This window comes from Microbacterium sp. 22195, assembly GCF_052056515.1.
Taxonomy (GTDB): domain Bacteria; phylum Actinomycetota; class Actinomycetes; order Actinomycetales; family Microbacteriaceae; genus Microbacterium.
In genome coordinates this window covers 54460-112130 of record NZ_JBQEPE010000007.1, presented here as the reverse complement: position 1 = coordinate 112130, position 57671 = coordinate 54460, and the positions used below count along the sequence as shown (strand labels likewise).

Here is a 57671-nt window from a genome sequence, read left to right as displayed (position 1 = left end):
CCGCGCGCGGAAGAGGCCTTCGACCACGTGGACGACACCGCCGTCGCCACCGCGAAGGGGGTCCTCAAGACGCCGTCCGGATCCTCCGCGATCGAGAAGGCGCAGGAGAACGACCGCAAGTTCGCGCAGGGCAACCCGAAGGCCGCCGAGCAGCTCGCCAAGACCGAGGCGAAGGCCATCAAGACCGGCAAGAGCCCCAAGAACCTGAAGAAGTCGAAGACCACCCAGCAGGCGAAGCTGCTGACGATCCTGGTCGAGTTCGACGGCAGCGAGGACTTCAGCGACCTGTACGTGCCGACCGAGTTCGGCGCGACCACCTGCAAGCCCGGCGCGTTGCAGGGCCCGACGCTGCACAACGGCATCCCGAACCCGGCGGACGCCGCGCACGAGGACAACAACACGATGTGGGTGCCCGACTTCTCGAGCGAGCACTTCAACAAGATGCTCTTCACCGAGGACGGCATCACCGAGCGCGTGCGCACGGATCTGACCGGACCCGACGGCAAGCCCGGCTTCGACATCTCCGGCTACACCATGAAGAACATGTACGAGGAGATGTCCCGCGGGGCGTACACCCTCACCGGCGAGGCGACCCCCTGGGTCAAGGTGCCGCACTCCGAGGGCTACTACGGCGCGACGGTCTGCCACAGGAACGAGGCCGGTGAGTGGGAGGCCGGGCCCATGCAGGACCAGCAGGGTCACCCGGACAACCCGCTCGGCCCCGGGCAGCTGCCCATCGACGCGGTGGCGGCGCTCGCGGCGCAGAACCCGGACTTCCCCTGGGCCGACTACGACATCGAGGACCAGGGCGACCGCGACGGCGACGGAAACGTCAACGAGCCCGACGGCGTGATCGACCACGTGGTGCTCGTGCACGCCGGCGAGGACAAGTCCGGCGGCGGCGGCGCCGAGGGCACGTACGCGATCTGGGCGCACTCCTCGGCGGTGGCCGGCGGCGCGACCATCCCCGGCACGAACCTCAAGCTGTCGAACTACATCGTGCAGCCGGAGAACTCCGGTGTCGGCGTGTTCGCGCACGAGTACGGCCACGACCTCGGCCTGCCCGACCTGTACGACACGTCCAACGCGGGCAACTCGGACATCGACTTCTGGGATCTGATGAGCTCCGGCTCGCACTCCGGCCCCATCTTCCAGTCCATGCCCACGCACATGGGCCTCTGGGACAAGTGGGTGCTGGGCTGGGCCGATCCCAAGGTCGTGAACCCCGGTGACGACACCACCACGATCAAGGTCGGCCAGACCTCCCGTCCCGCGAAGGGCACCGAGGACGGCATCAAGGTCAACCTGCCCGACAAGAAGATCGTGCTGGCGACCCCGCACAGCGGATCCGAGATGTGGTACTCCGGCGCCGACCAGGACTGGGCGGACGTCCGCCTGACCCGCTCGATCGAGAACGTGCCCGCGAACGCGCAGTTCTCGATGTGGAACAACTACATCATCGAGGAGGACTGGGACTACGGCTACGTCGAGGTCTCGACCGACGGCGGCTCCACCTGGACCGAGCAGAAGGTCTACGACGAGGCGGGCCAGCTGGTCTCCACCGACGACGGGTACTCCGACCCGAACGGCCGCATGAAGGACTTCGGCGGCAAGAAGTACGGCCTGACCGGCTCCAGCGACGGCTGGCGGCACGACCACGTCGACCTGTCGGCGTACGCGGGCCAGGACATCCAGCTGCGACTGCGTCAGGCGACGGATGCCGCGTTCGAGGAGCGCAACTGGTTCTCGGATGACTTCGCACTCACCAGCGACGGCAACGTCGTCTGGAGCGATGACGTCGAGAACGGCGACAACGGCTGGACTGCGACCGTCGCCTCCTTCGCCGACACCACCGGCGCGGGATGGCACCACGACAGCGGCACGCAGATCAAGGCGCAGTACTACCTGGTCGAGTGGCGCAACCTGGACGGCTTCGACGAGGGCCTGAAGTACGGCTACACCACGGTCTACAGCGACGAGGCCTGGAAGGTCGAGAAGGTCCCGTACAACGCACCGGGTGCGCTGATCTGGTACCGCGACGCCGTGTACGGCACCTCGAACCAGGTCACCTCGAACCTGACGAGCCTGCCGAGCTACGGCGCGAAGGGCGGCCTGCTGCTGGTGGACAGCCACTTCGATCCGCTGCGCCGCACGGGTGCGGAGGCCGCGCTGGACCCGTCGCTGCTGAAGAACATCTCCAGCCGCGCCCAGTCCTCGAACGCCGCGTTCGGTCTGCAGCCGACCTACGCGTTCAAGGACTGCCTGGTCGATGCGTCCTACAACGAGGCGTGCACCACGCTCGCCCCGCAGCCGGCGGTGAGCACGTTCACCGACGACAAGGGCTGGGTGCCGGGTCTCGAGCTGCGCGACGGTTCGCTGTACTACCGCCTGCGCGACGCCTCGGTGGTCGTCCCCTCGGTCGGCGGCGCGCCGTACACCACGCGCATCGTCAACCCCGACGGGACTCCGGCCACCGACCTGTTCGGCGTCAAGGTCGGCAGCACGGTGCTCGGCACCGGCAACCCGGCCGACTCGGGTGTGGGCTACGGCACCGTCATCACGGTGAAGAAGTCCATGCAGAACAACACCGCGGCGCTCATCACGGTGACGCCGCCGGCCGCGGGCTGATCCCGCGTCGGGGCTGAGCGATCAGCCCGAACCGGAAGCGCCGGTCCCTCACGGGGCCGGCGCTTTCGGTTGCGGCAACGGGGTCTCTCCGCTCCGATCTACTGCACGTCCACCAGCACGGCCACCGTGCGGGCGGGGATCGTGACCGTGCCGGTCGCGGCATCCCAGGTGGTGGTCTTCACGACGGCATCCGAGCCCTTCGCCTGCGCGGGCGTCAGGACGAGATCCCGGCCGGCCAGGCCCGCGACGGTCTGCGTGACCGGATTCGGCGAGGCGTTGAACACGACCAGCGCGCCATCGAGCGCCGGGTCGACGTCCTTCCCGACGAGATCGTCGATCTGCATCAGGATCACGCCCGGCGCGGCATCCGCCCCGCCGTTCGGGAAGCTGACCTTCTGCCGGATCAGATCCGCGGAGCCCAGCCGGAGCAGGCCGACCTCGCTGCGCACGCGCAGCAGATCGAGAGCGGATGCCTCGGCAGCGGCCATGTCGGATGCCTTCGGCTTGAGCGCCGGGTTCTGCAGCAGCGGGGCCATGATGCCCCACTTGCCCTGGTTGTCGGCCGCCATGGGCAGGCCCGAGCCGAACGTGGACTGCTGTCCGGTCCAGTCGATGCGGTTGAACCAGTCGCCGGAGTTGTAGCTGTTGCGGTCCAGCGACTTCGAGCGCAGCAGCTCGGTGCCGGCGTGCCAGAACGACGGCGACTGCGACAGGGTGACCGTGGCCAGCTCGACCGTGTTCATGCGCACGCGGTCGGCCATCGAGGTGCTGACCGGCAGCTTGAGCACCGACAGGTCGTACAGCGTCTCGTTGTCGTGCGCGTCGACGTAGTTGATCACCTCGTCGGGCTGGTCGGCGTAGCCGGCGCGCTGCCCGTTGTAGTCGATGTCCTTCCCAGCGGTCGTCCTGCCGTCGCTCGTCGTGAACGCGAAGTCGCGCAGGTTGCCGGCCAGGCCCAGCTTCACCAGGTCGGTGTCGTGGCCGAGGGCCGCGAGCTGCTGCGCCGCGCTGCCGTTGATGGGGTCGCCGTTCGGGTCGGTCGCCAGCCCGGTGCCGAAGCCCTGCATGAACGTGGAGCCGCCGTCGACCGGGCTGCCGCCGTGCACGGCGTCGCGCAGCCGGTCGTTGAAGGTGCCGATGCCGGTGCCGCCGAGCTGACCCTGCACGGCCTGCGGGAACAGGGCGTTGTTCGCGACCTCGCCGAAGTTCCAGCCCTCGCCGTACAGGTAGATGCGGTTGCCGTCGACGCCGTCGTCCTCGAGCGTGAGCGCGTCGAGGGCCTTGCGGGCGGCCGCCATGTTGGCGACCGAGTGGTGGCCCATGAGATCGAACCGGAAGCCGTCGACGCGGTAGCCGCGGGCCCAGATCACGAGCGAGTCGACCATGAGCTTCTGCGCCATGAGGTGCTCGGTCGCCACGTTCTGGCAGCAGGTCGAGGTCTCCACCGCGCCTGCCGCGTTGAGGCGGTGGTAGTAGCCGGGGACGACCCGGTCGAGCACGCTGCGCTCGGCCTGGCCGGATGCCGCGGTGTGGTTGAACACCTGATCGAGCACCACCTGCAGACCCATGCCGTGCAGGGCGCCCACCATGGAGCGGAACTCGGCGACGCGCGCACCGCCCTCCGGGTTCACGGCGTACGAGCCCTCGGGGGTGGAGTAGTGGTACGGGTCGTAGCCCCAGTTGAAGCCGTCCGTGTCGGCGACCGCCTCGACGCACGCCTGCTGGGCGGTGTCGGCCGGGCCGTACGAGGCCAGGTCGCAGTCCGGCACGGCCTGCGCCCCGCGGTCCTCCTGGATCGTCGCGATGTCGAAGGACGGCAGCAGGTGAACGGTGTTGATGCCGGCGTCCGCCAGCTGCCGCAGCTGCTTCGTGCCCGCGCTGTCACGGGTGAACGCGCGGTACGTGCCGCGCTCTGCCTCGGGAACCGTGTCGTCGCCGATCGAGAAGTCCCGGATGTGCAGCTCGTAGATCGCACGGTCGACGGGCTTGTCGATCACGGGGCTCTTCGTCGTCTTCCACGCCTTCGGCTGGAACGCCTTGTCGTCGAGGCTGACGGCGACCGAGCGCTCGGAGTTCAGCGTGAGCGCGACCGAGTAGGGGTCGGTGACCCGGTTCGTCTCGATCTTCCCGGTGGTGGGCGCGTAGACCGCGACCTCCCACAGGTACTCGACGCCCTTGAGCGCCTTCTTGCCCCTGACGGTCCAGACTCCGGATGCGGCGTCGTAGGTCGCCTTGTGGCGGGTGGGCTCGGCGTCGGATGCCGCACCATCGGCCCAGGTGAGCAGAGTGGCGCTCTGCGCGGTGGGCGCCCAGAGACGGAACGTCGGGTTGACGCCGCTGAAGACCACGCCGAGTTCGGCATCCGCCGCGTTCGCGGCGTACAGGTCGTCCAGCACTCCGGGAACCTGCACGCCCGTGAACGCGGTGAGCGCACCGGCTGTGTCGCTCTGCGCGACGGCCAGCTGCGTGCGCAGCAGCGCGGGCGCGTCGGCATCCGCTGGCACCTTCAGCGCCAGGTAGCCGGCGAGCGCGGGGAAGCGCTTCTTCTGGGCATCCGTCAGTCCGCCGTCGACGACGGTGAGGTCGACCGCGTCGCCGCCGGCGACCTGGCCGTCGGTCACGGTCAGGGAGGCGTCGGATGCCGAGTGCAGCCGGTACGCGGCCCTGTCCGTCTGGCCGAGCCGGGCCGGCCAGGCGATGGTGTCGTGGTCGATCCACTGGGCGCGCTGCTCCCCCGTGCCGGGCAGCGGGGCGTCGTCGCTCGCGACCTCGAGCACGTGCGTGGCGAGGGTGTAGCGGAACGAGGTGACCTTGCCCTCGGTGGCGCTGAACGAGATGTTCGCGCCGTCGCGCGCGCCGTCGGCGCCGTAGTTCTCGGCCCAGCTCAGGCCGTGCGCGACCTTGAGCTCGTACGCGCCGGTCGGCAGCTCCGAGGTGGCGAACTGGTAGACGCCGTCGCGGTCGCCGTCGGCCATCAGGGTGGCCAGGCAGTCCGGCATCCAGTCACCGGCGCAGCCGAGCTCGTCCTGCAGGGAGCCGGGGAGCGTCACGATCGGGCCCTCGGCCGAGGACTGCACGATGTTCGTGCGCGGATCGAAGTAGAACGAGATCGGTCCGCCCTTGTGGCTGATGGTGATGTTCGGTCCGTCGGCGACGCCGTTCGCGCCGTAGTTGACCGTCCAGCTCCCGTCGATCGCGGCCTTGTACTCGTAGTCACCGGCGGGCAGGTCGAAGGTGCCCGCCCACACGCCGTCACCGCGCAGCGTGAGCTTCGCGTTCTCGCAGGCCGGGTCCCAGTCGCCGGCGCAGCCCATCTCGGAGTTCAGGCTGCCGGGCACGGTGACCATCTCGATGGGCGACTCCGGCTGCTCCTCCCCCGCCCCCAGCGAGACGGCGTTGCCGACGGAGGCGTAGGTGGATGCGGCGGAGTGGTGGCCGGCGGCGTCCGTGGTCACCGCTCGGTACTCGAGCAGGGTGCCCTTCTTCAGCCCGCGGATGTCGTGGAAGACGCGCGGGTCGGTGTCCTCGGCGGTGCCGAGCGCGTGCCACTCGTCGGAGCCGACGACCCGCCAGGAGAGGCTGGTCTGCGCCCACTGGTCGGCGATGGCGGCCTGCACCGCGGACTGGCCGGAGACTCCGGCGCCCGCAGCCGGGACGGAGACGGTGACCGGTGCGGCCTCGGCGGGAGCGGAGACCGGGGCATCCGCCTTCCACACGACGGCCGACAGCGCCGGCACGGTGACCGATGTCCTGGCACCGGCATCCGTGGTGATCGCCTGCCCGTCGCCGTACTGCACGGCGTAGGACGCGTCGGAGGTGAGGGTGGTGAGGTCGACGGTCTGCGCACTGGTGGCGTTGTTTACCGCGACCAGGTACTCCACCTTGTCGGCGGCGTCGACACGGGAGAAGGCGTAGACGCCGGCGCCGGATGCCGCGTATCTCTCGATCTGGGCGCCGTCGCGCAGCGCCGGGATGCCGGCGCGCAGCTTCGACAGCGCCGCGATCTGCCGATACAGCGGGGCGTCGGTGCTGTAGCGGTCGACGGAGCCCGCCTGCTCCCCCGTGATGAGCTGCTGGTTCGCGTACTCGTCCACCTGCGTGGCGAACAGCGTCTGGCGTGCGTCCTTGTCGCCGCCGGGACCCGCGAAGCCCTGCTCGTCGCCGTAGTAGACGACCGGCTGCCCGCGGGTCAGGAACATCAGCTCGTTGGCCAGCTCGGTGCGCTGCAGCGGGGCATCCGTCCGCTGGAGGAACGATCCGACCCGGCCCATGTCGTGGTTGCCGAGGAACGTCGGCAGCGCAGTGGCGCTGGAGTCGGACGTCGTGTACCGGTCATCGCCGGCGAACAGGCTCTGCAGTCCCTTGGCGGAGTTGCCGGATGCATAGCTGACGGCCGAGGACTGGAAGGTGAAGTCCAGCACCGAGTTCATGTCGGTGTCGCGGACGTAGGGGGCGAGCTTGACCGGGTCGGCGTCGTACACCTCGCCGAACATGAAGAAGTCCTTCTTGCCCGCCGCGTGGGCGTGGTCGAGCACCCGGGTCGACCAGGTCTTCCAGAACTCGAAGTTCACGTGCTTGACGGTGTCGATGCGGAAGCCGTCGATGCCGAGGTCGACCCAGTCCTGGTACACCTTCACGAACCCGTCCACGACCCGCGGGTTCTCGGTCATCAGGTCGTCGAGACCGTCGAAGTCGCCGTAGGTGACCGACTCGCCCGACCAGGTCGAGTTGCCCCGGTTGTGGTACAGCGTGGGGTCGTTCAGCCATGCGGGCGTCTTGGCGTCCTTGTCGGCGTCGGCGATGACCGGGGTGTACGGGAAGCTGGTGGACGCGTCGAGCGTGGGGAAGCCGTCGGTGCCGGCATAGTCCGCGGGATCGAACGCCTTGCCGTCGGCGTCCTTGTACGGGCTGGTCGCCTGGTCGATGTAGGAGTACTGCTTCTGTGCGTAGTCGACGACGTCGGCGGTGTGGTTGGTGATGATGTCGAAGTACACCTTGATGCCGCGGGCGTGCGCGTCGGCGATCAGCGACTCGAGCTCGGCGTTGGTGCCCAGGTGCGGGTCGATGCGGGTGAAGTCGGTGACCCAGTAGCCGTGGTAACCGGCGCTGGCGTTGTCACCGGTGCCCTGCACGGGCTTGTTGGCGAAGCTGGGGGTCAGCCAGATGGCGGTCGTTCCCAGGCCCTCGATGTAGTCGAGCCGGTCGCGCAGGCCCTTCAGATCTCCGCCCTGGTAGAAGCCCTTGTCGGTGGGGTCGAAGCCCGTGCTCAGGCGGTCGCCGGTGAGTCCGCCGGTGTCGTTGGCGGTGTCGCCGTTCGCGAACCGGTCGGTCATCACGAAGTAGAACTGCTCCTCGGAGCCGGGCTGGCGCACCGGCTTCAGGATCAGGGCGTCGTCGTCCGCCGTGTACCCCTGGCGGAGGCCGGTCGCCTGCACGCCGATGCGCTTGAGGTTGTCGTCGAACGTGAAGCGCAGGGTGGCGGGGCCGGCGACCGTGAGCGGGATGTTGTCGCCGCCGCCGTCGAGACCGTACGCCTCGTCCCACGTGTCGTTCAGCGCGACCTTGTACTCAAAGCTGCCGGCCGGAACCGTGAACTCGGCGGAGTAGATCCCGGCGGCGCCGGTGGGCGCGAGCTCGGTCTGGGTGCAGTCCGGTGCCCAGTCGGCGGCGCAGCCGAGCTCGGACTGCAGGTCGCCGACGAGGGCGGCGGTGCGGTCGGCTGCGACCGCCGGAGTGGCGACCGCGCCGAGCGCGGAGAGGCCGGATGCCACGACTGCGGCGATCGCGAGGACGGCGACGCGGCGAGTGGCGCGGTGTGCGATGCGGGGCTTCGATACAGCGGTCTTCTTCGACACGGATGCTCCAGGAGGGGTGGCGGGCGCGACGACGCGTCCGGGGCTGTGTCTGTGAAAGTAGCAGGATGCCGCGATCAACTGCAAGCGCTTCCAGTTGTGAACACTCAACCTGAGCGCGCGCCTGACGAAGAAATCGTAAGCGCTTCCATAGTCTGAAATGCACTGCGCCGGACAATTCCGGCCCCGTTCACCTGCCGGACACATCGGCCGCGTACAACTGTCTCTGCGCGGCCGAACGGCTTGACCGGATCAGGGTGCCGACCACTGCCGCGCCGCGGTGAGCATCGCTCCCGCCGCGGTCTCGGACCGCGAGACCCCCGCCGAATCGGGTCGGCGGGGGTCTCTCCCTGCAGGGGCGCAGCGGCGTCAGCCGTGGATGTCGACCACCACGATCGTGTGATTGTCCGGCTCGCCGGCATCCGCCACCGCACGCTCGACGGCGGCGACCGCCGCGTCGGGGTCCTCCGCGTCGAGCAGTGCGGCGAAGTCGGATGCCGAGAACAGCGCATGCACGCCGTCGGTGGTCAGCACCAGGCGATCGCCGCGCTGCACCGTGACGCCCACGACATCGGGCGCGGAGGGCAGCCCAGCCGCCAGCGCCCGGTTGAGCACGGCGCGACGCGGATGCAGCCGCGCCTCCTCCTCGGAGAGCCGGCCGTCTTCGACGAGCACCGAGACCTCGCTGTGGTCGGTGGTCAGCTGGCGCAGCACGCCGTCACGCCGCAGCCAGGCACGCGAGTCGCCGAGGTGCGCGATGGTCGCGACATTGCCCTTGATCGAGATGGCGGTGAGGGTGCTGCCGCGTTCCTCGTCGCCGATGCCGTCGGCGCACTCGGCGGCGAGCTCGTCCCAGCGCTCGGCGCTGACGGGTTGGGGCTCGGCCGCCAGCAGCCGGACGAGGTCCTCCGCCACCGAGGGCGCGCCGCCGAAGCCGTCGGCGACCGCCCACAGTGCGCCGCCGATGTGCACGGCATCCAGCTGGGCGTCGCGGGTACCCTGCCGGGTGGCGTGCGCCGTGCGGGTCCGGGGTGTTCGTGTCGTCGTCATGATGCTCTCCTTCGTTCGAAGGTCTGCGACGAGAGCGGACACCTGGACCCGGCGCGAGCGCACATCGGCCTCGGTCTGCCGCCAGAACGAGGTGAGCTCGGCCGCGACGGCGACCGGCGGCAGCTCGAGCGCGGTCCGGATGCGCTCCAGCGGCATGCCCACGCGACGAAGCGCCGCGATCAGACGTGCCGGTTCGAGCTGCTCCGGTGCGTAGTACCGGTATCCGGTGCGCTCATCCACCTCGGCCGGGCGCAGCAGGTCCAGGTCGTCGTAGATGCGCAGCGCCTTGGGGCTGAGCCCGGCGGCACGGGCGAAGTCGCCGATCGACATGAGCTGCATGCGGTCCATCATCCCTCTCATCGCATCGGCGACTCTCGCCGACCGGCTCAGGTTCCGCTCTGCCCCCGGGGGAAGGTCAAACCTGCTTCGGGGCCGGACTCACGGGCCTCCAGCGCGCGAGGAAGGTCGCGACGGCATCGCGGGCGATGGCTGCCAGCTGCTCCTCCGAGAATCGGGACGCACCGGCGGTCAGCGTGATCCGGTCCAGCGGCGCTCCCAGCACGAGCCAGGTGAACTGCTGCGCCGCCGTTCCGGCATCGCCGGCGGCGAGGAGCCCTCGACGAGCGAGGTCCGCGAAGACGTCCGCGAGGAGCGCCTCGTTGCGCTCCCAGCTGCGCTGCACGTACTCCGCGGCGATCTCCGGGAACCGTTCGGCTTCCGCGATGACGAGACTGCGCATCTGCACGACCGGCGGGCTCAGGACCGCGGCGTGCAGGACGCCGGCGAGGTCGATCAGCGCCTGCTCCAGGTCTTCGGTCCTCCGCAGCCGGTCGAGGTGCGGGCGCATCGAGTTCCGTCCGCGGTCGACCCAGTCCCTGACCACCGCAGCGAAGAGCTCCTGCTTCGAGGCATGACTGCGATACAGCGTCTGCTTGGAGATCCGGGCGGCGGAGGCGATCGCATCCATCGTGGCCGCGGCGTAGCCTTCGCGCAGCAGGATGTCGCGCGCGACGGACAGGAGGTCCGCGCCTTCGAGGCCGCCGGGGCGCCCCCGGCGACGCGGTCGGGTTCTCTCGGATGCCGTGGTCATACTCGAATAGTACTAGACAGTACGCAATTCACGCGATAGCGTACCCATCAGTACTTAAAAGGAGGCATGATGATCTGGATCGGAATCGCCGTCGCCACCGTGGCGGCCTTCATCCTCAGCTCCGTCTACTACGCGGTCGGCACTCCGCTCGAACGGCGTGCGGCCGGGGACCGGGCGGTCGAACGCGGACGGCCGGGGCCGTCGAAGGTGGCCGCCGAGCTCGTGCGCACCCTCGTCCTCGCATCCGGCTTCGCCTGGATCGCCGGTGCGGCATCCCTGCTCGCCCTCCCCGGCACCCTGCTGCTCGCGCTCGTGCTGTGGGTGGCGTTCCCCGTCGTGCTGCTCACCGGCTCCGTCGGCTGGGATCGCGCACCGATCCCGACGGCCGTGCTGCACGCCGGCGACTGGCTGCTGAAGCTGCTGCTGATCGCCGTCGTCATCGGGCTGCTCCACTGACCCTGCGAAAGGAATGTCGATCATGGACGGGAAGACTCCGGGACCGCTGGACGTGACGTTCACCGCTCCCCTCGTGACCAGCGATGCACCCGGCGGCTGGACCTACGTGCAGCTGGACGGCTCGGCCGACTTCTTCGGCACCCGCGGGCTCGTCCGGGTCACCGGAACCGTGGACGGCGAGCCGTTCCAGGGATCCTTCATGGCGCTGGGCGACGGCACCCACAAGCTGCCGATCACCGCCGCGATCCGCAAGAGGATCGGGAAGGGGACCGGCGACCTCGTGACCGTGCACCTGACGGAACGACGCGGCTGACCGGTGGACGCGGCTGACGGCCCGCGCCGAGGGCCGGGGTCAGAGGCGCTCCAGGATGAGGGCGTTCGCCATGCCGCCGCCCTCGCACATCGTCTGCAGGCCGAGGCGCCCGCCCGTGGCCTCGAGGTGGTCGAGCAGGGTGCCGAGCAGGCGCGTGCCGGAGGAGCCGAGCGCGTGGCCGAGGGCGATCGCACCGCCGCGCGGGTTGAGCTTCGCCGGGTCGGCACCCAGCTCGGCCGCCCAGGCCAGCGGCACGGAGGCGAACGCCTCATTGACCTCGTAGGCGTCGAGGTCGTCGATCGACAGGCCCGCACGCTCGAGCACGCGCCGCGTGGCGGGGATGGGCCCGGTGAGCATGAACAGCGGGTCATCGCCGATCACGTCGAACGCGCGGAACCGGGCGCGCGGCGTGAGACCGAGCTGCTCGGCGCGGTCGGCGCTCATCATCAGCGCGGCGGAGGCCCCGTCGGTGAGCGGAGAGGAGTTGCCCGGCGTGATGCTCCACTCGACGTCGGGAAAGCGCTCGGCATAGGCATCCGTGCGGAAGGATGCCGGGAGCCCGGCGAGCTTCTCGACCGTCGTCCCCTCGCGGACGGTCTCGTCCGTGATGGCCTCGGGCGCCTCGGGCACGCCCACGACCGTGCGGTCGAAGAAGCCGTCGCGCCAGGCCTGCGCGGCGCGGGCGTGCGACTCCGCGGCGAAGGCGTCGAGCGCGGCGCGGTCGAAGCCCCACCGCTGCGCGATCAGCTCGGCGCTCACGCCCTGGTTGACCAGCCCCTGCGGGTAGCGGGCGCTGAGCCGCGGAGACATCGGCAAACCGCCGGATGCCGAGGAGCCGAGCGGCACCCGGCTCATGGACTCCACTCCCCCGACGATCACGATGTCGTTCTCCCCGGCGGCGATGCCCGCGGCGGCGAAGTGCACGGCCTGCTGACTTGAGCCGCACTGCCGGTCGATCGTCGTGCCGGGGATGTGCTCGTCGAAGCCCGCGGCCAGCACGGCCTGCCGGGCGATGTTCATGGCCTGGTCGCCGACCTGGCTCACGCAGCCCAGCATCACGTCATCGATCTGCCCGGACTCCAGGCCGTTGCGCTCCAGGATGCTCTGCAGCATCCCCGCGGCGAGATCCACCGGATGCACGCCGGACAGCGACCCTCCCGGCTTGCCGCGCCCCACCGGGGTGCGGATGACATCGACGACGACGGCTTCGCTGCTCATACGTCCATCATGACGCCTCACGAATGCGGAGGCGCGATCCCGATCAGCGCATCGCATACCCTTCGGTTATGACAAGCCGCAGTGGCCGCGTCCCCACGATCTACGACGTCGCACGTGAAGCAGGCGTGTCCCACCAGACCGTCAGCCGCTACCTCCGCGGCTACGAGGGGATCCGTCCTGCGACGAGGGAGCGTGTGCAGGAGGCGCTGACACGACTCGAGTACCGTCCCAACTCGGCGGCGCGGCTGCTGCGGGCCGGCGTCGTCAACCGCATCGGACTGGTCGCTTTCCGGATGAGCGCGCCCGGGCCCGCGCGCCTGGTCGGCGGCGCGAACGCGGCGGCACGAGCCGGGGGCTACATGCTCGACATCGTGTCCGTCGATGAGGAGGACGCGGAGAGCATCGACAAGGCCGTCTCCATGCTGGCCGAGCACCAGCTCGCCGGAGTGGTGCTCACCGCGGCGACCGAGGGCCTCGAGGGCATGCTGCTCGGACACGGACTCGACGTACCCCACGTCTCCGGCGCCAGGGTGAAGCTGCAGGGCGACGGGATGCCTCTGAACGAGTACGCGGGAAGGATCGCAGCTCGGCATCTGATCGAGCTGGGGCATCGGGAGATCGGCTACCTGAGCGGCCCGCTCAGCTGGGTGTCCGCACGGGATCGACGTGCCGGCTTCCTGGCCGAGCTGCAGGATCACGGCCTGACGGTCGCGGCGGAGGCGGAGGGCGACTGGCTCGCCGCGACCGGTGCTGCCGCGTGGTCCACGCTCACCGCGCAGTCCGAGCGCCTCACCGCGGTCGGAGCAGGGAACGACAGCATGGCCGTGGGCCTGATCTCCGCGATCGCGGCGTCGGGGCGGTCGGTGCCCGGCGACGTCAGCGTGATCGGCACTGACGACTCGCCGGAGGCGGCCTATCTCAATCCGCCATTGTCGACCGTCGCGATGGCTTTCGAATCCGAGGGAGCGCATCTGGTCGCGGCGCTGCTGGCCAAGATCTCCGGCAGCCGGCAGCGCGTGCCCGACGTCGCCGCCCCAGAGCTCCGTCCCCGCAGCTCCACCGCCGCCCTGCGGTGATCGAGCCTGCCGGGACGACGCACTTCGACTGAAGTCTTGTTATCGACAACATTTGCTGCTAGCTTCAGGTCCATTGCTTTTGTTATCGACAACATTGGAGTTGCAGGTGGCTTCTACCACGCCCTTCCCCGGCATCCTCTTCGGAGCCGCGTACTACGCGGAATACCAGCCGGACGGCACCCTCGACCGCGACCTCGACCTGATGCAGGAGGCAGGATTCACGGTCATCCGCGTCGGGGAATCCGTCTGGTCGACGTGGGAACCGAGGGAGGGCGAGTTCCACCTCGACTGGCTGCAGCCCGTGCTCGACGGGGCGCATGACCGCGGCATCGGAGTGATCCTCGGCACGCCGACATATGCGATCCCGCCGTGGCTGCAGCGACGGCATCCCGAGATCGCAGCGGAGATCCGATCCGGCGAGCCGATCTGCTGGGGATCGCGCCAGGAGATGGACCAGAGCCAGCCCGCCTACCGCTTCTACGCCGAGCGCATCGTGCGCAAGGTCGTCGAGCGCTACGCGCAGCATCCGGCGGTCATCGGCTATCAGGTGGACAACGAGCCCGGGAACCTCCTGCCTCACAACGCGGCGACATTCGACACCTTCGTCAGCTGGCTTCGGAAGCGGTATGGCACGGTGGACCAGCTGAACGAGGAGTGGGGACTCGTGTACTGGTCCCATCGCATCAGCGAGTGGGCGGAGCTGTGGCGCCCCGACGGGAACATGATGCCGCAGTATCAGCTGGAATGGCGCAGGTTCCAGGCCACCCTGGCGTCCGACCTGATCGGCTGGCAGGCAGAGGTGGTGCGGGAGTATGCGCGCCCGGACCAGTTCGTCACGACCTGCATCTCATACTCCCGTCCGCAGATCGCTGACGATCTGCTGGTGGAAGAGCTCGATGTCACCGCGGGAAATCCGTACTACAAGATGCAGGACGGGTTGGATGCCGATGTGGATGCAGCCGGCCAGGAGCGCTGGTGGCACTCCGGCGTATGGGCGCTGCATCAGTGGGGCGATCGTGCGTGGTCCAGTGCGCAGGCCCCGTTCCTCGTGACCGAGACGAATGCGCAGTCCATCGGCGGCTCGTGGCAGAACCATCCACCCTATCCCGGTCAGCTCAAGCAGGCGGCGTTCGCGCTGCTCTCGCGCGGAGCGCGCATGATCGAGTACTGGCACTGGCACACGCTGCATTTCGGCATCGAGACGTACTGGGGCGGGGTGCTCCCGCACAGCCAGGTGCCCGGTCGCATCCATCGCGAGGTCACGGAACTCGGGTCGGCCCTGCGATCGATCGGAGGCGCGCTGGACGAGTTCGAGCCGGATGCCGACGTGGTGATGCTGTGGTCGACGGACACGAAGTGGTCGTGGGACTTCTACCCGCCCCTGGCGCGCGAGGACGGCTCCCCGGATCCGGACTCCTACACGCGGATCTTCGATGCCTGGTATCGGGGGCTGTTCGAGTCCGGCGCGCAGGTGAGGGTGCACCATGTGGCGAGCTTCCTCACGGAAGATCCGGCAGCTTTCGCACAGCGGCATCCGGTCCTCGTCGCACCGGGACTGTACGTTGCCGACGACGCCGTGCTCGACGCCCTGCGGGCCTACGCCGAGGCCGGCGGGCACCTCGTGCTCGGCATCCGCACCGGATACGGCGACGAGCTTGCCCGTGCGCGTCGCGAACGACCGCCGGCACGGCTGACGGACGCGGCCGGGGTCTGGTACGAGGAGTACAGCAACCGCTCCGAGCCGCTCGCCGTGCACGCCGAGCAGCCGTTCCCCTCCGTTCTCGAGGAAGGCGCAGCGGGCACCGACTGGGTCGATGTGCTGCACGTGGATGATGCCGAGATCCTGCTGGCCTTCGAGCCGTGGGAACTCGGCACCGGTGCGGCTCTCTCGTCGAAGGCCTTCGGCCGCGGACGGGTGAGCTACCTCGCCACAGTGCCGAATGCTCCGCTCGCACGCAGCCTCGGCCGCTGGCTGGTCGCAGACCCGGCGGCGGCCGCGTGGCAGGCCGCGCGGGAGGTGACCGTCGTCACCGGCGCGTCGGGAACCCGGCGGCTGGCTTTCGCCTCCAACTGGTCCGGTGAGGCATCCGTCGTCGTGGCTCCCGCCGCGCTCACCGATCTCGTCGACGGCGTCACGCATGCCGCCGGCTCCCGTATCGTCCTCGGTCCGCGCGATGCGCGGATCTTCGAGGTCACCTCGGACCGCTGACCGCGGCCCGCCCACCACAGCAGAGAGAGAACCATGAAGCGCTCTAGCAAGGCAATGATGCTCGGCGGCGTCGCACTGGTGTCGGTGCTCGCCATCGCCGGCTGCACCCCGTCGTCGACCGCCGACGCCACGAAGGACGCGCCGGTCACCCAGGCGCAGATCGACAAGGCCATGAACACGGACACCGATCTGACCTTCTGGACCTGGGTGCCCGGAATCGAGAAGGAGGTCGCCCTCTTCGAGGCGAAGTATCCGAAGATCCACGTGACGCTCGTGAACACGACCGGCGGCTCCCAGCACTATCCGAAGCTGCGCGCCGCGCTCAAGGCGGGCAAGGGCGCACCGGATGTCGCTCAGATGGAGTTCCAGTACATCTCCTCGTTCCGGCAGACCGGCGATCTCGCCGATCTCTCACCGTACGGGGCGCGCAAGACCCAGGACGAGTTCGTCGACTGGGTCTGGAATCAGGTCGCCGACGAGAAGGGCGTGTGGGCGGTGCCGCAGGACTCCGGCCCGATCGGAACGCTGTACCGGCACGACATCTTCGCTGCGGCGGGGATCGATGAGGCGCCCGCGACGTGGGCCGAGTTCGCGGACGCCGCCGCGGCCGTCCGGGAGAAGACCGACTCGTACATCACGGACCTGCCCGGCAACGACCCGGGTCAGATGGTCGGACTGTTCTGGCAGGCCGGCGCCCAGCCGTTCGGCTACGACGGCGGCAAGACCGTGACGGTGAACATCGACTCCCCCGAGACGCAGAAGGTCGTGGACTACTGGCAGGACCTCATCAAGCGCGACCTGGTCGCAACGGACGCGGACTTCAATGACGAGTGGTACCAGGGCGCGGCCCGCGGGAAGTACGCGAGCTGGCTCGTGGCGGCATGGGGTCCGGTCTTCCTGCAGGGCACGGCGAAGAACACCAGCGGCAACTGGACGGCCGCGAAGATCCCGCAGTGGAAGGCGGGTGAGGACGTCTCCGGCAACTGGGGCGGATCGACGTCGGTCGTGCTGCAGTCCAGCCAGAAGAAGATCGCGGCCTACGAGTTCGCGAAGTTCCTGAACACGTCGACGGAGTCGGCCCTCGCGCTGGCGAACGAGCAGTTCCTGTTCCCGACCACGAAGGCGGTGCTGAACGACCCGGAGTTCGTCGATCAGACCTCCGAGTTCTACGGCGGGCAGAAGGTCAACGAGTTCTTCGCGGGCGTCTCCGACACGGTCTCGAAGAAGTTCGAATGGCTGCCCTTCATGGACTACGTCTACTCGAGCTACAACGAGACGCTGGGCAAAGCGATCAGCGATCACGGCGACATGCGCGCAGCGCTGACCGCCTGGCAGGACGAAGTCACGTCCTACGCGAAGCAGCAGGGCTTCACCGTCAAGTGACCGGTCGGGGGCGGTCCTAACCGCCCCCGACCCCCCGAGCGTCCGAACACCCACAGAGAGCCGCAGAGATGTCCCTCACGCTGAACCGGCGCCGCGCCAAGGGGCTGCACAGCGCCCAGACGCGCGCCGCCTGGATGCTCGTCATCCCGTTCCTCGTCGTCTTCGCGACGATGTTCCTCGTCCCGCTGTTCTACTCCGCGTACCTCAGCATGTTCACCTCCCAGCTCGTCGGCGGAGAGGTCTTCAGCGCCTTCGCCAATTACTCACGGGCACTGTCGGATCCGAGCTTCTGGGGCGGGCTGAGCCGAGTCGCGCTCTTCCTGTTCATCCAGGTGCCCATCATGCTCGCCGCGTCGCTGTTCTTCGCATTGGCGCTGGACAGCGGCCGAGTGCGCGGCGGGAAGATCGCCCGCCTGCTGATCTTCCTCCCGTACGCAGTGCCGGGCGTCGTGGCGACCCTCATGTGGGGCTATCTGTACGGCAACAACTTCGGCCTCATCGCTCAGGTCTCCCGATCCCTGGGGCTGGGCAGCCCCGAACTGCTGAGCCCCGACAAGGTGCTCGGCTCGACGATGAACATCGTCTGCTGGGAGTTCGTCGGCTACAACATGATCATCCTGTATGCGGCGCTGCGCACCATCCCGCGCGAGCGCTACGAGGCCGCGGAGATCGACGGAGCCGGCCAGCTTCGCATCGCCTGGAGCATCAAGATCCCCGCCGTCAAGCAGGCGCTGCTGCTCACGGTCATCTTCTCGATCATCGGCTCGTTCCAACTCTTCAACGAGCCGAACCTGCTCTACAACATCGCGCCGAATGCCATCGGCACCGACTTCACACCCAACCTGTACGCGTACAGCGTCGCGTTCAAGAACCAGGACATCAACTACGCTGCGGCGATCGCGTTCCTGCTCGGTGCCGTCATCGTCATCATCTCCGTCGTCGTGCAGACGATCGTCAACAGGAAGGAGCGTGAGGCATGACCGCCACGTCGACCCTTCACACCGCCGAGCTGCCTCAGCGGAAGCGCAAGCGCCTGATCACAGAGGACCGTCGTCGCAGCACTCTGCTCACGGTGATCGTCTGGGTCTGTGTCGCCTACTTCATCGTGCCGCTCGTCTGGCTCGCGCTGTCGAGCACCAAGGACAACACCGACCTCTTCACGACCTTCGGCCTGTGGTTCGGCAACGCCTTCCATCTCTTCGACAACATCGGCACCGTGTTCACCAACAGCGGCGGCCTGTTCGCGCGCTGGCTGCTGAACACCCTGATCTACGCCGCCGCCAGCGCCCTCGGGGCGACGATCCTGGCCGCGATGTGCGGCTATGCACTCGCGAAGTACCGCTTCCGCGGTCGGAACGCGGTGTTCTGGCTCATCATCGGAGCGATCATGGTGCCGATGACCGCACTCGCGATCCCGACGTACCTCCTGTTCAGCGCGATGAACCTCACCGACTCCATGTGGGGCATCATCCTCCCCTCGCTGGTCAGCCCGTTCGGCGTCTACCTGATGCGCGTGTACGCGCAGGAGGCGGTCGACGACAGCCTGCTCGAAGCGGCTCGCATCGACGGGGCCGGCGAACTGCGGATCTTCAGCTCCATCGGGCTCCGGCTGCTGGCGCCCGGGCTGGTCACCGTGCTGCTGTTCCAGCTGGTCGCCACCTGGAACAACTACTTCCTCCCGCTGATCATGCTCAACTCGGAGGATCTGTTCCCCATCACGGTGGGTCTGGCGAACTGGCAGATGGCCGCCTCGGGAGGAGGCGGGGCTCAGGTGCTGTTCTCGACGGTGATCACGGGCTCACTGGTGTCGATCGCCCCGCTGGTGATCGCCTTCCTCTTTCTCCAGCGGTACTGGCAGTCCGGACTCACCGCCGGCGGCGTGAAGGGCTGATCGCGCGATTGAGTGGCGACAGCTGTCGCCGCTCATCCGCGATCAGAGCGCCCGGATGCTCCAGCCCGCCGTGTGCGCGGCGCCCGGCTGGAGCACGATCAGGTCGGTGCCCGAGTTGAAGGCGTCGGGAGGGCAGGTCATCGGCTCGACGGCGAGGCCGCGCCGGCTGGCGACAGGGTCCGGAAGATCGGCCGTGTGCACCTGGACCCACGGGCATCCGGCGTCCCACACCATCTCGACACCGGCGCCGGACGCGCCGCGCAGCCGCACGACGGCCGCACCGCGCGCGTCGCGCTGGAGGCCGGTGAAGGCGTGGTCGATGAACGTGTCGCCGATGCGGCGCGGGGTGCGGAAGTCCCACTCCGGATGCGCGTCGACCGGTTCGAGGGCGACCGGGCTGAGCCGATCTGCGGTGACCGTGAGCACCTCGGATGCCGGCAGCAGCAGCTCCGTGTCGTCGACGTGCTCGTCACCGGCCGTGAGGTACGGGTGCGGTCCGGTTCCCCAGGGAGCGGCATCCGCCCCGAGGTTGCGACCCGTGACGCGCTGGTGCAGGCCGGTGGCGTCCACGGAGTACTCGACCTGGACCTCGACGCGGAACGGGTAGCCGGCCTGCGGCTGGATCACGGCGGCCAGCACCACCCGGTCGTCGGCGATCTCGCGCACCGCGAAGTCCAGCCAGGTGACCAGCCCGTGCAGGGCGTGGCTGCGGGCCGGCTCCGTGAGCGCCAGCTGGTGCGTGGCGCCGCCGAACGCGTACCGGCCGTCGACGATGCGGTTCGGCCACGGGGCGAGCGTGGCACCGCGGTGCGCGGGCCGCACCTCGTCAGCGTCGAACGGGATCACCAGGTCGCGGCCCTCGAAGGTCAGGGCCCGCAGGGTCGCCCCGATGCTGGCGATCTCGGCGCGGTATCCGCGCGCGGTGATGGTCAGCTGCCGTCCGGAACGGGGATCGGTCACAGTCCCAGCCTCTCCAGGTAGTCGTTCACGAACCGGCGTTCCGGATCGAGTTCGGCGCGCAGCGCCGCGAAGTCGTCCCACCGAGCGTAGCGGCGCCGCACCTCCGCTCCGTCCAGTGTGAAGATCTTGCCCCAGTGGGGGCGGGCGGATGCCGGGAGCGCGGCCTCGATCGCCGGCAGCAGCGCCCGCACGGCGGCCTCGTCCTGCCGCCACGTGAAGTGGATGCCCACGGCATCCGTGCCGTAGGAGGAGCTCAGCCACAGATCGTCGGCCGCGACCGTGCGGACCTCGCTCACCAGCAGCAGCGGGGCGATCCGGCCGGCGAGCCCGCGGATCACCTCCAGCGCCGCCACCGCGTCCTGGCGCGGCATCAGGTACTCGCTCTGCAGCTCGGCGCCCGCGGAGGGCGTGAACTCCAGTTTGAAGTGCGGCAGGCGCTGGTACCACGCACCGGGCTCGCCGCCCTGGTCTGTGCAGGCCTCGGGATCGACGCCGAGGATCGGATGCCGCTTCACCTGCGCGGCCGCGGCGCCCAGCCGTGCGGGGACGTCTCCGGCCAGGTCGTCGGCACCGCGCTGCTTGATCCACAGCTGGTCGGCGGAGTCCGTGCGCTGCCAGGTGGTGAAGATGCTCACGCTGGTGCCCGCCGAGGTCACCGCGTCGAGGTCGCCCAGGATCGCATCCCAGCCCGGGCGCTCGTGCACGCGCTGCGCGACCGAGTACGTCGGCTCGACATCGAGGACGAGCTCGAGCACGACCCCCAGTGCGCCGATCCCGACCACCGCGCCGGCGAACCGCGGGTCGCCGCGGTGCAGGTGCAGCAGCTCGCCGGATGCCGTGAGCAGCACCAGTTCGCGCACCGCCGCGGCGAGCGATCCGATCGCATCGCCGGATCCGTGCGTGCCGGTCGCCACGGCGCCCGCGACCGAGATGTGCGGGAGGGAGGCGAGGTTCGCCAGCGCCAGCCCCTCGGCCTCGAGACGCGGTGCGATGTCGCCGTAGCGCAGCCCGCCGGACACCCGCACCGCGTCGCGCTCCGGGCTGATCTCGAAGACCACCGGCATCCGGTCCAACGCGACGAGCGTGCCGGTGGTGTCGGCGATGTCGTTGAAGCAGTGCCGCGTGCCCAGCACCCGCACCTTCCCGCCTGCCGTGACCAGCGCGCGCGTCTCGTCGACGGTCGAGGGATGCGCCACGGCACCCCGGTAGCCGATGTTCCCGGCCCAGTTGCGTTCCGCGCTCATCGGCGCCTCCTCGTGATCATGACGGCTCAGGTCTCATGACGGCTCAGGTCTCATGGCAGCTCAGCCGAGCGGGTCGGACAGCAGTCGGTGCAGAGCGGCATCCGCCGCACCGATCAGCAGACGGTCGGCTCCCAGCGCCGCGGAGGCCAGCTCGAGGCGCTCCGCGCTCGCGGCGAGCGCGCGGGCGCGCACCTCGTCGTCGAACCCCTCGCGGTCGATCTCGCGGAGGCTGCCGAGGAACCCGCCGAGCACGATGATCGACGGGTTGAGCACGTTGACCGCGTTGCCCAGGGTGGCGGCGAGGATGCGGCGCTGCCTGGCGGCCTCGACCATGGCGTCATCGGATGCCGTGAGAGCCCGCTCCAGCTCAGCGTCGTCGGGAGCGGTCAGGCCGGCGGCCCGCACGAGCCGTGCGCGGTTCACCTCGTCCTCGAGCACGCCGCCGTCGACGCGCCGATCGGCGGCATCCGTCAGGCTGGCGGCGGTCTGCCCCCATTCCCCGGCGTACCCGCCTTCGCCTCCGATGAGCTGCCCGTGCAGCACGAGCCCTCCGCCGATGCCGCTCGCGCCGCCGTTGAGGTAGACCACGTCGCCGTGCTCACGCGCCGCGCCGAACAGGCGCTCGGCGCGGGCGCCGTACGAGGCGTCGTTGCCGACCACGACGGCCAGGCCGAGGGCCTCCGCCAGCGGACCCGCGATGTCGGCGTCGTGCCAGTCCAGGTGAGGCGCGAAACGCACCAGGCCGTCCTCCGCCCGGACCAGGCCGGGCACGGCGACCCCCGTCCCCACGATGCGGCAGTCCTTCAGGGCATCCGCCCGCCAGGCCGCGACCACGCGGGCGACGACCTCGACCACCTCGGCGACGTCGGGGTTCGACGCGGGGACGCGCTCGCGCAGCCGCACGGCGCCGCCGAGGGACACCGCGCCGATCTCGATCGCGTCGATCTCGGGATTCACGCCGATCGCGACCACGTCGGGGCTCGGCGCGACGATGGGCGACGGGCGACCGACACGGCGGGTGGGATCGGGATCGTGCTCCCGCACGAGGCCGGCCGCCGCGAGCCGGGCGACGAGGTCGGACACGGTCGAACGGTTCAGCCCCGTCTCGGCCGTGATCACGGCGCGGGAGCGCGGTCCCCCGTGGTGCACGAGACGCAGCACCTCGCCGAGATTGGTGCGCCGCACCCCCTCCACGGTCGTCGCGCGTTCGCTCATCGTCCCAGGCTACCGATCCCGGTGTGCGCCATCGGCCCATGTGCCGACCGGGTCGTGCGCACCTCGCCGCGCGACCCGCTCGTCACTCGACGGAGACTTCCACGATGCGGGCTTCCTCCCCGGTGACCTCGTGCACGGCGCCGGTGAGCAGCACCGTGGCGGGCGCTGTGGCGGCACCGGGCAGCGACCGCTCCGCGCGAGGTCGCTCGTTGGAGATCGCCCCCGACGTGGCCCCGCTCAGGTCCGACACCGGGGCCTGCGCCTCGGCATGCGACGCCGCCCACACCCGCACCTCGCCCGGCTCGACCACCCGCACGAGGCGGCGGTCGCTGAACGCGAAGCGCGCGGCGGGCACGTCGAAGCGCACCCGCCTGCTCTCCCCCGGACCGAGATGCACGCGTGCATAGCCGAGCAGCTGCGCGACGGGCCTGGTGACGCTCGCGACCGGATCCCGGCCGTAGAGCTGCACGACCTCGGTCGCGGACACGTCGCCGGTGTTGCGCACCAGGACGGATGCTGTGAACCGGCCGTCCGTGCGGGCCCGCCCCGACACCTGCAGGTCGTCGTAGGCGAAGGTCGTGTACGACAGGCCGAACCCGAACGGACGCAGCGGCGTCGGATCCGTGGAGGTCACGTCCGAGGGCCCGCCGAGGATCGGATGCAGGTAGCTGTACGGCTGCGCCCCGGACGAGCGCGGCAGGCTCACCGGCATCCGTCCCGACGGCGCGATCGCGCCGGTGAGCACGTCGGCGATCGCCTCGCCGCCGGCCTCGCCGGGGAAGAACGCCTGCAGCACGGCCGCCGGGCGCGCGCCGTCGACGTCGAGCGCCCACCCGATGGCATAGGGCCGCCCCGTGACGAGCACCATCACGACCGGTGTGCCCGTCGCGACCAGGGCCTCGACCAGCTCACGCTGCACACCCGGAAGATCGAGCGAGTCCACGTCGTTGCCCTCGCCGACCGTGCCGCGGCCGAACAGCCCGGCCTGGTCGCCGACGACGACCACGGCGACCTCGGCATCCTGCACCGCGGCGACAGCCGCGTCGAACCCGGAGCGGTTCTCGCTCTCGACGTCGCAGCCCTCGACGTGCACGATCTCGGCATCCGGAATCGCCGCCGTCAGCGCCTCGCGCACGGTCGGGATGCGGAAGCCGAGTTCATGATCCGGATGGTGCGCGAGCACGTGGTTCGCGAACGAATAGCATCCCTGCAGTGCCGCCGTGCGGTCGGCGTTCGGGCCGACCAGGGCGACGCGACGCGGACCGCGCAGGGGCAGGATGCCGTCGTTGCCGAGCAGCACGAGCGACTCCGCCGCCAGCCGGCGGGCCGCCGCACGATGCCGATCGGTGTCGAGGTCGATGCGCGCGGGAGGCTCGCCGTCGAACGCGCCGGCATCGAGCAGGCCGAGCTGCTCCTTCTGCAGCAGCACCCGCGTGACTGCCCGGTCGACATAGGCCTCGTCGAGCAGACCTGCGCGCACGCGCTCGATCAGCGGCGCCAGGTACGCGTCCCCGGAGGGGAGCTCGACGTCGATGCCGGCGGTCAGGGCCAGCTGCGCGGCCTCACCGCGATCCGCGGCCACCGCGTGCATGATCTCGAGGAACGCCACGGCGAAGTAGTCGGCCACCACGACGCCGTCGAAGCCGAGTCTCTCCCGGAGCAGTCCGGTCAGCAGCGCCGGGTCGGATGCCACGGGCACCCCGTCGATCTCGGCGTAGCTGTTCATCACGCCGCGCGCTCCGCCGTCCCGGATGGCCATCTCGAACGGCGGGAGGAAGACGTCGGCGATCTCCCTGGGGCCGGCCGAGACCGGCGCGTGGTTGCGACCGGCCCGGGAACCGGAGTAGCCCAGGAAGTGCTTCAGCGTGGCGTGCACACCGGCGGACTGCAGCCCGCGCACATAGGCGGCGCCGACGGTGCCGACCAGGTACGGGTCCTCGCCGATGCACTCGTCGACACGTCCCCAGCGCGGGTCTCGCACGACGTCCAGCACCGGGGCGAGACCCTGATGGATGCCGAGCGCGCGCATCGACTCCCCGACGAGGGCGCCCATGTCCGCGACCAGGTCGGGGTCGAAGGACGCTCCCCAGGCCAGCGGCGTGGGGAAGGTCGCCGCCTTCCAGGCCGCGAGCCCCGTGAGGCACTCCTCGTGCACGAGCGCGGGGATCCCCAGCCGGGTCTCTCGAGTGAGCCGGCGCTGCTCCTGCCACAGCCACGCCGCCCGCTCCGCCGGATCGACCGGACGGGTGCCGTAGACGCGGGTGTAGTGCCCGATCCCGTGCCGGGTGATCTCGGCGAGCGCCCCGGTCTCGCGCGTCGCGCCCATCTCGTGCTGCATCGGGGCGACGACCTCACCGCCCTGGTCGAGCCAGTAGCCCACCAGCTGCGCGGCCTTCTCCTCCAGGGACATCTCGGCCAGCAGCGCGCTCACCCGCGGCGAGGCGGCGGGGAAGGCGGGGATCGTCTTCACAGGGGTCTCGTGCAGCATCCGTCAGCCCTTCACCGCTCCGGTCAGTCCGCCGACGATGCGGCGCTCGAACATGCTGAAGAAGACCAGCGCGGGCAGCATCGACAGCGAGGTGTAAGCCAGCACGCGCGCGGTGTCCACCGAGTACTGCGACGCGAAGTTCTGCACGCCCAGCGGCAGGGTGAACAGACTCTGGTCGTTGAGGATGAACAGCGGCAGCATGTACCCGTTCCAGGCGCCCACGAACGCCAGGATGCCGACGGTGATCACGCCGGGCAGGCTGAGCGGCACCACCATCCGCCAGAAGAAGCCCAGACGCGAGGCGCCGTCGATGGACGCGGCCTCCTCGAGCTCCTTCGGGATGGCGCGCAGGAACGGCACGAGGATGATGATCGTCGTCGGCAGCGCGAATGCGATCTGCGGCAGGATGATCCCGGCCAGGCTGTTCACCAGCCCCAGATTGCGGATGAGGATGTACAGCGGCGTGATGGCCACCGTCACCGGGAACATCAGGCCGGCCGCGAACAGCGCGTACATCACCCCGCGCCCCGCGAACTCGTAGCGGGCGAGCACGTAGCTCGCCATCACGCCGAGCACGACCGCGCCGGCCGTGGTCCCTGCCGCGGAGATCGTGGAGTTCAGCATGGCCGTCCAGAACTCGGAGCTGGCCAGCACGTCGCCGTAGTTGCCGAGCTGCCATGGCGACGGGAACCCGGAGGGGTCGAGCGTGATCTGCGAGTTGGTGCGGAATCCGCCGATGATCACGTACAGCACGGGCGTGATGCAGATGGTGATCAACACCAGCGCGACCAGGTAGACCGCAGGGCTCCCCCATTTCACGTCGGCTTCGCGCGCGCGGCGGCCCTTCGGGGGGATCGCCCGGATGGCGACGCGGGTGTTCAGGGTCTCGGCGCTCACTTGCGCCTCCTTCCGCCTTCGCCGGTCAGCGCACCATCGGTGTCACGACGCAGCACGAAGCGCTGGTAGACGAGAGCCACGATCAGGGTGATCAGGAAGAGCATCACCGCGACGGCGTTGCCGTATCCGTAGCTTCCGGCCAGATGGCCGTTCTGGTACATGTAGGTCGCCATCGTGGAGGTGCCGGCGGTCGCGGCGATGTACTGGCCCCAGATGATGTTGACCAGGTCGAAGAGCTGCAGCGAGCCGATGATGGACAGGAACGCCCAGATCCGAATGGTCGGCCCCAGCAGGGGCACCGTGATGCTCCACTGGATCTTCCAGAAGCCGGCGCCGTCGATCGCGGCGGCCTCGTACAGCTCCTCCGGGATCGACTGCATGCCGGCGAGCATGAGGATCACCGCGAAGCCTAGGTACTTCCAGGTGATGATGATCATCAGCGAGCCCATCGCGATCGAGGGATCGGCGATCCAGGACTGCTGCAGGAACCCGAGTCCCCACTTCTCCAGCAGGGAGTTCAGCGCGCCGGCATCCTGCAGCATCAGGCTCCAGCCGATGCCGACGATGACCTCCGAGATGACGTAGGGCACGAAGATCAGCACGCGGATGACCGACCTGCCGCGGATCCTCTGGTTCAGCAGCAGCGCGAACAGGATCGCCACCGGACCCTGCAGCAGCAGCGAGAGCACGACGATGACGCCGTTGTGCAGCACCGCCTGCCGGAAGGTATCGTCCTCCCACATCATGCGGTAGTTGTCGAGCCCGATGAACTCCGTCGGCCAGCCGAAGCCGTTCCACTTGAAGAAGCCGTAGAACGCGGCCATCGCCACCGGGAGGATGACGAAGCCGACGAACATGATGAGGGCCGGTCCCGAGAGGAGCGCGATCTCGCCGCGCTTGCGCCAGTCGGCCCGCGGCGAGCGCCGCCCCGGAACGGGCGCGGGGCCCGCTCCGGGGACGGCGATCCTCTCAGGCACCGTCGTGCGCTGCAGTGCCTGGGTGTCGGTCATGAGCCGGTCAGCCCCTCGCCTCGGCCTTGGTGACCGTGTCGACGAGCTTCTTCGGCGACCCCTGCCCCGCGAGCATCTCGACGACGCTGGTGTTCAGCGCGTTGCCGACGTTCTGCCCGAGGGCGGTGTCCAGCCACAGGGCGACATAGGGGGCCTTCGTGTACGCCTCCATCAGCGGCTTCAGCGACGGATCGGTGACCGCTCCGGTGGCGTCCTGGTTCGCCGGGATGGTCTGGAACGCCACAGCGTACTTCTCCTGCCATTCCTTCGAGGAGACGAAGTTGAGGAACTTCTCGCACGCGGCGGGGGAGTCGGCCGAGCAGGAGTAGCCGTCGACACCGCCCATCATCGCGCCGGCCCCGCCGTCGCCGCCGTCCACCTCGGGGAAGGGGAACCAGCCCAGGTCGGGCAGGGGCTTCTCGTCGGGCGTCAGGCTGGCGATCACGCCCACGTCCCACGCGCCCATCAGCTCCATGGCCGCCTTGTGGTTGGCCAGCAGTCCCGCCGAGGAGTTCGCGCCCTCCTGCGGGGAGGTCGTCAGGAAGCCCTTGTTGAACGGCTCCGTCCCGGCGAAGTCCTGCAGGTTCTCGGCCGCCGTGAGCCAGCACGGATCGGAGAAGTCGGCCTTGGTCGCAAGGTTCGCGATCAGATCCTGACCGCAGGCCCGCAGGGCGAAGAAGTAGTACCAGTGCGCGGCCGGCCACGCCGCCTTGGCGCCGAGCGCGATCGGCTCGATGCCTGCCGCCTTCAGCTTGGTGACAGCCGTCTCGAGCTCGTCCATCGTGGTGGGCTCGGAGCTGATACCCGCCTGCGCGAACAGGTCCTTGCTGTAGAAGAAGCCGCCGGGGAGCACCGCGCTCGGCATCCCGTAGACCTTGCCGTCGACGCTGAAGGCGCTGAACGGGGCGTCGCCGAAGGCCTTCTTCACGTCGGGGTCGATGAGCTTCGTGAGGTCCTTCACCTTGCCCGCGTTGACGATGTCGGCGAGCTTGCCGCCGCCGCGCGCCATGAAGATGTCGGGCATGTCGCCCGAGTTGACGGCCGTCTGCAGCTTGCCGTCCATGTCCTCGTTCTGGATCGACGTGACCTTGATGGTCACATCGGGGTTCTCCTCGTGGAAGGCCGCTGCCGCGTCGGCCCAGTACTGCTTGCCGGGGCCCGTGGTGGAGTTGTGCCACATCGTGAGAGTGGTCGCGCCGTCGGCGCCCGCTCCGTCCGAGCTGCCGGAGCAGCCGGTGAGCCCGAGCATCCCCAGCGTCGCCACGGCCGCCGCTGCGGCGACCCATGCCTTGCCGATCTTCATGCCGTGTGTCTCCTCTTCGAGTTCGCGGTCCGGCTCCATTTGTTGCCGACTACACCGAATGTGCTCCGGCCACTCTGGCAGGTTCGATTCGCCATGTCAATCGTTATCGATATCGTTTTCCATCACTAGATTGGACGGATGAACCGCCGCACGACGATCCACGATGTCGCTCACGCCGCCGGAGTCTCCGTCGCCACTGTCTCCAAGGCCATCAACGGCCGCGACGGCGTCGCACCCGCGACACTGGCGCACGTGCTGAGCGTGGTCGACGAGCTCGGATACGCCAGCTCGCTCGTGGCGACATCGATGCGGCGACGGCGCACCAACGTCATCGGCGTTCTGGTGGCGGAGTTCGAGCCGTTCGCACTGCAGCTGCTGAGCGGGGTCTCCACCGAGCTGCAGGGCACGCGCTTCGACGTACTGGCCTACGCGGGCAGCGTCTCGGCAGGAGAGCACCGCGGCTGGGAGCGACGCTCGCTCTCCCGCCTGGGCGGAACCCTGATCGACGGCGCCATCGTCGTGACGCCGACCTCGACCCCCGCGGACGCATCGGTGCCCATCGTCGCGATCGATCCGCATGCCGGCCCGGACGGCCCCGCGACGGTGAGCGTGATCAACGTCGACGGCGCACGGGCCGCGACCGAGCACCTGATCTCACTGGGGCATCGCCGCATCGCCCACCTGCGCGGCCGCACCGACCTCGTCTCCGCCCGGCAGCGCGAGCAGGGGTATCGCGAGGCGCTCGACGCCGCGGGCATCCGCTTCGACCCCGCCCTCATCGCCGACGGCGGCTATCGCACGGCGGATTCGACCGCGGGCGCGCACGCGCTGCTCGACCTCGCGGACCGCCCCACGGCGGTCTTCGCGGCGAACGACCTCTCCGCCATCGAGATGATCCGCGTGGCGGGCGAGCGCGGCCTGCACGTGCCGGACGACCTCTCGGTGATCGGCTTCGACGACATCCCCGAAGCGGCCGCGCACGCGCCGCAACTGAGCACGGTGCGCCAGCCGCTGACCGAGATGGGCGCCACCGCCGTGCGCCTGCTGCTGCGGATGCTGGACGGCGAGGCGCATGAGCACGTGCGCCTGCCGGCCGAGCTCGTCGTGCGGGAGACGACGGCCGCACCGAGGACCTGATCCGTTGCATCCGCTCCGCCGACTTGATATGTTCTGATCCACAACATTTCATCGACGTCGCTGAAGGCGGATCACCATGTCACTCACCCCCACCAAGGCCGACAAGTTCTCGTTCGGTCTCTGGACCATCGGCTACAACGGCGCCGACCCGTTCGGCGGGGCCACCCGTCCGCAGCTCGACGTCGTGCACGCGGTCGAGAAGCTGGCCGAGCTCGGCGCGTACGGCCTCACCTTCCACGACGACGACCTGTTCGCGTTCGGGTCCACGGATGCCGAGCGGCAGACCCAGATCGATCGCCTGAAGGGCGCCCTGGCGGACACCGGGCTGATCGTGCCGATGGTCACCACAAACCTGTTCAGCGCCCCGGTCTTCAAGGACGGCGGATTCACGTCGAACGACCGCCAGGTGCGCCGCTTCGCGCTGCGCAAGGTGCTGCGCCAGCTGGATCTGGGCGCCGAGCTGGGCGCGAAGACCTTCGTGATGTGGGGCGGCCGCGAGGGCGCCGAGTACGACTCCGCGAAGGACGTGCGTGCCGCTCTCGAGCGCTACCGCGAGGCCGTGAACCTGCTCGGCGACTACGTCACCGACAAGGGCTACGACATCCGCTTCGCCATCGAGCCCAAGCCCAACGAGCCCCGCGGCGACATCCTGCTGCCGACGCTCGGGCACGCGCTCGCGTTCATCGACTCGCTGGAGCGCCCCGAGCTGGTCGGGCTGAACCCCGAGGTCGGTCACGAGCAGATGGCGGGGCTGAACTTCGCCGCGGGCATCGCCCAGGCGCTGTACCACGGCAAGCTGTTCCACATCGACCTGAACGGGCAGCGCGGCATCAAGTACGACCAGGACCTGGTGTTCGGCCACGGCGACCTGCACAACGCGTTCGCGCTGGTGGATCTGCTCGAGAACGGCGGCGCGAACGGCACGCCGGCCTACGACGGCCCGCGGCACTTCGACTACAAGCCCAGCCGCACCGAGGACGAGGCCGGCGTGTGGGATTCCGCTGCCGCCAACATGCGCATGTACCTGCTGCTGAAGGAGAGGGCCGCCGCGTTCCGCGCCGACCCCGAGGTGCAGGATGCCCTGGCCGCAGCGCGCGTCGCCGAGCTGTCGCAGCCCACCCTGGGCGAGGGCGAGTCGTACGACGACCTGCTCGCCGACCGGAGCGCGTTCGAGGACTTCGACCCCTCCGCGTACTTCGGCGCGCGCGGCTTCGGCTTCGTGCGGCTGCAGCAGCTGGCATCCGAGCACCTCCTCGGCGCCCGCTGAGACCCCTTCACCGGGACCCTCCCGGCGGCAGAGCGAACAGAGAGAATGACGCTATGGCACTCGTGATGGGCGTCGACTCGTCGACGCAGTCCTGCAAGGTCGTGATCGCGGATGCCGCGACGGGCGCCGTCGTGCGCACCGGGCGGGCTCCCCACCCGGACGGGACCTCGGTGGCGCCGGAGGCGTGGTGGGACGCACTGCAGGCGGCGATCGCGGATGCCGGCGGGATGGACGACGTCGAGGCCTGGTCCGTCGGCGGGCAGCAGCACGGCATGGTGGTGTTGGACGCCTCGGGCGCCGTCGTCCGCGACGCCCTGCTGTGGAACGACACCAGGTCAGCGGGCGCTGCCGCCGACCTGGTCGCCGAGTTCGGGGCATCCGCTCTGGCCGAGCGCACCGGACTGGTGCCCGTGGCATCCTTCACGATCACCAAGCTCCGCTGGCTGCGCGACGCCGAACCCGAAAGCGCCGCACGGGTCGCGGCGGTCGCGCTGCCGCACGACTGGCTCACCTGGCGGCTGCGCGGGTTCGGCCCGGCCGCCGGCGGCGCCGATCCCCGGCTCGACGAGCTGGTGACCGACCGATCGGATGCGAGCGGAACCGGCTACTGGAACCCGGAGACCGGCGACTACGACCGCGAGCTGCTGGTCGCGGCGCTCGGCCACGACGCGGTGCTGCCGCGCGTGCTCGGACCGTCGGAGTGGGTCACGGATGCCGCAGGCCGGCGCGTCGGCCCCGGCGCGGGCGACAACGCCGGCGCGGCGCTCGGCGTCGGTGCCCGCCCAGGGGATGCCGTGGTGTCGATCGGCACGAGCGGCACGGTCTTCGCGGTGAGCGAGAGCGCAGTGCACGACGAGACCGGCACAGTCGCGGGCTTCGCTGATGCCGATGGGCGCTTCCTGCCCCTGGTCGCGACGCTGAACGCGGCCCGGGTGCTCGACGCCATCGCCCGGCTGCTGGGAGTGGACCACGACGAGCTGTCCCGGCTGGCGCTGCAGGCCTCCGCCGGCGCGGGGGGTCTCGCCCTGCAGCCCTACTTCGAGGGCGAGCGCACCCCCAACCTGCCGGATGCCACCGCCACGCTCTCGGGCATGACCCTGGCCTCGACCACTCGCGAGAATCTCGCGCGTGCGGCCGTCGAGGGCATGCTGTCAGGGCTCGGCGCCGGCCTGACCGCCCTGCGCGACCGGGGGGTCCGCGTCGAGCGCGCCCTGCTGATCGGGGGCGGCGCGCAGTCCGAAGCCGTGCGGCGGATCGCTCCTCTCGTGCTGGGCATCCCGGTCGAGGTGCCGGCGCCCGCGGAGTACGTGGCGCTCGGCGCCGCCCGGCAGGCCGCGCGCGTGCTGGACGCCTGAGTCCCGCCGGCCCGGCATCCGGCCGCCCGCCGGGCCGGCATCCGTCCGCCCCGCCTGCTCCACATCGTCCGAGGACAGAATGCCCCCGCCGCGCGGGGGCCTCGGGTCAGAACCCCTGCGCCAGCCGGTAGTACGCCTGGTTCCAGCGCACCGTCTTCTGGAACTCGGGCAGGGTCGTCGACTCGTCGATCACCAGGAGCTCGATCTGCGCCATCTCGGCGAAGTCGCGGAACGCCTCGAGACCGACGGCCGTCGACATCACGGTGTGGTGCGCGGCGCCCGCGGTCAGCCAGGCGGCAGCGCTGGTGTTGAAGTCCGGCGCCGGCTTCCACACGGCACGACCCACGGGGAGCTTCGGCAGCGCCGCCCGCGGCTCGACGTTCTCGACCACGTTTGCGGTCAGGCGGAAGCGGTCGCGCATGTCGCTGAGCGCCACGACGACGGCGGGGCCGGGGTCTGCCGTGAAGACCAGGCGCACCGGGTCGTCCTTGCCGCCGATGCCGAGCGGGTGGATCTCCAGGGTCGGCCTGGCCGAGGTGAGCGAGGGCGAGACCTCGAGCATGTGCGCGCCGAGGATCAGCTCATCGCCCGGGGTCATGTCGTAGGTGTAGTCCTCCATCAGGCTGGCGCCGCCCGGAAGGCCGGAGCCCATCACGTTCGCGACGCGCACCAGGATCGCGGTCTTCCAGTCACCCTCGGCGCCGAAACCGTAGCCCTCGGCCATCAGCCGCTGCACGGCGAGGCCCGGCAGCTGCTTCAGCTCGCCGAGATCCTCGAACGACGTGGTGAAGGCGCCGAAGCCGCCCTCCTCCAGGAACGATCGCAGCCCGATCTCGATGGCCGCGCCGTCGCGCAGCGACTGGTGCCGCTCTCCCCCGCGCCGCAGCTCGGGCACGACCTCGTACAGCTCCTCGTACTCGGCCACCAGCGCATCGATGTCGGATTCGGATGCCGCGGCCACGGCATCCGCCAGCTCGTTCACGCCCCAGGTGTTGACCTGCACGCCCAGGCGCAGCTCGGCCTCGGTCTTGTCGCCTTCGGTGACGGCGACGAAGCGCATGTTGTCGCCGAAGCGCGCGAGCTTGAGCGAGCGGGATGCGGCCAGGCCCGCGGCGGCGCGCTGCCAGGTGCCGAGCTCCTGGCGCACGCGCGGGTCGGACGCGTGCCCGACGATGGTCTTGCGCGGCACGTTCAGGCGGGTCTGGATGTAGCCGAACTCGCGGTCGCCGTGCGCGGCCTGGTTCAGGTTCATGAAGTCGAAGTCGATGTCGGCCCAGGGCAGCTCGACGTTCGCCTGGGTGTGCAGGTGGGCGAGCGGCTTCTGCAGTGCGTCGAGGCCGGCGATCCACATCTTCGCCGGGCTGAAGGTGTGCATCCAGGCGACGACGCCGATCACGCTGTCGTCGGCGTTCGCCTCGAGCATGACCTTCCTGATGGCGGCGGAGTCGGTCAGCACCGGCTTCCACACGATGCGGACGGGAACCTCGGAGGCGCCGTCGAGCGCATCCGAGATGGCACGCGACTGCTCGGCGACCTGCGCGAGCGTCTCGGGTCCGTACAGGTGCTGACTGCCGGTGAGGAACCAGACCTGGTAGCCGTCGAGGGAGGTGGTGAGCTTGGGCATTGACGCAGTCCTTAGATGGAGCCTGTGGCGGCGGCCTCGATGGCCAGACCCGCGCGGTAGCGGTCGAGGTAGGTGGTGAACCCGGCGACGTCGGCCGGGTCGGGGTCGATGACGGAGAGGGATGCTCCGGCGAAGACGTGCTGGTCGAGGTAGGCGTCCAGCGGCTGCTCGCCGGCCGCCGACAGGTAGGCGGCGAGCACGGCGATGCCCCAGGCCCCTCCCTCGGATGCCGTGTCGCCGACCGCCACGGGTGCGTTCAGCGCCCCGGCGAGGAAGCGCTGCGCGACACCGGCGGTGCGGAACATGCCGCCGTGGGCATACATCCGGTCGAGCGCGACGCCCTCGTCCGTCAGCACCTGCATCCCCAGCGCGAGCGTGCCGAACACGCCGTACAGCTGGGCGCGCATCACGTTCGCCAGGGTGAAGCGGCTGTCGGGCGTGCGCACGAACAGCGGGCGCCCCTCGTCGAGGCCGGCGATGGGCTCGCCCGCGAGGTGGTTGTAGGCCAGCAGTCCGCCGGCATCCGCCTCGCCGTCCAGCGCCTCGCGGAAGAGCGTCTCGAAGACGGCATCCGCAGACCCGCGGATGCCGGACGCCTCGGCGAACCGGGTGAACATGCCCACCCACGCCGCCAGCTCGCTGGCGCCGTTGTTGCAGTGCACCATGGCGACCGCGTCACCGGCGGGAGTCGTCACCAGGTCGAGCTCGTGGTGCACCTCGGCCAGCGGATGCTCGAGCACGACCATCGCGAAGATGCTGGTGCCCGCGCTCACATTGCCGGTGCGCGGTGCGACCGCGTTCGTCGCGACCATGCCGGTGCCCGCATCGCCCTCCGGCGGGCACAGCGGGATGCCCGGCCGCAGCGCCCCGGTCGGATCGAGCAGCGCGGCGCCCGCCGCGGTGAGGGATCCGGCGTCCTGCCCGGCGACGAGCACCTCGGGCAGCACCGAGCGCAGGTCGCCGCCGACGTGCTCGTCGTAGCGGGCGATCATCGTCTGGTCGTAGTCGCGGGCGACGGAGTCGATCGGGAACATGCCCGAGGCGTCGCCGACACCGAGCACCCGGCGCCCGGTGAGCCGCCAGTGCACGTAGCCGGCGAGAGTGGTGAGGAAGCGCACGTCCTCGGCGTGCGGCTCGGCGTCGAGCTGCGCCTGCCGGAGGTGCGCGACGGACCAGCGCAGCGGGATGTTGACGCCCAGCAGCTCGGTGAGCTCCGCTGCGGCGCGGCCCGTATTGGTGTTGCGCCAGGTGCGGAACGGGGCGAGCAGATCGCCGGCGGCGTCGAAGGCCAGGTAGCCGTGCATCATCGCGGAGACGCCGATGGCACCGAACGTGTCCGGGCGCACGCCGTAGCGGTCGTGCACGTCGGCGATCAGGTCGGCGAACACGGACTGCAGGCCGGTCCACACGTCGTCCAGACTGTAGGTCCACAGCCCGTCCTCCAGCCGGTTCTCCCAGGAGAACGAGCCGGTGGCGAGCACCTCGGCGGAGGAACCGATCAGGCACGCCTTGATGCGGGTGGAGCCGAGCTCGATGCCCAGGCTGGTGCGGCCGGCGAGCACGTCCTCGCGAGCGGAATGTCCCGTCGCGGCGCTCATCGGCGTGCGTCCGCGCTCTGGCCGTACACGTTCTGGTACCGGTTGTAGAGGCTGTCGATGGCCTCCTGCGGGATGGGGATGAGCGGGCCCGCCTCGCGGGCGAGGTGCACGGTGCGGGCGACGTCCTCGACCATGACCGCGGCCTTCACGGCATCCTTCGCGTTCACGCCGATCGTGAACGGCCCGTGGTTCTGCATCAGCACCGCGCGGGAGCGATGCCCGGTGAGGGTCTCGACGATCCCGCGGCCGATCGAGTCGTCGCCGATGATCGCGAAGGGGCCGATCGGGATGGGGCCGCCGAACTCGTCGGCCATCGCGGTGATCACGCACGGGATCTCCTCCCCGCGCGCCGCCCAGGCCACGGCGTAGTCGGAGTGCGTGTGCACGACGCCGCCGACCTCGGGCATGTGGCGGTACACGTACGCGTGCGCGGCGGTGTCGCTGGAGGGCGAGCGGTCGCTGCCCGGAGTGCCGGGGATCACGACGCCGTCCAGGTCGCAGAGGATCATGTTCTCCGGGGCCAGGTCGTCGTACGAGACGCCGGAGGGCTTGATGACGAACAGGTCGGCGCTCGGGTCGTCGCCGACGCGGACGCGACCGGAGATGTTCCCTCCGGTCCACACCACGAGGCCGTAGCGGACGAGCTCGACGTGCAGACGGGAGACGTCCTCGCGGACGGCCTGGATCGCGGCCTGCAGCTCAGGGCTGAAGTCGGGGGCTTCCTTGCTCACGGACACCTCGTCGGTCTGATGCTCGGCCACTGTGACCGGTCACAATGCCCAGCATGACACCCTCGCCCGCAGTCGTCAACACCACGCCGCGGCTCGCCGCTACGTCAGGCGCGCGGAGGCGCGACCGAGTCGCGGCGCACCAGCACGGGGGCGACCGGGTCGAGGGCGGATGCCGCGGCATCCGCTTCCGCGATCACGACGGCGACGGCCCGGCGGGCCAGCTCCGCGAAGTCCTGCCGCACGGTCGTCAGCTGCGGCCAGTAGTACGCGGCATCCGGGATGTCGTCGAAGCCGACCACGCTGATGTCGCGGGGCACCCGCATGCCGGCCTCGTGCAGCCCGCCGAGCAGGCCGAGCGCCATCTGGTCGTTCGCGCAGAACACGGCGGTGACACCGGCGTCGATGATCGCACTGGTCGCCGCGTGGCCGGATGCCGCCGACCAGTCCCCCTCGATGACCGGGCCCGGCTCCAGCCCGCGCGCCGCGAGCTCGGCGGCGAAGCCGTCGGCCCGCGACTCGGCCTCGAGCCAGTCCGCAGGACCCGCGAGATGCGCGATGCGGGTGTGCCCGGCGTCGGCGAGCTCGGCCACCGCGAGCCGGGCGCCCGCCGCCTGATCGACCGACAGGCCGCGCGCGCCGCGCCCCGAGGAGTGCAGGGTGACGATGGGGACGTCGATGCGCAGGGCGTCCAGCGCCTCGAGCGTGCGCGCGTGCGGGGCGACCACCACGATGCCGTCCATGCCCTGGGCGATCAGGTGGTCGACGGCGGCGACCACGGCATCCGCATCCCCCGCCTCGGCGAACGCCGCGCTGACCCAGTAGCCGGCGGCGCGGGCGGATGCCTCGATGGCCGCGATGCTGCGCGAGGGCCCGTACTGCTCGGCGTTCGAGGCCAGCACGCCCAGCGTGCGCGAGCGCCGGGTTCCCAGCGCGCGGGCGGCGTTGTTCATCCGGTAGCCGAGCTCGGCCATCGCGGAGAGCACCCGCCGGCGGGTCTCCTCGGCGACCTCCGGATGCTCGTTCAGCACGCGCGACACGGTCTGCCGCGAGACCCCTGCGAGCGCGGCGACGTCGCGCACGCCGACGGCACGCGTGCGCTCTGCGGCCGTCTCGTCCATCGTCCTGAGTGTACGGCCGCGGACGGCCCCGCCCCGCACTAGGCTGACCCGCATGACGCCGCCGACTCCGCACCGCGCGACGATGAAGGATGTCGCCGCCCTCGCCGGGGTCTCGCCCAAGACGGTCTCGAACGTCGTCACGGGCGCGTTCACGGTCAGCGAGGAGAAGCGCGACAGGGTCGAGCGGGCGATGCGGCAGCTCGACTTCGTGCCGAACCTCAGCGCCCGCGGCATGCGCACCGGGCGGTCGGGCACGATCGCGGTCGCCCTGCCCGACCTCGCCACCGCCTACTCGGCCGAGCTCGTGCACAGTCTGGTCGCGGCAGCCCACCAGCGCCAGCTCGCGGTGCAGTTCGAGGAGACCGCGCTCTCCCCTGAGCGCGAGGGCGAGCTGCTCGCACGCGCGCGCACCCGCCAGGTGGACGGCCTCATCCTCAATCCGGTGCGGCTGGAGGACAGTGCGATCCCCCTGGCGGACGACCTCCCGCCGCTCGTGGTGATCGGCGAGGTGGAGCAGAGCCGAGCGGACCACGTCGGCATCGACAGCCGGCTGGCGGCGGCCGATGCGACTCGGCACGTGATCGCCCAGGGCGCGCGTCGGATCGCCGTGATCGGCGGGGCGACCGGCCAGAGCACCGCCACCGCCACCAGCCGCCTGCGCCTGCAGGGCGTGCACGATGCGCTGCAGGAGGCGGGGATCCCCCGCGATCCCGCGCTCGAGGCGGATCGGCTGCCGTGGTCGATGGTGAGCGGTGCCGACGCGATGCAGGAGCTGCTGGACCGGCGGGTCGGCTTCGATGCCGTGGTCGCCTTCACCGACTCGCTGGCGTTCGGTGCGCTGCACACGCTGGCGGCGCACGGCATCCGCGTTCCCGACGACGTGCTGCTGACCGGCTTCGACGATGTGGAGCTCTCGGCGTTCACGACCCCGTCGCTCACCACCATCGCGTTTGATCGGGACGCGCTGGCGAGCGCAGCGCTCTCGCTGCTGACCGCGCGCATGGACGATCGCGCGATGCCCCCGCGGGCCGTCACGCTGCCGCATCGGCTGCATCCCCGAGGCAGCACCGCGGGCAGCCCAGGCGGATACCGTCCCTGACGCCCCGAGAGGTGGGCGACGCTGGGTCTTGCACATTGATTACCACGATGTAATGATGGTGCCGTTCACGAAGGAGTGATTCATGACACCCCCGCTAGATCTCTCTCGAAGGCAGTTCCTCACCGCCGCCTCGCTCACCGCCGGCGCCGCCCTCCTCGCGGGCTGCGCACCCGGCACAGCATCCGGCTCCGCCACGCAGACCCTGCAGTTCTGGCATCTGCTCTCCGGTGGAGACGGCGTGACCATGTCCCAGCTGCTGGACGGCGTCAACAGGGCGCAGAGCGCCTACCGCATCCGCCCCACCGTGCTCGCCTGGGGCACCCCGTACTACACGAAGCTCGCCATGGCGGGCGCGGGCGGACGCGCCCCCGACGTCGCGATCATGCACGCCACGCGCGTGCCGGGCTGGGCGCCGGGCGGACTGCTCGACGACTGGGACCTGGACCGACTGGCCGAGCTCGGCGTGGACGAGTCCACCTTCCCCGAGCCGATCTGGAACAAGGGCATCGTCGGCGGCAAGCGGTTCAGCATCGCGCTGGACGCGCATCCCTTCGTGCTCATGTACAACACCGACATCTGCGGCGCCGCGGGCGAGCTCGACTCCGACGGGCAGCTGAAGAAGACCTCCTCGCCCGAGGAGTTCCTCGACCAGCTGCGCGCGGTCGGCGGGTCGGCGAAGGGCCACGCGCTCTCGTACGGGTACCTCGGCGACGGCGCCCAGATGTGGCGGCTGTTCTACGGGCTCTACGCGCAGCACGGGCTGGCGATCGAGCTGCCGTCCGGCGGGAGGATCGGCATCGACAAGGATGCCGCGGTCGAGACACTGGCGTTCATGAAGACCCTGCTCGACGGCGAGATCGCCGCGGCGCAGAACGACTACGGCACCGCGGTCGCCGAGTTCGCGACGGGGAAGAGCGGGATGCTGATGACCGGCGTCTGGGAGCTGCGCACCATGCAGAACGCGAAGCTCCCCTTCGACGCGACGATGATCCCCACCCTCTACGGCACTCCCGCGGCCTACGCGGACTCGCACTCCTTCGTGCTCCCCCACCAGGCGCACGCCGACGAGCGCCGCCGCGATCTGACGTACCGGTTCGTCTCCGACATGCTCAAGGGCTCGTTCGGGTGGGCCGAGGCCGGCCACATCCCGGCGTACCTGCCCGTCACGGAGTCTCCCGACTACGCGAAGCTGCTCCCCCAGGCGCACTACGCCGACGCCGCGCAGCACGTGGTGTACGACCCCGAGGCCTGGTTCACCGGATCCGGATCGAACTTCCAGGGCGAGTTCGGGGCGGCCGTGCAGGGCGTGCTGCTCAGCGGCGACGACCCCGGCGCCGCGATCGACCGGTTCATCCGGCGCGTGGACACCCTGCTCGCCCAGCCGAACCCCGCCGACCCCGAAGGGAAGTGGAAGTGATGACCACCACAGCCAGCACCCGCGCGGTCGTCACCGGCCGCAAGAGCTCCGAGCCGTTCCGTCCCGCGGGTCCCCGTCGGCGCGAGCAGCTCGTCAGCTGGGCGTTCCTCGCCCCATTCCTCATCGCATTCGCGCTGTTCCTGGTCTGGCCGATCCTGCACGGCATCTACCTGAGCTTCACCGACCAGTCACTGACCGGCGCCGGCGGAGACCTGGTGGGCTTCGCCAACTACGCCGAGGCGCTCAGCGACCCGGTCATGTGGCAGTCGCTGTGGAACACGGTGTGGTTCACGCTGCTGTCGACGGTGCCGCTGGTGGCGCTCTCGCTGATCATGGCGGCCCTCGTCGACCGCGGCCTGCCGGGCCAGTGGCTGTGGCGGCTGTCGTTCTTCATGCCGTACCTGCTGGCATCCACGGTCATCTCGCAGATCTGGGTGTGGATCTTCAACCCGCAGATCGGCGCGGCCAACAACATCCTCAAGGCCCTCGGCCTGCAGCCGCTCGCCTGGCTGCAGAACCCCGACACCAACATGCTGTCGATCGTGATCGCCACGGTCTGGTGGACCGTGGGCTTCAACTTCCTGCTGTACCTGGCCGCGATGCAGAACATCCCGGCGCAGCAGTACGAGGCGGCGTCGCTGGACGGCGCGGGAGCGTGGCGTCAGTTCTGGTCGATCACGCTGCCGCAGCTGGGGCCGGCCACCGTGCTGATCCTGATCCTGCAGATCCTGGCTTCCCTGAAGCTGTTCGACCAGGCCTACCAGATGCTCGGCGGCGTCGCGAGCGACACCACCCGCTCGATCGTGCAGTACATCTACGAGGCCGGTTTCGTGAACTACCGGTTCGGGTTCTCGGCCGCCATCTCCTACGTGTTCTTCGCCCTGATCATCATCGTCGGCGTCGCCCAGGCCCTCGTGACCCGGCGCAGGAAGGTGCAGTGATGTCCGCCGCAACGCTCTCCCCGACCGAGGCCGTCACCGTCCCGGCCCCCTCGCGGCGCTCCGCACGCGCCCGCCGCCCGCGCCTGCCCGGCCAGAAGCCGTTCGCGCCCCTGCGGGTGGTGGCCTTCGTCATCCTCGCGCTGCTCGCGATCGGCTGGCTGCTGCCGTTCCTCTGGGCGGTGGCGACCGGTTTCAAGACCGAGACGGATGCCGCCTCCGGCGACCCCTCGTGGATCGGGGCGTCCGGGCCCACCCTCGACGCGTTCAGCGCGATCCTGTCGCAGGGCAACGTGTACCTGTGGGCGTGGAACAGCCTGCTCACCTCGGTGGCGGTCACGGTCATCACGGTCGCGATCTCGGCGCTGGCCGCATACGCCTTCTCGCGGCTGGACTTCCGCGGCCGGAAGTGGCTGTTCGTCGCGATCATCGCCGCGATCGTCGTGCCGCCGCAGGTGCTGATCATCCCGCTGTTCTACGAGATGCTCGCCTTCAACATGGTCGACACCTACTGGGGGCTGATCCTGCCGCAGGTCGTGGCGCCTGCGATGGTGTTCATCCTGAAGAAGTTCTTCGACGCCGTGCCGATCGAGCTGGAGGACGCCGCGCGCGTTGACGGCGCGAGCCGGCTGCGCGTGTTCTGGTCGATCATCCTGCCGCTGTCGCGGCCGATCCTGGCATCCGTCGCGATCTTCGTCTTCATCGGCGCGTGGAACAACTTCCTCTGGCCGTTCCTGGTCATCAACGACACCACCCTGATGACCCTTCCGGTCGGGCTCCAGACCGTGATCAGCGCCTACGGCGTGCAGTACGCGCAGGTCATGGCGCAGGCCGTGCTGGCCGCTCTGCCGCTGATCGTCGTGTTCCTCGTCTTCCAGAAGCAGATCGTCAAGGGAGTCGCGACCAGCGGCTTCGGCGGTCAGTAGCATCCACCCACCCTCACAAGGAGAGCAATGTCTTCGTCCCGCATCACCATCGACCGCGAGTTCACCATCGCCGACGTCCCGCGACGCCTGTTCGGGTCGTTCGTCGAGCACATGGGGCGCTGCGTCTACACGGGCATCTACGAACCGGGGCACCCTCAGGCCGACGAGCGCGGCTTCCGCCGCGATGTGCTCGAACTGGTCCGCGAGATGGGGCCGACGGTGGTGCGCTACCCCGGCGGCAACTTCGTGTCCGGCTACCGCTGGGAGGACGGGGTCGGTCCGGTCGCCGACCGACCCGTGCGCATCGACGGCGCCTGGCACACGATCGAGACGAACGCCTTCGGCCTGCACGAGTTCGTCGACTGGGCCCGCGACGCGGAGGTCGAGGTGATGGAGGCCATCAACCTCGGCACGCGCGGGGTGGAGGAGGCGCGCGCCCTGGTGGAGTACGCCAACCATCCCGGCGGCACGTACTGGTCGGACCTGCGGCGCGCGAACGGCGCCGCCGACCCCTTCGACATCAAGCTGTGGTGCCTGGGCAACGAGCTGGACGGCCCGTGGCAGATCGGCCACAAGACCGCGCACGAGTACGGCCGGCTGGCGCAGGAGACCGCGAAGGCGATGAAGCTCGTCGACGACTCGATCGAGCTCGTCGCGGTGGGGTCGTCGAGTCGCGGGATGCCCACCTTCGGCTCCTGGGAGCACACCGTGCTCACGCACGCGTACGACGAGGTGGACTACATCTCGATGCACGCGTACTACCAGGAGCACGACGGCGACGCCGAGTCGTTCCTGGCCGAGGCGGTGGAGATGGATGCCTTCATCGACGGCGTGGTCTCGACGATCGACGCGGTGAAGGCCGCGGGCAAGCACACCAAGCAGGTGGACATCTCGTTCGACGAATGGAACGTCTGGTACCAGTCGGGGCTCGACACCGAGGACCAGCCGCACCAGGTGTCGAAGACGTGGCGCGAGCACCCCCGGCTGATCGAGGACACCTACTCCGTGACGGATGCCGTGGTCGTCGGCACGTTCCTGAACAGCCTGCTGCGGCACGGCGACCGCGTGCGGATCGCCAACCAGGCGCAGCTGGTGAACGTGATCGCGCCGATCCGCTCCGAGGAGGGCGGCGCCGCGTGGCGGCAGACCAGCTTCTGGCCGTTCGAGCGCATGGCCCGCCTCGCCCGCGGCCGCATCCTGCGTCTCGCGGTGTCGGCGTCGCAGATCGCCACCAAGCGCTACGGCGATGTCGACTCCGTCGACGCCGCGGCGACCTGGGACGAGGAGTCCGGCCGGGTGGTGGTGTTCGTCGCGAACCGATCGCTCACCGACGCGAACGACCTGACCGTGGATCTGCGCGGCTTCGGCGGCCTGCGGGTGCTGAAGGCCGAGACGCTCACGATCCCCGACGGCGGGGATCGGCACACGGCGAACCTCGAGACGTCTCCGGATGCCGTGCACATGGTGCCGCTCGAGGCCGACGTCGTCGACGGCGCGGTGCGCGCGGCACTGCCGGCGCTGTCGTGGTCGGTGATCGAGCTGGGCTGATCCGGCTCCGATCGTCGAGCGGAGAACCGGGGAGATGCTTGCGCATCTCCCCGGTTCTCTGCTTGCATGGTTTTTAACGTCACAATGTTTACGTGAACATTTGCTGACGAAGGCCATGCAACACGAAGGAGTGCACATGAAGAGAACGAAGGGCATCGCCGTGGCGGTGTGCGCCGCCACCGCATTGACCCTCTCCCCCGCCGTCGCCGCCCATGCCGATGTCCCGGTGGGCGACCCGGTCACGTACGCGACGTACCAGCCGATCCACGACCCCGGCGCGGGCGCGCCGGACTACTTCCAGCCCTACTGGTTCGACGACAACGGCAGGCACATCCAGGCGCACGGCGGCGCGGTCGTCTCGGCGCAGGAGCTGGGCGTGGAGGGCGGCGACGTGGTGGCGGGCTCCGAGCAGGGCCGCACGGTGTACTACTGGTACGGCGAGGACCGCAGCAGCGGCTACTACGGCAGCCCCGGGGTGCACGCGTACAAGTCCTACGACACGCTCAACTGGACCGACGAGGGCATCGTGCTGCGCTCCGTGTCCAGCGCCGCCGAACTCGAGGACGAGTACTTCGACTCGCTGTACGACACCGTCGACGAGTCCGGGCAGCCTCGCACCGACCGCATCGCCGAGCTGAACTACCACCTGAACACGGCGGATGCCGCCGACTACACCACCATCTTCGAGCGGCCCAAGGTGCTGCACAACGAGAGCACGGGCAAGTGGGTGCTCTGGTGGCACTCCGACGGGCAGACCTCGCCCGGCGGCAGCATGTACGCCCGCTCGATGGCCGGGGTCGCCGTGTCGGACAGCCCGACCGGCCCGTTCCGGATGACCGGCGTCTACCGGCTGCCGAACCGCACCGACTACAAGGCCTGCATCTCGGCGGCCGTGCCCGGTCAGGCCCGCGACATGACGCTCTTCCAGGACGCCGACGGCACGGCGTACATCGTCTACTCCTCCGAGGAGAACCGCTCGCTGTACATCGCGCGGCTCGACGCCTCGTACACGAACGTCACGCACACGACCGGCACCGACATGGCGAACGCGCGGCAGTACTCGGAGGACGGGCGGTATCCGTACCTGTTCGCCGACGGCACGGCGGATGCGCCGGTGCGCGGCCAGGACTTCCAGATCGTGAAGGAGTGCGGGATGCTCGAGGCGCCCGCACTGTTCGCGCACGGCGGCCGCTACTACGCCGTGGCATCCGGAGCGACCGGCTGGGCGCCGAACCCGCAGACCTACCACACCGCCGACAGCATCCTCGGGACGTGGATCCGCGGCGTCGAGTCCGACGACCCCTTCGAGAACGTCGCGTACAACGCGGTCCCCGAGGGCGGCGACGGCCTGCTGTCGGTCGGCGACACGCGCCGCTCGACCTTCGGCTCCCAGTCGACGAACGTGCTCGACTTGGGCGGCGGGCGCTTCGTGTACATGGGCGACCGCTGGAACTCCGGCGCCGCGAACTCCACCTACGTGTGGCTGCCGATCACGATCGGCGAGAACGGCCGCGCCGAGATGCGCAACCCCGCCACCGAGGACCCGGCGCGCTGGGGCGGCGGATGGGACGCCTCGTACTTCGACGCGCACGGCCGCGGCACCGAGATCTGGAGCGTGGTCGACGACGGACTGCCGCAGACCGTGGAGCCCGGCGAGGACTTCTCGGATGCGCTGCCCGCCACCGTGCCCGTGAAGGTCGGGAGCACGACCGTGGACACCGCCGTGACCTGGAGTGCGACCTCGTTCGCCGAGCGCGGGACGCAGCGGATCGTCGGCACGCTCGCCGCCGACGCGCAGTTCACCTCCGGCCGCACGTTCACCCGGACGATCGAGGTGGCGACGCCAGGCATCGTCGACCTCGCGCTCGAGTCGGCCGTGTCGGCGTCCAGCCGTCAGAGCCTCGCCGCGACCGTCGCCGACGGCGACGTGAAGGGCAAGGGCTGGGACGACTGGGTGGGCGGGGGCGTCTACCCGAAGTCCAGCTGGCTGTCGTTCACCTGGCCGCTCACCCAGAAGGTCGACGAGGTCGTCGTGCACATGTACAAGGACGGCAGCGGCGCCACCTGGCCCTCGCGGATCGTCGCCGAGTACCTGGACGCCGCCGGCGACTGGGTGCCCACCGGCGTGGGAGTCGACGTCGCGCAGGACCCGTCGGCGTCGGCTCCGGTGGCCGCGCTCGACGTGTCCGGCATCCCGCCGACGAGCGGCATCCGGCTGCAGCTGACGACCGCGACGAACACCTGGCAGTCGATCTCGGAGGTGCAGATCTGGGGTGCCGACGGCGTGCAGGACGTGTGCTCCGCCGAGGGGACGACGGTGTCGGCCAGCTTCCACCAGACGGAGTGGGAGACGATGCCGCCGCAGAACGCCTGCGACGGGCGGGCGTCGACCTCCTGGTCGACGTGGACCGGCGGCACGCCGAAGGACTCGGCGACGTTCACCGTGCAGCCGAAGGCCGCGACGGTCGTCGACCGGGTCGGCTTCACGAACATCGAGGGCACGATCCGGAACGTGAGCGTGGAGTACCGCGACGCGCAGGGCACCTGGCATCCGACCTCGGCGCAGCAGGTGGCGCCGAGCGGGAACGGGCGCCCCACGCAGGTCGCCTTCGATCCGGTGCTGGCATCCGCGGTGCGGATCGTGTTCAGCACGCCGGGTTCGTATCTGAAGATCCCGACTCTCGCCGTCGGCGCGCGCGATGCCGGGTTCCTGCCCGCGGTGGCGACGCGCTGCGTGGCCGGTGACGTGCAGCTGGTGCTGACGGTGCGCAACGACCGGGATGCCGCGACGGATGCCACGGTGCGCACGCCGTTCGGCCGGCGCGTGATCGAGGCGGTGGCGCCCGGCGCCACCGGCCAGGCCGTCGTGGCGCTGCATCAGAGGTCGGTGGCGGCCGGTGAAGTCGTCGCCACGATCGGCGCGGAGTCGATCACGGTGGGCCATCCCGCGGCGACCTGCCGCTGAGCCCAGCCATCCGGTGCCCGCCCGGGTCAGCACCCGGGCGGGCACCGCCGCGTTCCGGGCCGGTCGGGGCAGCGCGCTCTCGTCGCCCCGGCGCGGTTCTCAGCCGCTCACGCCTCGCAGCGGACCAGAGCCGCCCCGTGCGCGGGGACGTCCAGGCGCAGCGCACGACTGCCGGGCGCGACGCCGCGGGCGGCATCCGACTGCACCTCGACGGGCTCGGTGCGCACGGTGCGTCCTGTCCACAGTTCGGTCACGGCCGACGCCCCCTCCGGCAGGGCGAGGGAGCGGATGTCGAGGACGATCTCGCGCGGAGCGCCCGTCAGGTTGAACACGGCGGCGAAGCGGATGCCGTCGGGACCGTCCGCGCCCCAGATCACCGTGTCCCCCTCACGGAACAGCTCCCTGGCACCCGAGGAGTCGCGCAGCACCGCGAGCACATCGGCGTTGCGGAGCAGCGCGATGGTCTCCGGGTCGCTGGAGGGCAGATCGCCGCCGATCATCAGCGGCGAGCGCGCGATGATCCACAGCGTCAGCAGGCAGACGCGCTCGGCGGGGGTGAGCCGATCGTCGCGCGGTTCGCCGCGTTCGGCGCGGATGCCGATCCTGCCCAGCGGGAGCATGTCGCCGTCCGGCCACCCGTGCACGGATGCGTGCGGAGCCCAGCGCGCGAAGCGGGCGAAGTTCGCCTCGACGTCCTCCCACCGGTCCCAGAGGTCGTCGCAGATGCGCCACATGGTGGCGTGCTCGCGCAGGTGCTCCAGGTGGGCGAGCGACAGGTCGCGGCCGGGTGACAGGCTCAACTCGATCGGCCGCCCGCTGCGCTCGATGGCGCGCGCGTACGCCTCGACGTCGGCCGCCTGGTACGGCCAGAGCATGTCGTCGGCCTTGATGAAGTCCACGCCCCACTGCGCGTACATCGCGAGCGTGCTGTCGTAGTACGCCTGTGCCGCCGGATGCCGGTGGTCGAGCCCGACCATGTCGGGATTCCACTCGCACGCGTTCGAGGGGTCGGCGATGTCGGATGCCCTGGCATCCGTGCCGAGGATCGGAGCGTCGGCGGCGAGGGCTCGGCGCGGGATGCCGCGCATGGTGTGGATGCCGAACCGCAGCCCGAGCGCGTGGATCTCCGCCGCGAGCGGGGCGAACCCGCGTCCGCCCGCGGAGCTGGGGAACCGCTCCGGGTCGGGCACCAGACGCCCGTGCTCGTCCATGCACAGCGGTGCGCTCTCGTTGTAGCCGTGGCTGCGCGCGGTGGGATCCGACCAGTCGATGTCGACGACGACCGTGTCCCAGCCGTGCTCGAGCAGGTGCGCCGACATGAACCGCGCGTTGGCGAGCACCTCGCCCTCCGTCACCGTCGTGCCGTAGCAGTCCCAGCTGTTCCAGCCCATCGGCGGGCGGGCGGAGATCGGTGTGCGCATGGGCGTCGTGCTCCTTCGGCTGGGCGGTTCCGGTGGTGAGGGGGTTCAGTCCGAGGTCGATTCGCGGGCGATCAGGCGCACCGGCCCGACCACCGTGCGATAGTCGTCGGCCGCGCGGCTGCCCTCGATGCGATCGATCAGCATCGTGATCGCGGCGTCAGCCATGGCGGCGTGATCGGGGGCGATGGTCGTCAGCGACGGGGTGAGGAACGACGAGAGCGGCACGTCGTCGAAGCCGACGACCTTGACGTCGTGCGGCACGCGCCGTCCGGCATCCGCCAGCGCCCGCACGGCGCCGATGGCGATCAGGTCGGTGGAGCAGAACACGCCGTCGACGTCAGGGAACTCGGCGAGCAGCTCGCTCATCGCCGCGCGACCGCCCTCGAGCGTGAACGGCGTGGAGCGCACCAGACGGGCGTCGGGGGTGACGCCGCGCTCGACGAGCGCGCTCTCGAATCCGCGCACACGCAGCGTGGACACGTCCACCGCCCCGGTGGCGCTGTGGTATCCGCCGAGCATCGCGACCGTGCGGCAGCCGCGCTCGACGAGGTGCGCCGCCGCGAGCGCCGCCCCCTCCTCGTTGGCCATGGCGACGTGGTCGAGCGGCCCGGTGAATCCCCGCTCGCCCAGCACCACCGTGGGGTAGTCGCCCCGCAGCAGCGTCGCGTCGTCGTCGTGCAGCTCGACAGCGCTGAGGATCAGGCCGTCGTAGTTGCGCAGGCGCGACCGCGAGATGGCATCCAGCTCCCGGTCGCGGCTGGCGGCGGTCTGCTCCACCACCAGCTCGAACCCGCGCGCGGCGGCGCGCTCGATGAGCAGGCTGGCCAGCAGCCCGAAGTAGGGGCGATCGATCTCGGGCACGGCCAGGGCGATGACGCCGGTGCGGCCCTGCCGCAGGCTCCGCGCAGAGGTGTTGACGTGGTATCCGAGCTCGGCGATCGAGGCGATCACCCTCTGGCGGGTGCTGTCGCGCACGTGCGGATGATCGTTGATCACGTTCGACACCGTCATCACCGACACCCCCGCGTGCCGGGCCACGTCCTGCATCGTCGTCATGTCGTCTCCTCCCCCGGGCGTCTCGATCCCAGGGAATCAGTCTGCGACAGCGAGACGCACGGTGGCGACCGCGTGCGGCGGCAGAGTCGTCTTGACGGTGCGTCCCTGCACGGCCACGGCCAGTTCGACCGGCGCCACCGTGGACGGTGCGTCGAAGGTGTTGTGCGCGGTGGCGGATGCGCCGCCGAGCACCTGTGCGCGCAGCACCTCGGTGACGGCCGACGGCAGCTCGAACTCCACCTCGGTCTCGCGGTCCAGCGCGGTGCTGGTGATGCTCACCGTGTACGCGCCGTCCTTGAACGAGGCGGTCGCGTCGACGTCGGCGCCGAACGCGCCCACCGGCACGTCGACGTACTCGGCGTCCTGGTGATCCGTGTACAGGTCGAACACATGGTAGGTGGGCGTGGTCAGCATCCGCGCGCCGTCGGTGAGGATCATGGCCTGCAGCACGTTGACCATCTGCGCGATGTTGGTCATCCGCACCCGGTCGGCGTGGCGGTGGAAGATGTTCAGCGTGATCGCCGCGACCGCGGCATCGCGCAGCGTGCTCTGCTGGTACAGGAAGCCGGGGTTCGTGCCCTCCTCGACGTCGTACCAGGTGCCCCACTCGTCCACGATCAGCGCGACGCGCCTGGCCGGGTCGTACCTGTCCATGATGCGGCTGTGCCGGGTGATCAGCTCGTCCATGCGACGCGCCTGACGCAGGGTCTCGTGCCACTCGAAGTCGGTGAAGTCGAGGGCGGCGCCCTTCCTCTCCCAGTCCGAGGTGGGCAGCGTGTAGTAGTGCAGGCTCAGTCCGTTCATGTGCTCGGCGGCGCGAGCCATGAGCACCTCGGTCCACTCGTAGTCGTCGGAGTTCGCGCCGCAGGCGACCTTCGAGATCGGATGCTCGCCGTACTTGCGCACGTAGGTCTGGAACTGCCGGTACTGGTTCGCGTAGTGCAGCGGGAGCATGTTGCCGCCGCATCCCCAGCTCTCGTTTCCGACGCCGAAGAACTCCAGCTTCCACGGCTGCTCGCGGCCGTGCCGCTTGCGCAGTTCGGCCATCGGCGCCGTGGAGTCGAGGGTCATGTACTCGATCCAGTCCTGCATCTCGGCGACCGTGCCGCTGCCGACGTTGCCGTTGATGTACGCCTCGGCGTCGAGCTGGTGCAGCAGCTCGAAGTACTCGTGGGTGCCGAACTCGTTCGATTCGACGACGCCGCCCCAGTGCGTGTTCACCATCGGCTGCCGCTCCGGCCCGACACCCTTGAGCCAGTGGTACTCGTCGGCGAAGCATCCGCCCGGCCAGCGCACCAGCGGCACCTTGATGTGCCGCAGAGCGTCGATGACGTCGATCCGCAGTCCGTTGCGGTGCGGGATGGCGGAGTCCTCCCCCACCCACACGCCTTCGTAGATGCACCGGCCGAGATGCTCGGCGAACTGGCCGTAGATGCGCCGGTCGATGACGGGTGCGCCTGCGGCGCGGGAGAGAGCGATCATGCGCGTCCTCGCGGGAAGGGGTCGGATCACAGCAGTTCGGGCGAACTGTGTGTAGCGATACAATCACAGTTCCTGTAGCGTTACAACACCGCGATCCGAGGACGCCATCCGCCGTCCGGGCGCGCCCCCTCCCCGCACATCGTGACCCGAGGTACCCGCATGAAGTTCCTCCCTCTGGATCGGGTTCGCCTGCTCGACGGCCCCTTCGCCAGGGCGCTCGAGACCGATCTGGGCTACGCCATCGCTCTCGATCCCGACAGGCTCCTCGCCCCGTTCCGGCGCGAGGCCGGCCTGCCCGCGACGGCACCGGGCTACGGCAACTGGGAGGACTCCGGACTGGACGGCCACATCGCCGGGCACCTGCTCTCGGCGCTCGCGTTCCTCTGGGCGGGGACCGGCGATGCCGAGGCGAGGCGCCGGCTCGACGCGATGATCGCCGGCCTCGAGGAGTGCCGGATCGCAGGCGGGGGCGGCTATGTCGGCGGCATCCCGGGCGGGCAGGCGCTGTTCGAGGCGCTCGCCGACGGTGCGGAAGCAGTCGCCGAGCTCGGCTCCAGCGAGCACTGGGTTCCCTGGTACAACCTGCACAAGACGTTCCAGGGCCTCATCGACGCGCATACCGTGACCGGTGACGAGCGGCCGCTGCGGATCGTGACGGCGCTGGCGGACTGGTGGCTGCCCATCGCTGACCGAATCGACGACGCCGCGTTCGAGCGGATGCTGGACACCGAGTTCGGCGGGATGAACGACGCCTTCGCCCGGCTGGCGCAGCTGACCGGTCGCGCGGAGTACGCCGCGCAGGCCGAGCGGTTCTCGCATCACGCGATCCTCGACCCGCTGCGGCGCGGCGAGGACGCCCTGACCGGCCTGCACGCGAACACCCAGATCCCGAAGGCGGTCGGCTACGCCAGCACCGCGGTCGCGACGGGCGACGACTCCTACCTGCGAGCCGCCGAGGCGTTCTGGCGCACCGTGGTCGAGCACCGCACCGTCGCGATCGGCGGCAACAGCGTGCGCGAGCACTTCCACGACGCGCACGACTTCACCCCGATGATCGACGACCGCGAGGGCCCCGAGTTCTGCAACACCTACAACATGCTCGGCCTCACGCGGGCCCTCGCCGAGCGGGAGCTGCGCCCCGAACTGCTGGACTTCGCCGAGCGCGCGATCTTCAACCACGTGCTCGCCTCGCAGCATCCCGACCGCGGCGGCTTCGTGTACTTCACCTCGATGCGCCCGCGGCACTACCGCGTGTACTCGCAGGCGCAGCTCGGGTTCTGGTGCTGCGTGGGCACCGGGCTCGAGGCGCAGGCGCGCTCGGCCGCGGAATGGGCGTTCGGCATCGAGGACGGCTCGCCCGCGGTCAACCTGTATCTGCCGGCCGAGGCATCGATCGATCTGCCGGATGCCGCCCGTCCCGGCGTCCGCATCCGGGTCGACGCCGATCTGCCGCGCAGCGGAGAGGTCGGCATCAGCGTCGATCCGGAGGGCTCGTGCGCGTTCGCGCTGCGGCTGCGGGTACCGGGGTGGGCGGACGAGCTCGCCGAGCTGCGCGTGAACGGAGCGCCGGTCGCAACGGCCGCCGTTCCCGGGGCCGTGCTGGTGGAGCGCACCTGGGCCCCCGGCGACCGCGTGACGTTCCGGCTTCCCACCGGTGTGCGATCCGAGCGCCTGCCGGACGGATCGCCCTGGCAGGCGTTCCTCTCCGGACCCTCCGTGCTGGCTGCGCGCGCGGGGGACGCGCGCCTGGACGGCCTGTTCGCCGACGACAGCCGGATGGGGCACATCGCGCACGGCCCGCTGCTGCCCTTCGCCGACCTGCCGGTGCTCGATCCCGACGAGGTGCCGGAGGGTCTCGAGCCGTTCGCCGGCATCCACGACTCCCGGTACACGGTGTACTGGCCGGTCTCCGACGGCGACCCAGCGGCCCGTGCCGCGCGGCTGAGGGAGCTCGACGACGGCCTCGCGGTGGACGAGGCGACCGTCGACGCCGTCGCACTGGGCGACCAGCAGCCGGAATCCGATCACGCGTTCAGCGGCACGGGAGCTGCGGTGCTGACGACCGGCGACCGGCGCTGGCGGACGACCTCCCACAGCATGTCGGTGCGGATGCGGACGGCGCACGCCCGCGTACTGCGCATCCGGTACCGGCTGGCGCAGGAGCCCACCGCCGTGGTGGTGCGCATCGACGACGACCTCATCGCCGAGGAGCGCTTCGACGCGGCCGCCGGGGTCGACCCCGAGGTGCTCGACGTCGACTACGCGGTCGGCGAGCTCGCGGGCCGCACCTCGGCAGAGGTGGGCTTCACCGCCGTGGACGGGCGACCCGCACCCGCGATCGGAGTCATCAGGATGCTGCGGTGAGACAGTGGAGACGAGGAGCATGAGCATGACTCAGGAACTGGACGACTTCTGGGCGCACGACCCGTTCATCCTGCCGTTCCCGGCGGAGCGGCAGTACTACCTCTACACCGCCTCGCGGACGGACCCGGTGGTGCTGGCCTACCGCAGTTCCGACCTGGTGAGCTGGTCCGACGAGGCCATCGAGGTGTTCCGCGTCCCGGAGGGCACCTGGGCCTCGCCGACCGAGGCGCCCTGGGCGCCCGAGGTGCACGAGCATCAGGGCCGGTACTACCTGTTCACGACACTGCACGACTCGTCACGCGAGCTCGAGATCCCCGGCGGGCCGAGGTTCCGCGCCGTATCCGACCGGACCGGCACCGAGCTCGTGCCGACAGCCCGCGGCACGGTGGTCGCGGTCGCCGATCATCCCGCCGGGCCCTTCGAGCTGCTGCGCACGGATGCCCCGGTCGCCCCCGCGGAGTTCATGACGCTCGACGGCACGCTCTTCGTCGACGACGACGGCGCGCCCTGGATGGTCTATGCGCACGAGTGGGTGCAGATCTTCGACGGCACGATCGAGGCGGTCCCCCTCACGGCCGATCTCCGGGCGGCGGCCGGGGATCCGATCCTGCTGTTCCGCGGTTCCGAGGCCCGGCTGCTCGCACAGCTGCCACCCAGCGCCAGGACGCGCATGCCGTACGTCACCGACGGCCCGCAGCTGCGCAGGCTGCCGGGCGGGGCCCTGCTCATGATCTGGGCGACGTACCGTCCTCTCGGCGACGAGGGGTCGGAGTACGTCGAGACGATGGCGATCTCGCGCGGCGGCGCTCTGACGGGGCCGTGGGAGCAGCTCGACGTGCTGGTCGACGGGAACGCCGGGCACGGGATGCTGTTCGAGACGTTCGAGGGGCGCCTGATGCTGGTGCTGCACCGCGGCATGAACACGCCCCGGGTGCGCGCCGAGCTGCACGAGGTCGTCGAGGACGGTGACGGACTCCGCCTCCTCGGCTGAGGGCGGGATCAGAGCGCGACGGTCAGAGCGCGAGGGTCAGAGCGCGACGGGGATCCGCGTGGTGAGCAGCCCGGCATCCACCATCGAACGCTCGAGCGCGATCATCGCGATGCCGGTCGCGACGGGGTTGCTGCGCACGGAGGAGACCTCGAGATCGACGGCGGCGCCCGCCCGGCCCGGAGCCTGGGACCGCATCCGCTCCCGGGCGATCGGCAGCAGCCGGTCGCCGAGGGCCCAGGTCGTCCAGCCCGTGAGCGTGACGACCTCGGGGTTGACGACCGCGACCAGATCCGCCAGCGCCGACCCCAGGTAATAGGCCGTCTTGGCGATGGTCTCCTGCGCCGCGGCGTCGGGGTCGGCGCCGTCCGCCGCCTCGGCCAGCCGGGTGATGAAGTCGCTCTGCAGCTCGACCTCGGCCAGCGGATGCCCTGGGGCCAGCTCCCGCAGGGTCTGGTGGATGCCGGGGACGCCGATGTAGGCCTCGACGCAGCCGCGCCGGCCGCAGCGGCACAGCCTGCCGTCGAGCATGAGCAGCGAGTGCCCCCACTCACCGGCGGAGTTCGTCGCGCCCCTGAGCACGTGCCCTTCGAGCACGATCCCGGCGCCCACACCGGTGCCGAGGTTGATCGTGGCGAGGCTGGAGGCGGATCGGCCACGGCCGAGCCACAGCTCGGCGTTGACCATCGCCCTCAGCGGGTTCTCGATCACCAGGGGCAGGCCGATGCGCTCGCGCAGACGCTCCAGCTCCACGCTGTGCCACTGCCAGTGCGGCACGACGACGGCGACCCCGGTGGGTTCGTGCACCAGGCCGGGCAGCGAGATGCCCACCCCGATCACGTCCTGACGCGCGATGCCCTCGCGCTCCAGCACGCCGTCCAGCTCCGCCCCGATGGCCTCGACGATCGTGTCGGGCTCCAGCACGTGCTCGTCATGCTGACTCTCGGCGTAGGCCATCTGGTTCAGCGCCGTGTCGAACACGATCACGCGGATGTAGGTCTCGGCGACGTCGATGCCGACCACGTACCCGCGTGCCGCGTTCATGCCGAAGACCGACGTCGGGCGCCCCACGCGTCCGGCCGCGACCTTCGTCTCGGCGAGGACCCCCTCGGCGATCAGCTCGCTCACGATCGTGACGACGGTGGCGGCGCTGAGTCCGGTGGAGCGGGCGATGTCGTTGCGCGTGGTCTCGCCCGCCGAGAGCACGGCGTGCAGCACGTCGATCATGGAGTCGCTGCGGATGTCGCGCGACGTCCGCCTCGGCACGACACCTCTCATATCTGCACCGTAACAGCATCGACCCCCGGCGCGCTCAGTCGCACGGCGGCGTCCTCCCCACTGCGTGCGAACACCGCGAGCCGGCCGTCGAACGTGCTCCGCTGCAGGCGGCTGTACGGCGTGACATCGGCCAGGTCGCCGTTCTCCAGGCCGAGGATCCTCCCGCCCGGCTCCGCCGTCACCGGCAGGTCTCCCCTGGCCGGAAGACCGTCGGCGTCGACCAGCCCGCACTCGATCTGGGCCACACCCTCGATCGCGACCCCCGCGGCGCGGCACCGCCGCACGGCATCCGCCGGCGCCTGCCAGATCGAGACGTCGAGACGTGCCGGCTCCCCCGCGCGACGCAGTTCGTCGCGCGCCACCACCTCGTCGCCGTCCCGCACCTCCAGCACGAGGACGGCGTCGGATGCCGGGATCTCCGCGGTCCAGAATCCGCCGTCGTCGTCGAAGGACAGCGGCACATCCGCTCCGTCTCGGGTGAGCCGCGGCTCGCCGCCCGCGGCGAAGCAGGTCACCTCGATCGTCCCGGCATCCGAGTCCTGCCAGTGCCGCGAGACGGGATGCCGCCAGAACTCCTTGCGATCCGCGGCATCCGGCGTCACGCGCACCGCGAGGTGCGCGACCGGTTCGCCCGCCCACCAGCTGCGGCGGAGATGCCAGCCGGGCTTGGCGAAGCCGGCCATCGTGAGCACGCCGGCACCGGAGCCGTGCACGGGCCAGCCGTGCGCCTCGCCCAGATAGTCGATCCCGGTCCAGAGGAACTGCCCCGCGATGAACGCGTTGTCGGCGACCGCTCGCCACTGGGCGTAGCCGTGGCCGTTCTCGCTGCCGAGGAACGGCTTCTCCGGGAAGCGCCGATGATCCTCGTCGTAGAGGTGCTCCTTGTAGTTGTAGCCGACCACATCGAGATCATCGAGGAGCCCGGTGCGGCTGCTCAGCTCGGGGAACGCCGCGGCGAGCGTCACGGGCCGGGTCGGATCGGCGTCCCGCACGATCGCGCCGAGTCGCCGCGCGATGGTCGTGAGCCTGCGAATGTCGGGGCGGTTGGGATCGTACCTGCGCTCCTCGGCCGGCTTGGCGGCGTCGTTGTTGCCTGTCATCTCCTCGAACAGCGGGCTGGCGTACGGATCGTTCGGGTAGTCGATCTCGTTGCCGATGCTCCAGGCGATGATCGACGGATGGTTGCGGTGCGCCTCGATCTGCGCGCGGAGATCCCGCTCGTGCCAGTCGGGGAAGTGCGTGGCGTATCCCTCGTGCCGCGGCGGGTAGACGTTGTGACCCTGCCACCACTTGTTCTTCGGGCTCTCCCACTCGTCGAACGCCTCGTCGATGACGTACAGGCCGAGCGCGTCGCACAGCGCATGCAGTTCGGAGGCGTGCGGGTTGTGCGCCATGCGCACGGCGTTGCAGCCCATCTCCTTGAGCTTCAGCAGCCGGCGCAGCCAGACGGCTGCGGGCACCGCGACGCCGAAGCATCCGGCATCCTCGTGCAGGCAGACACCCTTCAGCGTGCGGGGCTCGCCGTTGATCGAGAACCCGTGGTCGGGGTCGAAGGCGAAGGTGCGGATGCCCACGATCTCCCGGCAGGAGGCGGAGGCGCCTTCCCAGGTCAGCGTGGTGGTCAGCCGGTACAGCTCCGGAGCGGTGTCCGACCACAGGTCGGGGTCCGCGACCCGCAGCTCGGAGCGGACATCGGCCGTGCCGCCCGCGGGGAGCTCGACCGAGGTCTCGACGGCGTGCGTGCGGCCGGATGCCAGCGAGCGCAGCTCGTGCTGCACCTGAACCGTCGTGGTCTCGTCGAGGGCGCCGTCGATCCGCTGGTCCACGTGCACGGTGGCCTCCGCGGCATCCGCAGCGACCGTCGAGAAGGCGGTGCTGAGCACCCGCACCGGCTCGTGCACCTCGAGCGCGACCGGCCGCAACAGACCCGCCCCGTTGTACCAGCGGGAGTCGGAGATCTCGGTGCGGTCGACGCGCACGCTGATCACGAGGTCGTCGTCGGGGGCGTACGAGAGCAGCTCGGTCAGTTCGAACGAGAACGGGACATGGCCGTTCGGCCGGCCGCCGAGGTGATAGCCGTTGACCCAGACGTCGGCGTTCTTGTACACGCCGCCGAACGCGAGCACGACGCGCGAGCCGGGGGCCAGGGCGAGCGAGGACAGCGGCACGTGCGCGCGGTACCAGCCGATGCCGCCCGGCAGGTAGCCCGTGCCGCTGGAGTGCTCGGGCGCGAAGTCCTGTTCGATGCTCCAGTCGTGCGGTACGGCGACCGCGCGCCAGGTCGCGTCGTCGAAGCCCTTCATCCAGGCCTCGCGATGATCGGCGAGCGCGAAGCGCCAGTTGTCGACCGTGAACGTCTGCACGCCCTCAGCCCTCCTCGGATGAGTGGATGTACCTGTCGAAGATCCGCGCGAAGAGCGTGCCGTCGACCACGGCGATGCCGCCGAAGCCGATCAGCAGCCAGAGGAGCCCGTAGCCGGTCGCCTGCGGCGAGAACACCGTGACCGTCGCGCAGAGGACGATCACGGTCAGGGCGAAGAGGGTCGTCAGGGGGTGGCGCCAGGACAGCAGGCGCGCGTTGCGCAGGGTCTCGCGGATGCTGCCCTCGAACTTCGCGAGATACGGGAACACCCACAGCGTCATCACCACGGCCAGGAACACCAGGATGTACCAGCCCGCGAACAGGACGAACTGCACGACGGGATCGGTCACGAGCGCCGAGATGACCCCGTACCAGGCGACCAGGACGGCCGCCAGACCGAGCAGGATGCCCCAGATCGCGGTCGCCTGGCGGAGGTTGCTGCGGAACGACCGCAGGTAGTCGCCGGTGATCGTCCGGTCGGTCCCCGTCGCGATGCGCATCGCCGTGAAGTTCAGGGCGGTGAGCGCGGCCCCGATCGTGATCACCGGGAGGGCGGTCACGATGAACAGGATGTTGAGGATCATGACGTCGGCGATGCGCGTCAGCGTCCTCATCAGCGGCGAATCCGCCGCGAAGATGCTTCCCATTCCGGGTCCTCTCGTGGTGGCCGGGTGGGGCCGCTCGGCGGGACCCCCCAGCGGTGGCGTGCCGCGG

40 protein-coding genes (1 of these 40 running past the window's edge) are annotated in these 57671 nt (G+C 70.2%); 19 read left to right on the top strand and 21 right to left on the bottom strand.

The window, feature by feature from the left end; translation table 11 throughout:
- Nucleotides 1–2628, top strand: the 3' portion of a protein-coding gene (locus tag ACTJJ4_RS17020; protein WP_440944413.1) for an immune inhibitor A domain-containing protein. Its footprint begins 183 nt before the window's first position; only the last 2628 of its 2811 coding nucleotides appear in the window; its start codon lies beyond the left edge, outside the window; the stop codon is at nt 2626–2628.
- 98 nt (nt 2629–2726) lie between these two features.
- On the opposite strand, the gene pulA is transcribed toward ACTJJ4_RS17020, so the two are convergent.
- The 3 genes from pulA to ACTJJ4_RS17005 form a co-directional block, all read right to left on the bottom strand.
- A complete protein-coding gene (pulA, locus tag ACTJJ4_RS17015; protein WP_440944412.1) occupies nt 2727–8483 on the bottom strand; it encodes a pullulanase-type alpha-1,6-glucosidase in 5757 nt (1918 codons plus the stop codon).
- Nucleotides 8484–8849: 366 nt separating this feature from the next.
- Complete coding sequence (locus ACTJJ4_RS17010; protein WP_440944411.1) at nt 8850–9878, bottom strand: MerR family transcriptional regulator; 1029 nt, start codon at nt 9876–9878, stop codon at nt 8850–8852.
- Nucleotides 9879–9945: 67 nt separating this feature from the next.
- Nucleotides 9946–10620, bottom strand: coding sequence for a TetR/AcrR family transcriptional regulator (locus tag ACTJJ4_RS17005; RefSeq protein ID WP_440944410.1), 675 nt, complete (start codon nt 10618–10620; stop codon nt 9946–9948).
- Between the two features lie 69 nt (nt 10621–10689).
- Between ACTJJ4_RS17005 and ACTJJ4_RS17000 the strand changes: the two genes are divergently transcribed.
- Nucleotides 10690–11076, top strand: a complete 387-nt coding sequence (locus ACTJJ4_RS17000; protein ID WP_440944409.1) for a DUF1761 domain-containing protein — start codon at nt 10690–10692, stop codon at nt 11074–11076.
- A 22-nt stretch (nt 11077–11098) separates the two neighbouring features.
- Nucleotides 11099–11389 carry a DUF1905 domain-containing protein gene (locus tag ACTJJ4_RS16995; RefSeq protein ID WP_440944408.1) on the top strand — a complete coding sequence of 97 codons (291 nt, stop codon included), beginning with the start codon at nt 11099–11101 and terminating at the stop codon, nt 11387–11389.
- Nucleotides 11390–11428: 39 nt separating this feature from the next.
- Here ACTJJ4_RS16995 and ACTJJ4_RS16990 read toward each other — a convergent pair whose 3' ends face one another.
- On the bottom strand, nt 11429–12607 hold the full coding sequence (locus ACTJJ4_RS16990) for a thiolase family protein (protein ID WP_440944407.1): 1179 nt from the start codon (nt 12605–12607) through the stop codon (nt 11429–11431).
- 68 nt (nt 12608–12675) lie between these two features.
- Between ACTJJ4_RS16990 and ACTJJ4_RS16985 the strand changes: the two genes are divergently transcribed.
- From ACTJJ4_RS16985 to ACTJJ4_RS16965, 5 genes are all read left to right on the top strand, one after another.
- A complete protein-coding gene (locus ACTJJ4_RS16985) occupies nt 12676–13683 on the top strand; it encodes a LacI family DNA-binding transcriptional regulator (protein ID WP_440944406.1) in 1008 nt (335 codons plus the stop codon).
- Between the two features lie 106 nt (nt 13684–13789).
- Complete coding sequence (locus ACTJJ4_RS16980) at nt 13790–15892, top strand: beta-galactosidase (protein WP_440944405.1); 2103 nt, start codon at nt 13790–13792, stop codon at nt 15890–15892.
- Nucleotides 15893–15925: 33 nt separating this feature from the next.
- Nucleotides 15926–17275 (top strand): ABC transporter substrate-binding protein, encoded by a 1350-nt coding sequence (locus ACTJJ4_RS16975; protein ID WP_440944404.1) that lies wholly within the window; start codon nt 15926–15928, stop codon nt 17273–17275.
- A 68-nt stretch (nt 17276–17343) separates the two neighbouring features.
- Nucleotides 17344–18255 carry a carbohydrate ABC transporter permease gene (locus ACTJJ4_RS16970; protein ID WP_440944403.1) on the top strand — a complete coding sequence of 304 codons (912 nt, stop codon included), beginning with the start codon at nt 17344–17346 and terminating at the stop codon, nt 18253–18255.
- Nucleotides 18252–19166 carry a carbohydrate ABC transporter permease gene (locus ACTJJ4_RS16965; protein WP_440944402.1) on the top strand — a complete coding sequence of 305 codons (915 nt, stop codon included), beginning with the start codon at nt 18252–18254 and terminating at the stop codon, nt 19164–19166. The genes ACTJJ4_RS16970 and ACTJJ4_RS16965 overlap by 4 nt, the downstream gene beginning before the upstream one ends.
- A 42-nt stretch (nt 19167–19208) precedes the next feature.
- Here ACTJJ4_RS16965 and ACTJJ4_RS16960 read toward each other — a convergent pair whose 3' ends face one another.
- The 7 genes from ACTJJ4_RS16960 to ACTJJ4_RS16930 form a co-directional block, all read right to left on the bottom strand.
- A complete protein-coding gene (locus tag ACTJJ4_RS16960) occupies nt 19209–20126 on the bottom strand; it encodes an aldose 1-epimerase family protein (protein ID WP_440944401.1) in 918 nt (305 codons plus the stop codon).
- A complete protein-coding gene (locus ACTJJ4_RS16955; RefSeq protein ID WP_440944400.1) occupies nt 20123–21370 on the bottom strand; it encodes a D-arabinono-1,4-lactone oxidase in 1248 nt (415 codons plus the stop codon). Before ACTJJ4_RS16955 ends, ACTJJ4_RS16960 begins: the two co-directional genes overlap by 4 nt.
- A gap of 60 nt (nt 21371–21430) precedes the next feature.
- Nucleotides 21431–22585 carry an ROK family transcriptional regulator gene (locus ACTJJ4_RS16950; RefSeq protein WP_440944399.1) on the bottom strand — a complete coding sequence of 385 codons (1155 nt, stop codon included), beginning with the start codon at nt 22583–22585 and terminating at the stop codon, nt 21431–21433.
- Nucleotides 22586–22667: 82 nt separating this feature from the next.
- Nucleotides 22668–25073: a glycoside hydrolase family 3 N-terminal domain-containing protein gene (locus ACTJJ4_RS16945; RefSeq protein ID WP_440944398.1), complete on the bottom strand. Its 2406-nt coding sequence runs from the start codon at nt 25071–25073 to the stop codon at nt 22668–22670.
- A gap of 3 nt (nt 25074–25076) precedes the next feature.
- A complete protein-coding gene (locus ACTJJ4_RS16940) occupies nt 25077–25970 on the bottom strand; it encodes a carbohydrate ABC transporter permease (protein ID WP_440944397.1) in 894 nt (297 codons plus the stop codon).
- Nucleotides 25967–26980, bottom strand: coding sequence for a carbohydrate ABC transporter permease (locus ACTJJ4_RS16935; RefSeq protein WP_440944396.1), 1014 nt, complete (start codon nt 26978–26980; stop codon nt 25967–25969). The genes ACTJJ4_RS16940 and ACTJJ4_RS16935 overlap by 4 nt, the downstream gene beginning before the upstream one ends.
- A gap of 7 nt (nt 26981–26987) precedes the next feature.
- Nucleotides 26988–28283 carry an extracellular solute-binding protein gene (locus tag ACTJJ4_RS16930; RefSeq protein WP_440944395.1) on the bottom strand — a complete coding sequence of 432 codons (1296 nt, stop codon included), beginning with the start codon at nt 28281–28283 and terminating at the stop codon, nt 26988–26990.
- A gap of 138 nt (nt 28284–28421) precedes the next feature.
- Here ACTJJ4_RS16930 and ACTJJ4_RS16925 point away from each other — a divergent pair, with 138 nt between their 5' ends.
- The 3 genes from ACTJJ4_RS16925 (at nt 28422) to xylB (ending at nt 32042) form a co-directional block, all read left to right on the top strand.
- Entirely contained in the window at nt 28422–29420 is a 999-nt protein-coding gene (locus tag ACTJJ4_RS16925; RefSeq protein ID WP_440944394.1) for a LacI family DNA-binding transcriptional regulator, read from the top strand.
- Nucleotides 29421–29496: 76 nt separating this feature from the next.
- Complete coding sequence (gene xylA / locus ACTJJ4_RS16920; protein WP_440944393.1) at nt 29497–30687, top strand: xylose isomerase; 1191 nt, start codon at nt 29497–29499, stop codon at nt 30685–30687.
- 53 nt (nt 30688–30740) lie between these two features.
- Nucleotides 30741–32042, top strand: coding sequence for a xylulokinase (gene xylB / locus ACTJJ4_RS16915; protein ID WP_440944392.1), 1302 nt, complete (start codon nt 30741–30743; stop codon nt 32040–32042).
- A 106-nt stretch (nt 32043–32148) separates the two neighbouring features.
- Here xylB and araA read toward each other — a convergent pair whose 3' ends face one another.
- The 4 genes from araA to ACTJJ4_RS16895 form a co-directional block, all read right to left on the bottom strand.
- A complete protein-coding gene (gene araA, locus ACTJJ4_RS16910; protein WP_440944391.1) occupies nt 32149–33666 on the bottom strand; it encodes an L-arabinose isomerase in 1518 nt (505 codons plus the stop codon).
- Nucleotides 33667–33677: 11 nt separating this feature from the next.
- Complete coding sequence (locus ACTJJ4_RS16905) at nt 33678–35264, bottom strand: xylulokinase (protein ID WP_440944390.1); 1587 nt, start codon at nt 35262–35264, stop codon at nt 33678–33680.
- Nucleotides 35261–35995, bottom strand: coding sequence for an L-ribulose-5-phosphate 4-epimerase (locus tag ACTJJ4_RS16900; RefSeq protein ID WP_440944389.1), 735 nt, complete (start codon nt 35993–35995; stop codon nt 35261–35263). The genes ACTJJ4_RS16905 and ACTJJ4_RS16900 overlap by 4 nt, the downstream gene beginning before the upstream one ends.
- Nucleotides 35996–36099: 104 nt before the next feature.
- On the bottom strand, nt 36100–37113 hold the full coding sequence (locus tag ACTJJ4_RS16895) for a LacI family DNA-binding transcriptional regulator (RefSeq protein WP_440944388.1): 1014 nt from the start codon (nt 37111–37113) through the stop codon (nt 36100–36102).
- A gap of 52 nt (nt 37114–37165) precedes the next feature.
- Here ACTJJ4_RS16895 and ACTJJ4_RS16890 point away from each other — a divergent pair, with 52 nt between their 5' ends.
- The 6 genes from ACTJJ4_RS16890 to ACTJJ4_RS16865 all read left to right on the top strand — a co-directional run bounded on the left by ACTJJ4_RS16890 (nt 37166) and on the right by ACTJJ4_RS16865 (nt 46006).
- Nucleotides 37166–38212: a LacI family DNA-binding transcriptional regulator gene (locus ACTJJ4_RS16890; RefSeq protein WP_440944387.1), complete on the top strand. Its 1047-nt coding sequence runs from the start codon at nt 37166–37168 to the stop codon at nt 38210–38212.
- 82 nt (nt 38213–38294) lie between these two features.
- On the top strand, nt 38295–39629 hold the full coding sequence (locus ACTJJ4_RS16885; RefSeq protein ID WP_440944386.1) for an extracellular solute-binding protein: 1335 nt from the start codon (nt 38295–38297) through the stop codon (nt 39627–39629).
- Nucleotides 39629–40570 (top strand): carbohydrate ABC transporter permease, encoded by a 942-nt coding sequence (locus tag ACTJJ4_RS16880; protein WP_440944385.1) that lies wholly within the window; start codon nt 39629–39631, stop codon nt 40568–40570. The genes ACTJJ4_RS16885 and ACTJJ4_RS16880 overlap by 1 nt, the downstream gene beginning before the upstream one ends.
- Complete coding sequence (locus ACTJJ4_RS16875; protein WP_440944384.1) at nt 40570–41493, top strand: carbohydrate ABC transporter permease; 924 nt, start codon at nt 40570–40572, stop codon at nt 41491–41493. Before ACTJJ4_RS16880 ends, ACTJJ4_RS16875 begins: the two co-directional genes overlap by 1 nt.
- 27 nt (nt 41494–41520) lie before the next feature.
- Complete coding sequence (gene arfA, locus ACTJJ4_RS16870) at nt 41521–43041, top strand: arabinosylfuranosidase ArfA (protein WP_440944383.1); 1521 nt, start codon at nt 41521–41523, stop codon at nt 43039–43041.
- A 136-nt stretch (nt 43042–43177) separates the two neighbouring features.
- Entirely contained in the window at nt 43178–46006 is a 2829-nt protein-coding gene (locus tag ACTJJ4_RS16865) for a discoidin domain-containing protein (protein ID WP_440944382.1), read from the top strand.
- 107 nt (nt 46007–46113) lie between these two features.
- Here the strand turns inward: ACTJJ4_RS16865 and ACTJJ4_RS16860 are convergent, their stop codons facing one another.
- The 3 genes from ACTJJ4_RS16860 to ACTJJ4_RS16850 are packed head-to-tail and all read right to left on the bottom strand — an operon-like array spanning nt 46114 to nt 49965.
- The gene (locus ACTJJ4_RS16860) at nt 46114–47427 is read right to left on the bottom strand and encodes a glycoside hydrolase family 27 protein (RefSeq protein ID WP_440944381.1); all 1314 of its coding nucleotides are present in this window, start codon (nt 47425–47427) and stop codon (nt 46114–46116) included.
- Nucleotides 47428–47472: 45 nt separating this feature from the next.
- Entirely contained in the window at nt 47473–48483 is a 1011-nt protein-coding gene (locus ACTJJ4_RS16855; protein ID WP_440944380.1) for a LacI family DNA-binding transcriptional regulator, read from the bottom strand.
- 36 nt (nt 48484–48519) lie between these two features.
- Nucleotides 48520–49965: an alpha-N-arabinofuranosidase gene (locus tag ACTJJ4_RS16850; protein ID WP_440944379.1), complete on the bottom strand. Its 1446-nt coding sequence runs from the start codon at nt 49963–49965 to the stop codon at nt 48520–48522.
- Between the two features lie 159 nt (nt 49966–50124).
- On the opposite strand from ACTJJ4_RS16850, the gene ACTJJ4_RS16845 reads away from it, so the two are divergent.
- Both ACTJJ4_RS16845 and ACTJJ4_RS16840 read left to right on the top strand, forming a co-directional pair.
- Nucleotides 50125–52329: a beta-L-arabinofuranosidase domain-containing protein gene (locus ACTJJ4_RS16845; RefSeq protein WP_440944378.1), complete on the top strand. Its 2205-nt coding sequence runs from the start codon at nt 50125–50127 to the stop codon at nt 52327–52329.
- Between the two features lie 25 nt (nt 52330–52354).
- Entirely contained in the window at nt 52355–53320 is a 966-nt protein-coding gene (locus ACTJJ4_RS16840; protein ID WP_440944377.1) for a glycoside hydrolase family 43 protein, read from the top strand.
- 36 nt (nt 53321–53356) lie between these two features.
- Here ACTJJ4_RS16840 and ACTJJ4_RS16835 read toward each other — a convergent pair whose 3' ends face one another.
- Genes ACTJJ4_RS16835 through ACTJJ4_RS16825 form a run of 3 tightly spaced genes read right to left on the bottom strand, consistent with a single transcriptional unit; the run spans nt 53357 to nt 57604 of the window.
- Nucleotides 53357–54583 (bottom strand): ROK family transcriptional regulator, encoded by a 1227-nt coding sequence (locus tag ACTJJ4_RS16835; RefSeq protein ID WP_440944376.1) that lies wholly within the window; start codon nt 54581–54583, stop codon nt 53357–53359.
- 8 nt (nt 54584–54591) lie between these two features.
- The gene (locus tag ACTJJ4_RS16830; protein WP_440944375.1) at nt 54592–56958 is read right to left on the bottom strand and encodes a glycoside hydrolase family 2 TIM barrel-domain containing protein; all 2367 of its coding nucleotides are present in this window, start codon (nt 56956–56958) and stop codon (nt 54592–54594) included.
- A 4-nt stretch (nt 56959–56962) separates the two neighbouring features.
- Entirely contained in the window at nt 56963–57604 is a 642-nt protein-coding gene (locus tag ACTJJ4_RS16825; RefSeq protein ID WP_440944374.1) for a YesL family protein, read from the bottom strand.
- Nucleotides 57605–57671 lie beyond the last annotated feature (67 nt).

Excerpts from the sequence above, each read along its gene's own strand:
- ACTJJ4_RS17010 (WP_440944411.1), bottom strand. The coding sequence starts at position 9,878 with ATGGACCGCATGCAGCTCATGTCGATCGGCGACTTCGCCCGTGCCGCC.
- ACTJJ4_RS17005 (WP_440944410.1), bottom strand. The coding sequence starts at position 10,620 with ATGACCACGGCATCCGAGAGAACCCGACCGCGTCGCCGGGGGCGCCCC.
- ACTJJ4_RS17000 (WP_440944409.1), top strand. The coding sequence starts at position 10,690 with ATGATCTGGATCGGAATCGCCGTCGCCACCGTGGCGGCCTTCATCCTC.
- ACTJJ4_RS16995 (WP_440944408.1), top strand. The coding sequence starts at position 11,099 with ATGGACGGGAAGACTCCGGGACCGCTGGACGTGACGTTCACCGCTCCC.
- ACTJJ4_RS16990 (WP_440944407.1), bottom strand. The coding sequence starts at position 12,607 with ATGAGCAGCGAAGCCGTCGTCGTCGATGTCATCCGCACCCCGGTGGGG.
- ACTJJ4_RS16985 (WP_440944406.1), top strand. The coding sequence starts at position 12,676 with ATGACAAGCCGCAGTGGCCGCGTCCCCACGATCTACGACGTCGCACGT.
- ACTJJ4_RS16975 (WP_440944404.1), top strand. The coding sequence starts at position 15,926 with ATGAAGCGCTCTAGCAAGGCAATGATGCTCGGCGGCGTCGCACTGGTG.
- ACTJJ4_RS16970 (WP_440944403.1), top strand. The coding sequence starts at position 17,344 with ATGTCCCTCACGCTGAACCGGCGCCGCGCCAAGGGGCTGCACAGCGCC.
- ACTJJ4_RS16965 (WP_440944402.1), top strand. The coding sequence starts at position 18,252 with ATGACCGCCACGTCGACCCTTCACACCGCCGAGCTGCCTCAGCGGAAG.
- ACTJJ4_RS16955 (WP_440944400.1), bottom strand. The coding sequence starts at position 21,370 with ATGAGCGCGGAACGCAACTGGGCCGGGAACATCGGCTACCGGGGTGCC.
- ACTJJ4_RS16950 (WP_440944399.1), bottom strand. The coding sequence starts at position 22,585 with ATGAGCGAACGCGCGACGACCGTGGAGGGGGTGCGGCGCACCAATCTC.
- ACTJJ4_RS16945 (WP_440944398.1), bottom strand. The coding sequence starts at position 25,073 with ATGCTGCACGAGACCCCTGTGAAGACGATCCCCGCCTTCCCCGCCGCC.
- ACTJJ4_RS16935 (WP_440944396.1), bottom strand. The coding sequence starts at position 26,980 with ATGACCGACACCCAGGCACTGCAGCGCACGACGGTGCCTGAGAGGATC.
- ACTJJ4_RS16930 (WP_440944395.1), bottom strand. The coding sequence starts at position 28,283 with ATGAAGATCGGCAAGGCATGGGTCGCCGCAGCGGCGGCCGTGGCGACG.
- ACTJJ4_RS16925 (WP_440944394.1), top strand. The coding sequence starts at position 28,422 with ATGAACCGCCGCACGACGATCCACGATGTCGCTCACGCCGCCGGAGTC.
- xylA (WP_440944393.1), top strand. The coding sequence starts at position 29,497 with ATGTCACTCACCCCCACCAAGGCCGACAAGTTCTCGTTCGGTCTCTGG.
- xylB (WP_440944392.1), top strand. The coding sequence starts at position 30,741 with ATGGCACTCGTGATGGGCGTCGACTCGTCGACGCAGTCCTGCAAGGTC.
- araA (WP_440944391.1), bottom strand. The coding sequence starts at position 33,666 with ATGCCCAAGCTCACCACCTCCCTCGACGGCTACCAGGTCTGGTTCCTC.
- ACTJJ4_RS16905 (WP_440944390.1), bottom strand. The coding sequence starts at position 35,264 with ATGAGCGCCGCGACGGGACATTCCGCTCGCGAGGACGTGCTCGCCGGC.
- ACTJJ4_RS16895 (WP_440944388.1), bottom strand. The coding sequence starts at position 37,113 with ATGGACGAGACGGCCGCAGAGCGCACGCGTGCCGTCGGCGTGCGCGAC.
- ACTJJ4_RS16890 (WP_440944387.1), top strand. The coding sequence starts at position 37,166 with ATGACGCCGCCGACTCCGCACCGCGCGACGATGAAGGATGTCGCCGCC.
- ACTJJ4_RS16885 (WP_440944386.1), top strand. The coding sequence starts at position 38,295 with ATGACACCCCCGCTAGATCTCTCTCGAAGGCAGTTCCTCACCGCCGCC.
- ACTJJ4_RS16880 (WP_440944385.1), top strand. The coding sequence starts at position 39,629 with ATGACCACCACAGCCAGCACCCGCGCGGTCGTCACCGGCCGCAAGAGC.
- ACTJJ4_RS16875 (WP_440944384.1), top strand. The coding sequence starts at position 40,570 with ATGTCCGCCGCAACGCTCTCCCCGACCGAGGCCGTCACCGTCCCGGCC.
- arfA (WP_440944383.1), top strand. The coding sequence starts at position 41,521 with ATGTCTTCGTCCCGCATCACCATCGACCGCGAGTTCACCATCGCCGAC.
- ACTJJ4_RS16865 (WP_440944382.1), top strand. The coding sequence starts at position 43,178 with ATGAAGAGAACGAAGGGCATCGCCGTGGCGGTGTGCGCCGCCACCGCA.
- ACTJJ4_RS16860 (WP_440944381.1), bottom strand. The coding sequence starts at position 47,427 with ATGCGCACACCGATCTCCGCCCGCCCGCCGATGGGCTGGAACAGCTGG.
- ACTJJ4_RS16855 (WP_440944380.1), bottom strand. The coding sequence starts at position 48,483 with ATGACGACGATGCAGGACGTGGCCCGGCACGCGGGGGTGTCGGTGATG.
- ACTJJ4_RS16850 (WP_440944379.1), bottom strand. The coding sequence starts at position 49,965 with ATGATCGCTCTCTCCCGCGCCGCAGGCGCACCCGTCATCGACCGGCGC.
- ACTJJ4_RS16845 (WP_440944378.1), top strand. The coding sequence starts at position 50,125 with ATGAAGTTCCTCCCTCTGGATCGGGTTCGCCTGCTCGACGGCCCCTTC.
- ACTJJ4_RS16840 (WP_440944377.1), top strand. The coding sequence starts at position 52,355 with ATGACTCAGGAACTGGACGACTTCTGGGCGCACGACCCGTTCATCCTG.
- ACTJJ4_RS16825 (WP_440944374.1), bottom strand. The coding sequence starts at position 57,604 with ATGGGAAGCATCTTCGCGGCGGATTCGCCGCTGATGAGGACGCTGACG.